The following is a 55012-nucleotide window of genomic DNA, read 5'->3' on the forward strand; positions in this document are numbered from 1 at the left end:
GGCGGCCCCGGCCGGCCGCACCGAGTACACCGACCCGCACACCGGGAAGAAGGGCACCTGGGAGTACGCCGCCTGGACCTCCCCGGTGCACCGCTCCGCCGTGCCCGGCACCGAGACCATCGCCTCCTGGAACGCCCACACCCCGGCCGGCACCTGGATCCAGATCGAACTGCGCGCCACCTACGCCGCCGGCGCCACCACTCCCTGGTACGTGCTCGGCCGCTGGGCCTCCGGTGACGGCGACATCCGGCGCACCTCCGTGGACGGCCAGACCGACGGCACCTCCACCGTGTGGACCGACACCCTGGCCGTCGACGCCCCCGCGCGGGCGAACGGCGTGCGGATCACGCACTGGCAGCTGCGCCTGACCCTCCACCGCAAGCCGGGCACCGCCCAGGGCCCGACGGTGTGGCTGGCCGGAGCCATGGTCTCCGACGTCCCGGACCGGTTCACCGTCCCCGCCTCCGCCCCCTCGGGCACGGCCCACGAGCTGAAGGTCCCGCGCTACTCGCAGGAGACCCACACCGGCCAGTACCCCCAGTACGACAACGGCGGCGAGGCCTGGTGCAGCCCCACCTCCTCCCAGATGGTCGTCGAGTACTGGGGCCGCAAGCCCGCGGCCGAGGACCTGGCCTGGGTCGACTCGCGCTACGCCGACCCGCAGGTCTGCCACGCGGCCCGCTCCACCTACGACAGCGCCTACAAGGGCTGCGGCAACTGGCCCTTCAACGCCGCGTACGCCGCCACCTACAGCGGGCTCGCCGGGGTCGTCACCCGGCTGCACTCCCTCGCCGACCTGGAGACCCTGGTCCGGTCGGGCATCCCGGCGATCACCTCGCAGTCCTTCCGCACCGAGGAGCTCACGGGCGCGGGCTACGGCACCGCCGGCCACCTGATGGCCGTCGTCGGCTTCACCGCGGCCGGGGACGTGGTCGCCAACGACCCGAACTCGCGCGACAACACGGCCGTCCGGCGGGTCTACAAGCGGCGCGAGTGGGAGAACGCGTGGCTGCGGACCAAGCGCCACAACGCCGCCGGCAAGACCGTCACCGGCTCCGGAGGCATCTGCTACCTGTACGCCCCGGCCCGCCCGAGCCTCGCCCAGATCGCGGCGCTGCGGGCGGTGGGAGTGCTGTGATCCGAGTGCCGGAACTTCCCGTTGACCCGGGGCGCGGATAAGCGGAACATAAAGCCATAAAGCCATAAAGGGCAGATAAGGCTTCTACAGGAGGCGGCCCGCCATGACCACCCACAGCATCGAACACCACCCCGACCTCGCCGAGATGCGCTCGCGGTTCGAGCGGGTCACCAGCACCCCCGCCGCGCAGGCCGTGGAGGCACTGGCCCTCATCACGGGCCTGTACCTGGCGGCCTCGCCGTGGATCGCCGGGTTCAGCGGCCTCAGCTCGCTGGCGATCAACAACCTGATCGCCGGCCTGGCGTACTGCCTGTGCATGAGCGGACTCGGCTCCGCTTATGAACGCACCCACGCGATGGCCTGGACGGCGGTCGCCATCGGAGCCTGGACGATCGTGGCTCCGTGGGTCATCGCCGGCGACGTCAGCACGACCCGCACCGTGGTCAGCAACGTGATCGCCGGCGGCGTCGCCCTGTGCCTCGCCCTGGCCATGGCGGGCATGGCGGGCCGCAACCGCACCGTCTCCGGCTGACCCCCGCACGCGCCGGGCCCCGACCGCGAACCGGCCGGGGCCCGGTGGCGCGCCGGGACGTGATGCGCGCCACGAGTGACGAGCGTCTCTACCGCGAAAGCCGCGAACGCTGTCACATTGGACGACATGACCGCATACAGCTCCGCCCTCGCCTCCCGCGCCCGGAACCTCGTACGTACCGGCGGCCCCAAGGACCACTCCAAGTGGCTGGAGCACGCGCTCGGCTGGACGCTGGTGGTCGTCGTCGCCATGTTCGTCACCCAGGTCGGCTGGCTCTGACCCCAGGCCCTCCCGTTCTCCGGGGCCCACTGATCACGAGGCCTCGAGCCGCAGCCCGTCGGTGACGATCACGTCCGAGGTGAGCGGCGCCCGCTCCGCGCCGACCCGGGTCATGAAGACGAACGGCGGGATCACCGGGGGAGCGGGCGGCCCGTCCGGGCTGAACGTGACGCACAGCAGCCCTTCGAGGGACGTGGCGGCCGGCCCGTACTCCTCGCGGCCGTCGCGGGTGCGCAGCCGGCGGTCGGTGAGCGATGCGGCGCGCACCTTCAGCAGGGGCACCTTCCGCGGCCCGTCGGCGGTCTCGACCTCGCTGACGCCCGCGGTGCGCGGACCTGTGCCGCCCGGCCTCCGGCCGCGACAGTCGCGGCGCCGGCCGCAGCCGAGGGCTCATAAGCACTTCGTGCCGTCCAGGCCGACGCTCACCCGCATGCCCTTGAGGCGGAAGTTCCCGCCGGTCGCGGACCAGGCGTGCGGTGGCCGCCCGCGGTGAGCTTGAAGACCGCCTTGCCCACCGGGGTGTCCACCTCGGCGGACTGGCGGATGTGGGTGAGGGTGGCCTCCCCGATGCCCAGCAGCGCGACCGGATGGCCCTTGCCGTCGTCCGGTGAGCAGGGAAGTGCATGAGGCGGGTCTGCCATACTGCGGGCATCCTGTGGCAGTTCGAGGCTAGGGCCGAATTTGAATAATAGTCAAAAGCGTGGTGCGACCGGGCGTTCGCAGGTCCGCAGAGCCGAACTCATAGCAATCGGGCGCAAGTTGTTCGCCGACACCTCGTACGACGTGCTCTCCATGGACGACATCGCCAAACAGGCGGGCATCGCCAAGGGGTTGATCTACTACTACTTCAAGAGCAAGCGCGGCTACTACCTCGCCATCGTCGAGGACTCGGTCGCCGAGCTCGTCGCCCGCGCCGCCGGGGAGCCGGACCTGCCCAACGTCGAGCGGGTGCGCCGCACCATCGACGGCTATCTGTCCTACGCCGAACACCACCGGGCGGCCTACCGGACCATCGCCACCGGGGGAGTCGGCTCCGACGCCGAAGTGCTCGCGATCCGCGACGCGGTCCGCGAGGAGCTGGTGGCCACCATCGCCGAGGGCGCGTACGGGAGCCGTACCATTCCGCCGATCGCCCGGCTCGCGCTGGTCGGATGGCTGTCCGCGGTCGAGGGGACCACCCTGGAGTGGATCGGCGCCCTGGCCGGCCCGGCGGACGCCGACTCCGCGGACGCCTCCGACAACGCTGTCACCCCCGACAACGCTGTCACTCCCGACAACGCTGTCACCGCCGAAGCCGCCCCGCAGCAGCCCGACCGGGCCCGGCTCGGCGCTCTGCTCGTCCGCCAGCTGCGCGCGACGCTGACGGTGATCGGGGAATTCGTCCCGGAGTGTCCGCCGCCGCCGCTTCCCGAAGAGGCGTTCGAGAGGGCCGATGATCTTGCCCCGGTGACGGGACGCTCCTGATCGGGCATACTCAAGCCGCCGCAGCCACTGAACTGCCCCTTCCGTGATCCGGGAGGGCAGTATCGGCTGTGAGAGCACCGAGACCCGGCGGCGCGTCCCACACCTCACGCGTCGCCGCCGTGCCCGACGAGGGAGGAGAGCGCCGCCATGACTGACCGCGCCCCGCAGCCGGTGGACCGACAGCTGCCCACCGAGGAGTCCCGGGACCTCCTCGCGCTCGTGCGAGAGATCGCCCAGCGAGAGATCCGTCCCGTGGCCGCCGAGGAGGAGGACGCCGGACAGTTCCCGCGCGCGATCTTCACCCTGCTGTCGGAGGCCGGCCTGCTCGGTCTTCCGTACGCGGGCGAGTACGGCGGCGGCGAGCAGCCGTACGAGGTCTACCTCCAGGTCCTGGAGGAGCTCGCGGCGGCCCGCCTGACCGTCGGGCTCGGCGTCAGCGTGCACTCCCTGTCCTGCCACGGCCTGGCCGGATACGGCTCCGAGGAGCAGCAGAAGGCCCACCTGCCCGCCATGCTCGGCGGCGGCCTGCTCGGGGCGTACTGCCTCTCCGAGCCCGCCTCGGGCTCCGACGCCGCCTCGCTGACCACCAAGGCCGTGCGCGACGGCGACGAGTGGATCATCACCGGCACCAAGGCGTGGATCACCCACGGCGGGGTCGCCGACTTCTACACCGTCCTCGCGCGCACCGGCGGCGAGGGCCCCAAGGGCATCACGGCCTTCCTGGTGCCCGGCGACGCGGAGGGCCTGACGGCCGCCGTCCCCGAGAAGAAGATGGGCATGAAGGGCTCGCCCACCGCCCAGCTGCACTTCGACGGGGTCCGCGTCCCGGACACCCGCCGCATCGGCGAGGAGGGCCAGGGCTTCACCATCGCGCTGGCCGCCCTGGACGCGGGCCGTCTGGGCATCGCCGCCTGCGCCATCGGCGTCGCGCAGGCCGCCCTGGACGAGGCGCTGGCGTACGCGCTGGACCGCAAGCAGTTCGGGCACCCCATCGCGGACTTCCAGGGCCTGCGCTTCATGCTCGCCGACATGGCGACCAAGATCGAGGCCGGCCGGGCCCTGTACCTGGCGGCGGCGCGACTGCGCGACGCGGGCAAGCCGTTCTCCCGCCAGGCGGCGATGGCCAAGCTGTTCTGCACGGACGCCGCCATGGCCGTCACCACGGACGCGGTCCAGGTCCTCGGCGGCTACGGCTACACCGCGGACTTCCCGGTGGAGCGGCTGATGCGCGAGGCGAAGGTCCTCCAGATCGTCGAGGGCACGAACCAGATCCAGCGCATGGTCATCGCCCGCCACCTGGCCGGACCCGAGTCGCGCTGACGGCGACGGGGCTGCGCCGGCTCCGAGCCGGCGCAGCCCCGCGTCACGTCGTCACCCGGGTCGCTTGACCATCGAGATGTAATCGGACATCTCGCTGAAACCGCGGCGGGTGGCACCGCCGAGGTTGAACGAGCCGCCCGCGCCCGGATGGGCCGTTTCATTGAGCATGTACGTGGAGCCGGGTCCCCACTGGTTCTCTTCCTGGGCCTCCTGAGAGGTGATGGACGAGGACGAGGCGATCCCGCTGCGCACGGTCCTCTCGATATTGCGGAATCGGGTCCCCTCGCCGACTGCGGCGATCGCGTGGACCAGGGCGCGCCGCACGGCGTCCCGGTCCTGGTCGCCGTTGGCCGCGTGCCGCCACAGCGTCTGGAAGTGGCCCTGGAGGCCGACCAGGCTGATCTGCAACCGCCTGTTGTTGGCGTCGCCCACCTCCAGGCCCTGATTGCCGTTGCTGCTGCCGTAGCTGCCGCTGTAGCCGAGATTGACCGCGTTGCGTCCGAGTATTTGACCGAGGTTGTATTCCGGGTCGGTGAACTGGAAGACGGGACCGCCGCCGCCGGCGGTCGCGAAACCGCGCAGGTACAGGTTCTGCGTGGTCAGGTAGAGGCTGAGCCGGCGGCCCTCGGGCAGCGCGACGATGACCTCGATGATCTCGTTGCCGGCGTTGGTCTGCCACACGGTGTTGTCGCCGTGGCCCCGCAGGATGGTGCCGGCCCTCTCGTGGAGCGAGCGGATGAAGCGGGTGTACTCGGCAGCGGCGTCGCGCTGGTTGCCGGTCAGGTCCCAGCCGAGCTGAACCTGCTGGATCGACGCGGGCTGGGCGGCGGGCAGGGCGGACGGTGCTTCGGTGGCGGCCTGGGAGGCGGGAGCTGCCGCGCCGAGCAGGGCGAGGCCGAGGAGAGCCGCGGGAAGGGTCTTACGCATCGGATTCCTTCGTACGAGAGGGCGGGCGTCGGTTGCGGCCGGAACGGGTGCCGGCATCAGTTCACCGAGAAGGTGACGAACGCGTTGTCGCCGCCTCCGCCCGAGGTGGTGCAGCGGTGCGGCGCAGGGACCTGGCACTGGTACTTGTTGCTGCCGGAGAAGGGGTTGTCCCAGCGGATGGCGACCGTGCCGCCGCCCGCCATCGTGTAGTTCGCGTAGCCCTCGGTTCCGGTCATGACGCCCTCCGACTCGCTCTCCCAGGAGGCGTTGGCGCCGGGGTTGATCAGCGACGGCGGAAGGTTGTTGCCGGTCCAGATGCCGTGGGACAGCCCGGCCCCGGTCCTGGCGAGCAGCGTGCCGCTGTTGTTGAACACGCGGACGACGGTGCTGCGGGCAGCCTGGGCCGTCATCTCCGTCGACGCGGTCTGGGCCGAGAACGCCGCGGGTCCGCCGGTCAGCGTGAAGTTGACGGTGGCGTTGTCGCCGCCCCCACCGGTCCGGGAACAGGCGTAGCCGGTCGGCGCCTCACAGCTGTAACTGTTCGAGCCGGCGTACGGGTTGTTCCAGTGGATCTTGATCTGCTGCCCGGTCGCCGTGACCCGGTAGGTGGTGTAGCCCTCCGTCCCGGTGAGCATGCCGCACGAGCGGCTGCCCCAGGAGGTGGTGATGCCCTTGGCGATGTAGTCCGGCGGCAAGGCGTCGTTGTTCCAGCACCCGTGCGGCAGGGAGGAGCTGACCCGGGTCAGCTGCTGGCTGGTGCTGTTGCTGAAAACGACGTCCGTACTGCGGGCCGAGGACGCCGCGACGGGCGACGAGCCGGCGACCGGCGCGGCCTGGGCTGCGGGGGCGAGCGCGGTGGCACCCGCCGCCAGCGCGGCGACGGCGGAGAGCGCGGTGGCCCAACGGGCCCGGGAACGGGTCAGCTGCATGGGGGTGTATCCCTTCGAGTCGTGAGCGGGGGCGGAGGGGCGGATCAGTCGACGTAGAACAGCTGGTACTGGTTGTTCCAGGTGGGGTTGCACTCGTAGCGGCTGTACAGGCCGAGCGCGACGCTCAGCGAGCCGGCCTGGATGCACTGCGAGAAGGACGGGTACGTCCCGCCCGGCTCCCGGTAACCGGCCGTGGCCGCCTGGGCGGTCGCGGCGCCGCCGACGCCGAGCAGCAAGGCCGTGCCCGCGCAGAGGGCGACGGCGAGCGAGCGGCGCCGGGTCGTGGCTGCGGTGCCTGATCTCATGGGGATTCCTTTCGGGCATGCCTCATCACGCCGCGGCGGCGCCGGGCTCATCGAGGAGGAAGCAGGGGGAGAAGAAGAGAAGGAGACTGGGTCGGGCCCACATCCGCCCAACCGGCGGCGGATGGTGTCCGCCGCCCCCGCACCCGGTCTCCCGGATGGTTCAGTTCAGCGGCTTGCCGGGGCACACGGAGCTGCCCCACGCCGTGGTCACGGGGCAGGGCTTGTCGCCGTGGTGTCCGCCGCCTCCGTGTCCGTTGCCGCGTCCCTCGTCGGCTGCGCCGGCGAGTGCGGAGCCCGCGGTGACCCGGGTGCCGGAGCCGGCCGGGCCGCCGGCCGTGTCGGTGCCGTGGCCGGAGACGGCGGCGCCGCCCCACAGGCAGGCCCCGATGGCCAGTCCCGCAGTCAGTCGCAGGGTTTTGACGATCAAGGCAACTCCTCTGTCAGGCAAGAGCATGGGGACACGGAATCAGACGCCGGTTCCGCCGGTTCCGCCGGTTCCGCCGGTTACGCCGGTTACGAGGACGACTCTGCCAGGGCCCGCTGGCACCCGGCAGGCCTGGAAGGGATCATGTGGATGCCATGCACGTTTAGGAGGCAAGCGGTGGAAATGGGCGCGGATGCAGGAACAGGCGTACCCCGACTCGATGAACCGGCGACGCTGCTGTACCGGTGGGCCCTCGTCCACGGCCGGCTCACACCCGAGACGCTGCCACGCGCCGCGGCGGAGACCGGCCTGAGCGAGCAGGTCTGCAGAGGGGCGATCGAGCAACTCGCCGAGGTGTACCTGTTCCAGCCGTTGCCCGGAGACAACGGGGGAGAAGGGGACGCCGGCGCGGGCTGGCGGGCCGTGAGCCCACAGTCGGCCGGCGCGCAGGTCCTCGCCGAGAAGGAGACCGAATTACGGCTCCACGAGGCGGCCTTACGGGAGCAGCGGGAACAACTCCAGCGCCAGCGCGACGGATTCAGCGCCCTCGTTCCCGTCTACCTCCAGGCCCGCCGGGACACCTTCCCCGAGGGGACCATCGACCACCTCCCGGACCAGTTCGCGGTCCGCGCGCTGCTCACCGAGGTCATCGACACCTGCCGCAGTGAGGTCCTGGTCTCCAAGCACGGCGGCTCCTTCCCACCGGCCGCGCTGCGCGAGGCGCTGCCCCGGGACCTGGCCCTGCTCGCCCGCGGGGTCCGGATGCACAGCCTCTACCAGCACGCCACCCGCTTCGACCAGGCGACCCGGGTGCACGCCGAACAGCTCATCGATGCCGGTGCGGAGATCCGCACGCTGCCCGAGGTGCTCCCGCAGATGATCCTGGTCGACGGCCAGCTCGCCCTGCTGCCCGCCCGGTCCGGTGGCGCGCTGGTCATCCGCGAGCCCGACCTGATCGGTTATCTGCTGGACGTCTTCCAGCGGGACTGGGCGAATGCCACGCCCTTCGCGACCGGCCCGCAGGCGGCCCACGGCGTATCGGAGGCCATGAAACGGAGCATCCTGGTACTGCTCGCCAAGGGGCTCAAGGACGAGTCCATCGCCCGGCGACTGGGAGTCTCCCTGCGGACCTGCCGCCGCCACGTCTCCGAGCTCCTGGACGGCCTCGGGGCGCACAGCCGCTTCCAGGCGGGCGTGATCGCGGAACGAAACGGCCTGACCGGCCACCCGGTCGCCGCCCCGGCGGTGCCCGCGCAGGAAGCCCCCGTCCGGGAAGCCCCGGCTGCCGCCGCACCGGCCCCAGGGCCGAACCTTCAGGAGCCCGGGGCCAAGAGCGGAACCGGTGCCGGGACCGGGGCCGGGACCGAAGTTGGAGCCGAGGCCGGAACCGCAGCCGGAACCGCAGCCGGAACCCGAGCCGGGGCCGGGAGCCCGCCGCGCTGCCCCGGCTGCGACCGCCCGCTCCCGGTCGTCGCCGCCCAGCGGCAGGGCCGACCGCCCCGCTACTGCTCGGCGCCCTGCCGCTCCCGCGCCTATCGGGCCCGGCTCAAGTCCCGCCAGGCCCTGGACACCCCGTGACGTAATCGCCCACCGCGACACGAAAGTCGACGAACCGGCTGCACGGCGCGCCGGTTCAGCCGCCGTGGAGCCGGCCGGTCGGCCAGATCGGGGAGGAGACGACCCGGGACCACTCCGGATCGCGCCGGCCGGGCAGCGTGCGGCCGTCGTCGGCCCAACGGGCCAGCAGCGCACAGTAGATCGGCGGATCGGGCTGCCGTTGCGGAACCGATTCTTCGTAGCGCGGAACCGATTCTTCGCAGCCGGGCGGCGTCGGCCGCCGTCGCCGTCCCGTTCTTGCCCCAGGGGTTTCGAGCGTGGTCATACAGCGCCAACGCGCCACCCGACCACGGGTAACCGCCCCGGCCCTCCGGGTATCCGTTCGAGGTGTCCCCGCCGCGCCCTCTCCCGAAGTGGCCAGACGTGCCGGGCTGTCAGGAAGTGACAGAAGTCTGGCCCCGGGCCGAGTTTCTGACGTACCGTCATATTCGCTCGGGCCGACGCCGCGCCCAGCGGCCCCGCACCCCGCGCCACCACCCGCGCCACCGTCCCGCCCAGGAGGTTTGCCATGCCCGCGGACCGACCCGTACCCCTCGACGAATACCCCGTCCACCAGGCCCCGTTGTCGATGAAGCACCTCGTCAGCGGTGACCGGAACGCATACGACCGCTGCATCTTCCACGTCTTCGACCACGCCGGCCGGGCCGTCCTCATCCTCGGGCTCGGCGTGTACCCCAACGCCGGGGTCATCGACGCCTACGCCACCCTCCGCATCGGCGACGAACTCCTCGCCGTCCGCGCCTCCGACGCCCTCACCGACGACCGCATGAACCTCTCCGTCGGCCCGCTGCGGATCACCGTCGACGAACCCCTGAAGCGGATCACCCTCCAGTGCGACGCCGACCCCGCCGACCCGCGCGGGCTCGCCTACGACATCACCTGGACCGCCGAGTTCCCTGCCGTCTGGGAACCCCACCACGTCCAGCGGCGCGGCGACCGCCTCATGCTCGAAGGCCGCCGCTTCGTCCAGGCCGGACACGTCACCGGCACCATCCGCGCCAAGGGCGAGGAGCACACCCTCACCGCCGCCGAGTGGACCGGCACCCGCGACCGCAGCTGGGGCGTGCGCCCCATACCCGGCGAGGACGGCGGCCGGGCCGCCGAGGAGTACCGCCCCGAAGGCTTCCACTGGCTCTGGATCCCGGTCCGCTTCGAGGACCGCTTCGTCATGGTCATCGCCCAGGAGGACGCCGACGGGCACCGCACCCTGAACGAGGCCGTCCAGGTCTTCCCCGAGGACAGCGGCCGCCACGACGTGCAGCTCGGCTGGCCCCAGACCGAGATCCGCTACCGCCCCGGCACCCGCCACCCCGAGAGCGCCGTCGTCCACCTCGCCGACCCGGCCCGCAAACCCCTCGAACTCGGCGTCGAGATCCTGAACTCCTCCCCGCTCGCCGTCGGCGCCGGCTACCCGCCCGCCGCCGACTGGCAGCACGGCACCTGGCAGGGCCGCGGCTGGACCGACCGCCGCACCTACGACCTCTCCGACCCCGCCGCCCACCCGATGGCCGCCTTCGGCGTCACCGACCACTCCGCCCGCTTCACCCTCGACGGCCGGACCGGCTTCGGCATCTTCGAACACGGCAGCTTCGGCCGCCACGACCCGAGCGGCTTCACCGACTACGGCTCAGTGGCCCCGTAGCAGCGCCCCGTACCGGAACCAGCAGGAGAAAGGGGAAGTCATGGCAGCACCCGCACCACGCCCGCGCACCTCCACCCGCGAACCCGAGGAACTCGCCAGGCGCCTGACCGCATGGCTCGACGCCGAACTCCCCGGCGCGAAGATCACGGGCGTCTCCGTCCCCGGATCCAACGGCATGTCCAGCGAGACCCTGCTCTTCGACATAGAGCACCCCGACACCCCGGTCCGCTCCTGCGCCCTGCGCCTCGCCGCCGACCCGGCCGCCTACACCGTCTTCCCCGCGTACGACATGCCCCGCCAGCACCGCGTGATGAGCCTGGTCGCCGCCCACACCGATGTGCCCGTCCCGCGCGTGCTGTGGCTGGAGCAGGACCCCGGACCGCTCGGGGCGCCCTTCTTCGTCATGGCCCGAGCCGAGGGCAGGGTCCCGCCCGACGTCATGCCCTACACGTACGAGGGAAACTGGCTGCACGCCGCGAGCGACCGGGAACGCGCCGTACTCCAGGAGGCGAGCATCTCGCTCCTGGCCCGGCTGCACGACCAGTTCCCCGCCCAGGAGGCCGAGTTCCTCCTCCCCGAAGGCGCGGGCAGCCCGCTGCGCCGCCACGTCGACGCCCAACGCGCCTACTACGCCTGGGTGGTCGACGGACTCGCGCCCTCCCCGCTGCTGGAGCGGGCCTTCGACCGGCTGGAGGAACTCTGGCCCGCCGACGAGGGGCCCGCCGTCCTCAACTGGGGCGACGCCCGCATCGGCAACGTCGTCTACGAGACGGACGGGTTCCGGCCGGTGGCCGTCCTGGACTGGGAGATGGCCGCCTGCGCCCCGCGCGAGGTCGACCTCGGCTGGACCGTCTACCTGCACCGCTTCTTCCAGGACCTGACCGTCGGCTTCGGCCAGAGCGGCCTGCCGGACTTCCTGCGCCGCACCGACCTGGAGCGCCGCTACGCCGAACTCACCGGGCACACCCCGCGGGACATGGAGTTCCACACCCTGTACGCCGCCCTGCGGCACGGGATCGTGATGCTGCGGATCGCCTACCGGCAGGCGTACTTCGGGGAAGTCGACATCCCCGCCGACCCGGACGGCCTGATCCTGCACCACGCCAGCCTCGCGGCGATGGTGCAGGGCACGTACTGGTAGATCCGGATCCGGTGGATCCGGCCGGGAAAGTCCTCAGGCCGCCTGCGCGTGCTGCCGCATCTGCGGCAGCAGCGTCGGCGCCGGCATCCGCACGGGACGCGAACCGGGACCGCCGACGTGCGAGAACGGCTGCGTCCGCCAGTCCAGACCCTGCGGCAGGTCCAGCAGCACGACCTCGAGCTCCTGGGGCTCGCCCTGCCCCGTGCCCACGGTCGGCAGCGCCTCGGAGGCCGGACGGCCCGTGCCCGCGCACACCGTGAGCCCGAACGGGTTCCACGGGGTCAGGCAGAGCGCGTGCTCCGGCAGGTACTCCTCGTCCGCGACGAGGGCGATCGACTGGCCGCAGTCCGGGCAGATCGCGTGGTGGATCTCGAACCCGTCGGCGTCTTCGAGGTACTCCCCGTCGTCCGCGTACTCGGTTCCGTTGAATTCCACGGGCTCCGGTTCGGTGCGACCGGCGCGCTTGGTGTTCAGCATGGTTGTACTCCCCCTTGGGTGGGCCGGGCGGGCAGGTTCTACGGCCTCGGCCACACGAAGCACTTCCCGCCGCGCGGCACGAGTAACCACAACATCCCGGCGTACGCCTCCATACCCTTGTGGCCTTGGTCACATGCCCGCCGCAGGTGCCACTTGTAGACGGACAGCACTGTGCCTGGAGCGCCCTTGGGCCTTAGGTTGAGCGGCTATGAGCGCAATGGAGGAGCTGGACCGCCAGATCGTGGATCTGCTCGTGCGGGACGGGCGGATGAGCTACACGGACCTGGGCAAGGCCACGGGACTGTCCACGTCGGCGGTCCACCAGCGAGTACGCCGTCTGGAACAGCGCGGGGTGATCCGCGGGTACGCGGCCGTCGTCGATCCCGAGGCCGTCGGCCTGCCCCTGACGGCCTTCATCTCGGTGAAGCCCTTCGACCCGAGCGCACCGGACGACATCGCGGACCGGCTGGCCGGCGTACCGGAGATCGAGGCCTGCCACAGCGTCGCGGGCGACGAGAACTACATCCTGAAGGTCCGGGTCGCGACCCCGCTGGAGCTGGAGGACCTCCTGGGCCGCCTGCGCGCCCTGGCCCACGTCTCGACCCGCACCACCGTCGTCCTCTCCACCCCGTACGAGGCGCGCCCGCCCCGCGTGTGACGCCGTTTGCGCCGCGCCCCCGGGGGCGCGGTCGAGGCGGGGCGGCGGACCCGCGAAACTGAGGGCATGACAGACCGCACCGCCAGCTCCGCCGATGCCGCCGGAGCCCCCGCATCCGAACGGACCGTCCTCCTGCGCGGGGGCGAGGTACACAGCCCCGCCGACCCCTTCGCCACCGCGATGGTCGTCGAGCGGGGGCACATCGCCTGGGTCGGCTCCGAAGGCGCCGCCGACGCCTTCGCGCAGGGCGTCGACGAGGTCGTCGACCTCGGCGGGGCGCTCGTCACCCCCGCCTTCACCGACGCACACGTCCACACCACCTCCGCCGGCCTCGCCCTCACCGGGCTCGACCTCACCGGCGCGGCCTCCCTCTCCGACGCCCTCGGCCTCGTCCGCGCCCACGCCGCACGCCGCCCCGCCGACCGGGTGCTCCTCGGCCACGGCTGGGACGCCTCCCGCTGGCCCGAGCGCCGCGCGCCCCGCCGCGAGGAGCTCGACGAGGCCGCCGGCGGCCGGCCGCTCTACCTCAGCCGCATCGACGTGCACTCCGCCGTGGTCACCACCGCCCTGCTGGACCTCGTGCCGGCCGTCTCCGTCCGCGGCGACGAGCCGCTGACCCGCGACGACCACCACGCCGTCCGCAGGGCCGCGCTCGCCGCCGTCACCCCCGCCCAGCGCGCCGAGGCCCAGCGGGCCGCCCTCGACCGGGCCGCCTCCCTCGGCATCGGCTCCGTCCACGAGTGCGGCGGCCCCGACATCTCCTCCGCCGAGGACTTCGCGGACCTCCTCAACCTCGCCCGCGAACGGCCCGGACCGCGCGTCTTCGGCTACTGGGCGGACCGGGACCTCGAACAGGCCACGGCGCTCGGCGCCATCGGCGCCGCCGGCGACCTCTTCGTGGACGGCGCCCTCGGCTCCCACACCGCCTGCCTGCACGCGCCGTACACCGACGCGGGCCACACCGGCACCGGCTACCTCGACGCCGCCGAGGTCGCCGAGCACGTCGCCGCCTGCACCGAGGCGGGCCTCCAGGCCGGTTTCCACGCCATCGGCGACGCCGCCCTGACCGCCGTCGTCGAGGGCGTGCGCGCCGCCGCCGAGAAGGTCGGCCTCGCCCGCATCCGCGCCGCCCGGCACCGCGTCGAGCACGCCGAGATGATGACCCCCGTCACCATCGCCGCCTTCGCGGACCTCGGCCTCACCGCTTCCGTGCAGCCCGCCTTCGACGCGGCCTGGGGCGGCGAGGACGGCATGTACGCCGACCGGCTCGGCGCGGAGCGCGCCCGTACCCTCAACCCCTTCGCCGCGCTGCTCAAGGCCGGTGTGCCGCTGGCCTTCGGCTCCGACGCCCCCGTCACCCCGTTCGACCCCTGGGGCACCGTCCGGGCGGCCGCCTTCCACCGCACCCCCGAGCACCGGATCTCCGTACGGGCCGCCTTCACGGCCCACACCCGGGGCGGCTGGCGGGCCCTGGGCCGCGACGGCGCGGGCGTGCTGGTGCCCGGCGCCCCCGCCGACTACGCGCTCTGGGAGACGGCCGAACTGGTCGTCCAGGCCCCCGACGACCGGGTCGCCCGCTGGTCCACGGACCCCCGTTCCGGGACCCCCGGACTGCCCGACCTGACCCCCGGCCGCGAACTGCCCGTGTGCCTCGCCACCGTCGTCGGCGGGCGGGAGGTATTCGTACGCCCACAGGGGTGATCCGGTCGGCCTCGGTTCGGTACGGGCGCTCGGACCCGGATAGGTTCGGCCGGGTCCACCACCGGACGTCCGTACCGGGCGGATCCGTCTGCTCAGCGCGCCCGCGCCTCGGGGGCGAGGGAAGGTTTCGCCGGGATGGGGGTCCCCCCTGCTCCGAAGGAGCTCGGGGGAGGGTGGCCCCGTGTCGGGGCCCTGCGGTCCAGTAGACAACGGTCACGGCGACCCGCAGCCAGCGGGAGCCGGACCGGCCCGAAGGACCGCGGGCCCCGACCACTGTTCTAAAGTCATCCTCTGTGACAGGACGTACAAGAACACGAAGGCGGACTCAGTGAGCGACGGCGGACAGCGAGGCCACGGACCGCTCGGCACGGCCTTGGTGATCATTCCGACCTTCAACGAGGCGGAGAACATCGGACCGATCGTCGCGCGCGTGCGCGCGGCGGTGCCCGAGGCGCACATCCTGGTCGCGGACGACAACAGCCCCGACGGCACCGGCAAGCTCGCCGACGAGCTCGCGGCCGGCGACGACCACGTGCACGTCCTGCACCGCAGGGGCAAGGAGGGTCTCGGCGCCGCCTACCTCGCGGGCTTCGCCTGGGGCCTGGAGCGCGACTACGGCGTGCTCGTCGAGATGGACGCCGACGGCTCCCACCAGCCGGAGGAGCTGCCGCGGCTGCTCACCGCGCTGGCCGGGGCCGACCTGGTCCTGGGCTCGCGCTGGGTGCCGGGCGGCCGGGTGGTCAACTGGCCCAAGAGCCGCGAGTTCCTCTCCCGCGGCGGTTCGACGTACTCGCGGCTGATGCTGGACGTCCCGATCCGCGACGTGACGGGCGGCTACCGCGCCTTCCGCCGCGAGACCCTGGAGGGGCTGGGCCTGGACGAGGTGGCCTCCGCGGGCTACTGCTTCCAGGTCGACCTGGCCCGCCGGGCGGTGCGCCAGGGCTTCCGCGTCGTCGAGGTGCCCATCACCTTCGTCGAGCGCGAGTTCGGCGACAGCAAGATGAGCAGGGACATCGTGGTGGAGGCCCTGTGGCGGGTCACCCAGTGGGGGCTCAAGGCCCACGCGGCGAAGCTGACCGGCCAGGACAGGCCCAAGGGCTCGGACAAGGGCTCGGACAAGGGCGGGAACCGGGCCTGACGGGTGCCCGGCGCCCCTTAGGGGATGTCCGGTACCTCCGGCTGAGGTCGCTTTTACGCCGCCCCAGGCACACTGGGTGGTATGACGACCGGCGTTCCCCTTTCGACGGCCCCCCGGCGGCGCTCGCGCGCCCGCACGTTCCTCCCTCTGGCGGTCGCCGCCTGGCTGATCCTGGAGATCTGGCTGCTTAGCCTGGTCGCCGGCGCGGCCGGCGGGCTGACCGTCGCCGCGCTGCTCGCGGGCGGAGTCGTGCTCGGCGTCGTGGTCATCAAGCGGGCCGGCCGGCGTGCCTTCAAGAACCTGACCGACACCTTCCAGCAGGCCCAGCAGGCCCAGCAGGGGCAGCAGCCCGCGCCCCAGGCGGCGAAACAGCAGCCGGGCAGCGGCAACGGCCTCACCATGCTGGCCGGCCTGCTCCTGATCCTGCCGGGGCTGATCTCCGACGTGGCCGGCCTGCTCTGCCTGCTCCCGCCCGTCCGGGCGTGGATCGGCCGCCGGGTGGCCGGCTCCCTGGAGCGCCGAATGGCCACGGCCCCGGCCGGGAGCTTCGGCGACGCCTTCCAGCAGGCCCGCATCCACTACCCCGACGGCAAGGTCGTCCAGGGCGAGGTCATCCGCGAGGACGAGCCGGAGCGGCCGGGCCCGGACGCCGGGTACAGGCCGCCGCTGGCGCCCTGACCCCCGTCGGGTACCCCCGTCGAACGGAAAAAGCCGAGGGCCCCCGCCACAGTTCGTGGCAGGGGCCCTCGGCTTCGTTCTCCGCGTCCGGCTGTCAGGCGGACTTGCGGCTGTCCCGCGGATGCACGGCAATGTTCATGGCGCCGGAACGCAGGACCGCCAGCCTCTCGGCCAGCACTTCCTCCAGTTCCTCGCGGGTGCGCCGCTCCATGAGCATGTCCCAGTGCGTTCGCGCAGGCTTGCCCTTCTTCTCTTCGGGCCCGTCCCCGTCCACCAGGAGTGCCATGGCGCCGCACGCCTTGCACTCCCACTCCGGCGGAATCTCTGCCTCAACCGAGAACGGCATCTCAAATCGATGTCCGTTCTGGCATGCGTACTCCACCGCCTGGCGCGGGGCCAGATCGATGCCGCGGTCCGTCTCGTAGCTGGTAACCACGAGCCGCGTACCGCGGAGAGCTCGCTCACTCATGAATCGTGCCTCCCGGGCTTGTCGCCCACAGGACAGGTGTCGCTGTCGTCGTCATCCGGTCAACGTCCGGTCGGCGGTATAGATTCCCGCTCCGGGTGATGCGTCGCCCGTCGTGCCGCCCCTTGTTGTACCCACCAATGCCCGTTTTGTCACATCTGGCAGCAGATGTCACCCAACGTCTTCACTTCTTTAGCGCGCAGTAACGGTCCGCCTGGCAGGCCAAAGGCGTACACTACCGGCCCTTCGCTTCAACGTCGAAATCCGTTCGGAATTCGTATGAAGATCCGGGCCGGATCTCCTGCCGGAGCGTCCGCCGGATCCGCTCAGATCCGCTCGGGAACAGGATTCCCCGCCGCCTCCACCGCACGCCGCACCGGCACCCGCGCCAGCAGCACGAAACCCAGTGCGAAGAACACCACCAACGAGATGATCGCGTCCCGGTAGCTGCCCGTGACCTGGTACGTCACACCGAAAACCAGCGGTCCGACCCAGCTCACCCCGCGGTCGCTCATCTCGTACGCGGAGAAGTACTCGGCCTCCTTCCCCGCCGGCACCAGGTGCGAGAACAGCGAGCGCGACAGCGCCTGGCTGCCGCCCAGCACCAGTCCGATCATCGACGCCAGTGCGAAGAACCACACCGGCGCACCCGCCGGCAGGAAGAAGCCGGCGGCCAGGGTCACGGTCCAGGCCACCAGCGACCCGAGGATGGTCCTCTTCGCGCCGTACGACACGGCCAGCCGACCCATCGCCATCGCGCCCGCCACCGCGAGGATCTGCACCAGCAGCACCGCCGTGATCAGCGTCGAGTCCTCCAGCTTCAGCTCCTGCTTGCCGTAGACGGACGCCTGCGAGATCACGGTCTGGATCCCGTCGTTGTAGACCAGGTACGCCAGCAGGAACGACAGCGTCAGCGGGTGCCGCCGCATGTCCTTCAGCGTGGCGACGAGCTGCTTCCACCCCGACCCGGCGGCCGCGTGGCCGGCGTCCGACCGGACCACCGCCCGGTCCCGCAGCCGGCGCAGCGGGATGATCGCGAACGCGCCCCACCACAGGCCCGCCGAGGCCAGGCAGATGCGCACCGCCGCGTCCTTGGAGACCCCGAAGGACTCGTGCGACTGGAACAGGACCAGGTTCAGGATCAGGACGAACGCGCCCGCCGTGTAGCCGAACGCCCAGCCGCGCGAGGAGACGGTGTCGCGCTCCGCCGGCTCCGCGATCTGCGGCAGGTAGGAGTTGTAGAGCACCATCGACACCGACATCGCCGCGTTCGCGACGATCAGCAGGAAGCCGCCCAGCAGGTAGCGGTCGCCGCCCAGCAGGAACATCGCGGTGGTCGCCGCCGCGCCGGTGTACGCCGCCGCCGCGAGCAGCGGCTTCTTGCGGCCCGTACGGTCCGCGGCCGCGCCCACCAGCGGCATCGCCAGCACCGCGACGATCACCGACATCGAGACGGCGTACGCGAAGAACGAGCCCGACCGGACCGGGATACCCAGCGGGTGCACGTACCCCTGTGCGTCCTGGGCGGCCTCGGCCATCGCCGTGAGGTACGGGCCGATGAACACCGTCAGCACGGTCGAGGAGTAGACCGAGCACGCGAAATCGTAGAAGTACCAGCCGTGCTGCTCGCGCTTGCGCTCGGCCGCGCTCGGCGCCGGCCCTTCGGGCGCGGTCCCCGCGCCCTGTTCCGTGGTCTCCGCACTCACGGGTGCCCCCTCGTTCCCGTTCGGCACGGGGAGGGTGACAGGGGGCGGTCCTGGCAGGTCAGGCCCAGGCTCCGCGCTGGTCCAGCACCGTGCGCAAGATGTCGATCCGGTCGGTCATGATGCCATCCACACCGAGGTCGAGGAGAGCCTCCATACGTTGCGGTTCGTTCACGGTCCACACGTGCACCTGCAGTCCCCGCTCGTGCGCCGTGCGGACGAACCGCCGGTCGACCACGCGGATGCCCGCCTGCGTCTCCGGAACCTGCGCCGCAACCGCACCCACCCGCAGCGCCGCCGGGATCGCGTACGAGCGCAGCCGCAGCCCGAGCACGCCGCGCACCCCGTACGAGGTCGCCAGCCGGGGACCGGCGATCTTCTGGGCGCGGGCCACCCGGCTCTCCGAGAACGAACCCACGCACACCCGGTCCCAGATACCCGCCCGGGCGATCAGATTGACCAGCGGGTGCAGGGCCGACTCGGACTTGATGTCGATGTTCCAGCGGGCGTCGGGGAACTCCTCGAGGAGCTCCTCGAACAGGGGCAGCGGCTCCGTGCCCGCCACCCGCGCCTCGCGGACCTTGCTCCAGGTCAGCTCGGCGATCCGGCCCTGCCCGTCCGTGACCCGGTCGAGCGTGGAGTCGTGGAAGGCGACGAGCTTGCCGTCGGCCGTGGCGTGCACATCGGTCTCGAAGTACCGGTAGCCCGCATCGGCGGCCCGCCGGAAGGCCGCAGCGGTGTTCTCCAGCCCGTCCGCGGCACCTCCCCGGTGCGCGAAGGGGATCGGAGCCGGATGGTCCAGGAACGGATGGCGAAGGCGTACGTGCGTCACCCGCCGCAGTATGCCCGCTGTCACCGGTGGGGAGGGAGCGGCCGGATGGCTGCGTGGTGAACGCCGCACCGCCCCCTGGTCCGGGTGGACCGCGGCGTGACAGGCTGTAGGGGCGGAAGCAATCCAATACGGGCCGCGCCCGGGTGCGGGCGGGGCCAATTCGATGAAGGTGGACCGGACAGCATGGCAGAGTGGACCTCGGCGGTGGGTGCCGCACAGCTCGCCCGTCTCATCACCTCCCAGCAGGAACGGCCCGGCGTGCCCGGGGCACGCAAGCTCCCCGCCTACCGGACCCTCGCCGACGGCATCCGGCTGCTCGTCCTGGAAGGCCGCGTCCCGGTCGCCGCCCGGCTGCCCGCCGAACGGGAGCTCGCCGCCTCCCTCACCCTCTCCCGCACCACCGTCGCCGCCGCCTACGAGGCCCTGCGCGGGGAGGGCTTCCTCGAGTCCCGGCGCGGCGCCGGCAGCTGGACCTCCGTACCGGCCGGGAACCCGCTGCCCGCCCGGGGCCTGGAACCGCTGCCGCCCGAATCGCTCGGCTCGATGATCGACCTCGGCTGCGCCGCGCTCCCGGCCCCCGAGCCCTGGCTCACCAAGGCCGTACAGGGCGCCCTCGAAGAGCTCCCGCCGTACGCGCACACCCACGGGGACTACCCCGCCGGGCTGCCCGCCCTGCGCCGGATGCTCGCCGACCGCTACACCGAGCGCGGCATCCCCACCATGCCCGAGCAGATCATGGTCACCACCGGCGCGATGGGCGCCATCGACGCCATCTGCAGTCTCTTCGCCGGCCGCGGCGAGCGGATCGCCGTCGAATCCCCCTCCTACGCCAACATCCTCCAGCTCATGCGCGCCGCCGGCGTCCGGCTCGTGCCCGTCGCGATGGCCGACGGCCTGGCCGGCTGGGACATGACCGTGTGGCGGCAGGTACTGCGCGACGCCGCGCCCCGGCTCGCCTACGTCGTCGCCGACTTCCACAACCCCACCGGCGCCCTGGCCTCGGACGAGCAGCGCCGCGCCATGGTGGAGGCGGCCCGCTCGGCCGGCACCGTGCTCGTCGCCGACGAGACCATGGCCGAGCTCCAGCTGGACCCGGCACTGGAGATGCCCCGCCCGGTCTGTTCCTTCGACCCGGCCGGCTCCACCGTGATCACCGTCGGCTCCGCCAGCAAGGCCTTCTGGGCCGGCATGCGGATCGGCTGGGTCCGCGCGGCGCCCGACGTCATCCGGAGCCTGGTCGCGGCACGCGCGTACGCCGACCTCGGCACGCCGGTGCTGGAGCAGCTCGCGGTCAACTGGCTGATGCGGACCGGCGGCTGGGCGCAGGCCGTGGAGATCCGCCGCGACCAGGCACGGGAGAACCGGGACGCGCTGGTCGCCGCGGTGCGCCGGGAGCTGCCCGACTGGGAGTTCGAGGTGCCGCGGGGCGGGCTGACCCTGTGGGCCCGCGCCGGCGGCCTGTCCGGCTCCCGGCTGGCCGAGGTGGGGGAGCGGGTCGGCGTACGGGTCCCCTCGGGGCCGAGGTTCGGCGTCGACGGGGCCTTCGAGGGCTACGTCCGGCTGCCGTTCACCGTCGGCGGCCCGGTGGCCGAGGAAGCCGCCGTCCGCCTGGCGGCCGCCGCCCGCCTGGTCGGCACGGGCGCGGGCGGCAGCGGCGCGGAACCCCCGCGCACGTTCGTCGCGTAGGTTGCGGGGGACCCGCGGGCCCGGCGGTTCAGGAGCTCAGGGGCCGACCGGCCAGGGCCCGCGGGCCGGTGGCGTCTCGGCCGCAACCCCTTCGATCTCCTCGGCGTCGGTCGACGGCTCCTGCGCCCGGGCCGGCGGCTGGACGATGTGCAGCGGCTTCGACAGCGTCACGCGGCCCGGCCCGCCCGGGGCCGGCAGCTGCCGCCCGGGCAGCAGCTCCTGCACCGCCTGCCGGTGCGCCGGATGCGCGGCGTCGTCGTACGGGTCCGGCGTGGCGGGCACCTGCAAGCGGTGCACGGGACCCGCACCCAGCCGGGCGTACCCGCGCCCCGGCGGCACATGGGCCGTCGGGGTGGTGTGCGGCGGCAGCCCCAGTACGTCGGTGACCTGCTGGATCGCGGCGGGCCCGAGCACGACCCGGGCCCGGGTGTGCTGCCAGACCGCGTCGTTCAGCAGCTCCAGGTGGTCGAACTGCTCGGCCACCACGACCGTGATGTGCGCGGTGCGCCCGTGCCGCAGCGGCACCTGGAGCTGGGCGAGGGGATCGGGGCTCCCGTCGGCGGCCGCGAGGTGCGCGAGCACGCTGGGCCGGTCCAGCAGGATCCACAGCGGCCGGCGCGTGTCCTCGGGCGCGGGCCGGCCGGCCTCGCGGGCCCGGTGCGTGGCGATCAGCCGCCGCTCGGTCTCGCGCGCCGCCCACTCCAGGGTGGTCAGCGCCCCGGCGGGACCGCACTCCACGGCCAGTACGCCGGTACGCCCGGACAGGCAGGAGAACTCCCCGCTGCCGCCGCCCTCTACGATCAGCACCTCGCCCCCGTGCTGCAGGGCCTGCAGGGCGATCGAGCGCAGCAGGCTCGAGGTGCCGCTGCCGGGCTGGCCGACGGCCAGCAGGTGCGGCTCGGTGGAGCGCGGGCCGGTGCGCCAGATCACCGGCGGCACGTCGCACGGCTCGTCGTCCTCCAGGACGGGAAGGGTGCGCTGCACACTGCCGGCGTCGGTGAAGCCGAGCACCGTCTCGCCGGGCGAGGTGACGAACGGCTGCGCGGCGATGCCCGTCGGCAGCGCGGTGAGCACCGTCAGGTCGAGCTGGTTGCCCTCCTCGTCCCAGTCGAAGAGGTACTCCCGGCCGCGCCCGGACTTGGCGTGCAGCAGGGCCTCGATCCGGGCCCGCGAGGCGGCCTCGCCGTCGGTGAAATAGGCGGGGTAGCGGATCCGGAGCCGGGTGATGCGTCCCGCGTCGTCGAAGGCGTAGTCGCTGAACGCCTTGTCCCACTCCCCGCCGTGGGCGAAGAGCGGGCTCGGGTCCTCGGGTGTGGAGAAGTACGGCACGAGGGCCTCGTAGAGGGACCCGAGCCGTTCGGTCTCGGCATCGCTGGGCCCGGTCTTGACCGGCGTCCGGTCGCGTCCCTGCCAGGCCGCCGCCCCCATCAGGGTGATCAGCGCGAGGAGGGGTCCGTACGGGACGAGCGCGACCACGAGGACGCAGGCGGCTCCCAGGAACAGCGCGGGACCACGCTTGTCCTTGGGGGTCTGCATCCACTTGCGCCGCCCGGCCGAGGCCAGGATGCGCAGGCCGCGCCCGATGACGAGGAGCGGATGGAGGACGTCCGTGGCGCTGTCGGCGGCCGTGCGAGCAAGGTCGCGGCCCCGGGTCAGCGACGTGGTGCCGCTGCTGAGGATACGGGGGAGTGGGCGCCGGGCCACGGGCGTCTCCTGGAGTTGTGGCGGTGCGGGACGGTCGTGCGGTCGGGGCGGCGCTACAGCTTGATCCCGCCGAGCAGGCTGGCGAGGCTCGCGGTGCTCGCCGTGATGCTCGGCGCGATGGCGGAGCCGGCGAGGAAGAAGCCGAACAGCGCACAGACGAACGCGTGGGACAGCTTCATCCCGTCCTTCTTGAAGAAGAGGAAGGCGATGATGCCGAGCAGGACGACGCCTGAGATGGACAGGATCATGAGAAGTTCTCCTGGTGGGTGGGGACAGTCACCATCAGTTGTTCCAGGCTCACAGGAAGTATCAATGCGATAAAAGGTGCATACGGGTGAATCCAGGATTTTTTCACTTGACCAGCGCAGCCCGGCTGGCGCGTCCGGCGCGAAGCAGGGCCAACCGGACCACCCCGGCACCAACCAGCGCCAACAGGGATCCTTGCCTCGGTCCGGCCCCGTATGTGCAGGTCCGGGCGCTACTCTGGCGATTCACCCGTACGGCCGCAGCGCCGTACGCCCCCCTGCCCGCCGGCCTGGGCAACCTCATGCCGACAGCGAGTGAAAGGCGGTACGACAGATGAGCGAGCACGAGCCCACCGAGGGCGGCTCCCAGGGCGCTCCCGACGAGGACGTCATCGAGCTGGCCACCAAGATCTTCGACCTCGCCCGCCAGGGCGAGACCGAGACGCTCGCCGCGTACCTCGACGCCGGAGTCCCGGCCAACCTCACCAACGACCGCGGCGACACCCTCGTGATGCTGGCCGCCTACCACGGCCACGCCGCCACCGTCACGGCCCTGCTGGCCCGCGGCGCCGAGGCCGACCGCGCCAACGACCGCGGCCAGACCCCGCTCGCCGGCGCCGTCTTCAAGGGCGAGGAGGCCGTCATCCGCGCCCTGCTCGCCGGAGGCGCCGACCCGACGGCCGGAACACCCTCCGCCGTGGACACCGCCCGCATGTTCGCCAAGGCGGACCTGCTGGAACTCTTCGGAGCCAAGTAGTCCGTTTTTGCCCGTGACCTGGCAGGGTCCGACCGTCCCGCCACCTCACGGGTTGATCACGGCGGCCGTAAATGTGGTCGCGGCGCACAAACCGGCTGGGTCATCATGGCGTCGGATTCGATTTGCGAACACGGCGGACGGGCAGGAGCGGGCAGGACACGAAGGGTGTCCCGGCCCACCCCCTGCGCAGACCGGCCGCCCCGGTCGCGAAGCACCGACGAGAGTGAGAAGGCAATGGTCTACATCGAGCGGAACATGACGGCGAACGTCCTCACATGCTGTTACGCGGCCCTGTGAATCCCGATTCCCGGTTGCGTCCCCAGCTTGATTTGAGGCCATTCCCATGTTCGAACCAGTCATAGCGCCAAGCGGCACCCTGCTCGGGCTCCTCCAGCGGGGCCGCGGCGACGGCACGCTGCACGCCCTCGCAGCGCCCCGGGCGGAGGCCCTCGCGGCCCTCAACCAGTGCGTGGTCAGCGACCCGCGCCAGGACTGGCAGGTCGAGAACCGCTCGCTGTACTACGCCCGCCTGTACCTGGACCTCGACGGCCCCCTCGGCGCGATCGAGAGCCACCTCTTCAGCGCCGACGACCTCGTCGACGACACGGACCACCGGACCGGCCTCGCCCTGTCCGTCCTGGGCCACCTGGCCTCGTACGGCCGCGACGACGCGCTCATGCTGCTGCGCCGCTACGCCGCCTCCGGCGCCAACTGGGCCTGGGCCCTCGACGAGCTCGCCCTGCGCGACGACGACGAGGGGCTGCGCGGCCTCGCCACGCCCGTCCTCGCCAGATTCCCGGCCACCGCCGAGGGCGAGGCGCGGCTGGCCGCCGCCGTCCGCGACGCGTACGAGCCCCGGCCCTGGTGCCTGTGGGAAGAGTCACCCGAGTACGGCGACCGCCTGCGCGCAGCCCGCCAGCAGGGCTCCTTCGACCGCTGGCAGCGCCAGCTCACCCCGAACGGGCCCCGCCCCGGCTGGGGCGTACAGGCCGTCTTCGACTGGGCCGCCGACGGCCTCCGCCGCGGCACCCCGCTGCACGTGCCCGCCGCACGCTGCCTCGCCGCCGTCGCCGCACCCGAGGACCGCTCCGCGATCCTCGCCGCCGCCGCCGGCGCCGCGGGCGAGGCCGCCCGGGCCACCGCCCTGCACCACCTGGTCCTCGCCGAGCCGGAGAACCCGGCCGTACTGGACCTCATCGAAGCCGCCGGGGACGAACCCGCCGTCGCCGCCTACGAGCGCATGTGCGGCCCCGCGGCCGTGGACCGGGCTCGGCAGTGGGTCCACCGCCCCGACGCGCTGGGCGCGGCCGCAGCCGCCCTGCTGGCCGCCCGGGGCGGAGCCGAGGACACCGGACTGGTCCTGGGCGCCCTGCGCTCCACGGTCCGCGGCTCCGGCCCGGACGCCCAACGGCTGTTCGCCCTGGTCGACGGGGCAGGCCGGCTCTCCATCGGCTGCGCGGCGCCGGTGCTGCGCCACATCTACCGCGAGACGGCCTCGTCCCACCTGCGCGGGCGCGCGGCGCGCGCCCTGGCCAGCACGGACCCGTCCTTCGCGGCCGGCTTCGCCGTGGAATGCCTCTGGGACTGCGAGGAGACCACCCGCGAGGTGGCGGCCCACCACGCGGAAACGGCGGACGCCCGCGTAGCGCCGAGGCTCCGCAGACTGGCGTCGGACCCGGCGGAGGAAGAGGACGTCCAGTCGGCGGTCCGCAGCCGCATCGCCCCGGAGTCGGCGGTGTAGAACGCAGGCCGGACACCGGGCCGGGCCGGGGCGGGGCGGGCCGGGGCGCGGGGACGCGCACTCCGCCGCAGGAGCCGACCGGGACACCAGGGGGCCGGGCCCGGCCCCGGCGGCGTCGGGCGGGTCGGCGGGCCGGCGGGGTGCCGGGCTGCCGGGAGTGGCGGCGGGGCCTCAGGGGGCGGGGTCTGCGGGCTCGGCGACGGAGAGGCTGACCGGGAGGCCAGGGGCGGGACCCGTGTGCTCGGGATCGGTGGAGTGCATCGGGACGTCGTGGTCGGGGTCTGCCGACTCGGCGTCGGGAGGGCCGGACGGGGGCCAGGGGGCGGGGTCTGTCGACTCGGCGTCGGGAGGGCCGGACGGGGGCCGGGGGCCGGGGTCCGTCGACTCGGTGTCGGGAGGGCCGGACGGGGGCCGGGGGTCGGGGTCTGTCGACTCGGTGTCGGGAGAGCGTCCGGGGGCGTCCCGCCAGTCCACTGTCCTTCCGTGTCGTGCCGGTCCCTCAAGGGCGCTCCTTCGTCGCGTCGCTACGCGATGTCGCTGCGCTCCACCCTTGACCGACCGACCCGCCCCGGAATGCCATAAGACTGTCGGGAAGCCCCCGAAGGATGGCCGGGAGGTTCATGTTCCGATGAGGGCCCATCAGAGATCCCGACCGGCAGCCCCTGTCCCTCCGCACCCAGTTCACCGGGGCCACGAGCCCAGCCGGTAAGGGTGCGCGGGGAGGGGAAGGGCTCCCTGAAGGGCCCATAGAAGGCCCTTTCCGGACCCGGGCAGGGTCAACCTGCACCAGACAGCGATGAGATGACGATCCAGTGCCACCTGGGCCGTGGACGCATCGAATCGCTACGCGCTCCTCCCGGCTTGGCGTCCTCGCCCCGCCCTTGGCTGGGCATAAGCCGCCCACGACCGGCCGAGGACCGGCCGGGCCTGCGACAGCGGGTCGTTTGCCCCTTTCATCCGCCAGTTGATCGCCAGAAGACGCCCTGCCGGAGTGGGAGGTTGAGAAATCCGGCATCAGGCTCCGTCTCGTCCTCTTTTCGCCCCACATAGCGTGCAGACGCGCGAAAAGCTGCCCATGGGAGGCGTCTGGGCGGCCTATGTCCAGCCCCAGACGGCTGTCGGACGCTGAGAGATGAGGAGCGCGTAGCGATCTGGGGCGTGTGCGGGCCCACCCCTCACCGCATGGTCATCTCTTCGCCGTCTGGTGCAGGTTGACCCTGCTTGGACCCGGAAAGGCCTTCATCTGGGCCCTTCAGGGAGCCCTTCCCCTCCCCGCGCACCCTTACCGGCTGGGCTCGTGGCCCTGGTGAACTGGGTGCGGAGGGACAGGGGCTGCCGGTCGGGATCTCTGATGGGCCCTCATCGGAACATGAACCCCCTGGCCATCCTTCGGGGGCTTCCCGGCAGTCTTATGGCATTCCGGGGCGGGTCGGTCGGTCAAGGGTGGCCGAAGGCCATCGCGTAGCGACGCGACCGCAGGGAGCGCCCTTGAGGGACCGGCACGACACGGAAGGACAGTGGACTGGCGGGACGCCCCCGGACGCTCTCCCGACGCCGAGTCGACAGACCCCGCCCCTGGCCCCCGATCCACTCTCTCAACCCCGAGTGCACGGACCCCGACCCCTGGCCCCCGATCCCACTTGGCCGTCGCCGCGCACATGGACCTCGCCCCCGGTGTTCCTGGTCGGCCTCTCCGTCGCGGTTGACACAGACCCGCCTTCCGGCCTCCCGGTCGACGTCTCCGGCGCCGAGTGGACGGCCCCGCCCCCCGGCCCCCGGTGCACTCCACCGACCCCGCCCCCCGAAGCCCCCGCCCCGCCCCCTACCCCCGCACGAACCTCAGCGGGATACCCGGTCTGGCCTGGGCTGCTGCGTTCAGGGGTGGGCCCGGGGGGACCACCCCGACGACCGGGTAGCCGCCCGTCACCGGATGGTCGGCCAGGAACACCACCGGCAGGCCGTCCGGGGGGACCTGTACGGCGCCCAGGACCATGCCCTCGCTCGGGAGTTCGCCGCCGCGGCTGCGGATCAGCCGGGCCCCGGCCTCGGTGCGGAGTCCGATGCGGTTGGACGCCGGCGAGACCCGGAACTCCGCACGCCACAGGGCCGCGATCGAAGCCGGCTCGAACCAGTCCGCCCGCGGCCCCAGCCGCAACGGCAGCACCAGCTCGGCCGGAGCCCCCGGCACCCGCAGCGCATCCGCCCCGCAGACCGGATCCGGCCCGGCCGGGCCCACCGGCAGCACCGTCCCGGCCGACAGGACAGGCGGCCCCAGCCCCGACAGCAGGTCCGTCGAGCGACTGCCCAGGACCGGCGGTACGGCGAACCCTCCCCGCACCGCGACGTAGCCGCGCACCCCCGACTCCGCCCGGCCCACCTCCAGCTCCGCCCCGGCCCGGAGCCGGACCGGGGCTCCCCAGGCCACCGCCCGGCCGGACACCCGTACCACACAAGGAGCTCCCGTGACCGCGACGGTCACGGGAGCCAGCGCCCGCAGGCCGACCCCGTCCAGGGTGGTCTCCAGCACGGCCGCCTCCGGCGGGTTGCCCAGCAGCCGGTTGGCCAGGCCGTGCGCCCCCGAGTCCAGCGCGCCCGACCTGGGCACCCCCAGGTGCGCGTATCCGGGCCGCCCCAGGTCCTGGACCGTGGTCAGCGCCCCCGCCCGCAGCACCTCCAGCGCGCCGTCCCTCACCCCGCCACCTCCTCGAACCGCACCCGTACCCCCGGTGCGAACAGCGCCGCCGGTTCCCGCGCCGGATCCCACAGCACCGCGTCCGTGGTCCCGATCAGCTGCCAGCCGCCGGGGGAGGAGCGCGGGTACACCCCCGCGTACTCGCCCGCCAGCGCCAGCGAGCCCGCCGGGACGGCCGTACGGGGCGTGGCCCGCCGCGGCAGGTGGTAGCGCTCCGGCAGCCCGGTCAGGTAGCCGAAGCCGGGCGCGAACCCGCAGAAGGCCACCCGGAACACCGTCCTCCCGACGATGCCCGCCACCTCCCGCTCCGCGACCCCCCACAGCCGGGCGACCTCCGCCAGGTCCGGCCCGTCGTACCGCACCGCGACGGTGACCAGCGGCCCCTCGGTCTCCGCGAGCGGCGCCACCTCCCAGCGCGCGATCCGCTCCGCCAGCGCGCCCGGCTCGGGCACGCCGTCCAGCAGCACGGTCCGCGCGGCCGGCACGACGTCCCGTACGGCGCCCAGCTCGCCCGCGTCCCGCCGCCGCAGCAGCTCCGCGTGGAGCGCGGCCACCTCCGCCGCCGAGTCCAGCTCGATCAGCAGTGCCTCGCCGCCGACCACCAGCGGCCTCACGCGAAGGCCTCCACCCGGACGCCCGCCGCGCCCAGCGCCTCGCGGACCCGCAGCGCGAGCTGCGCCGCCCCCGGGGTGTCCCCGTGCAGGCACAGCGAGCGCGCCTGCAGCGCCACCCGGGAGCCGTCGCGGGCCCTCACCGCGCCCTCGGTCGCCATGGCGAGCGCGCGGGCGACCACGGCGTCCGGGTCGTGCAGCACCGCCCCCGGCTCGCTGCGCGGCACCAGCGTCCCGGCCGGCGTGTACGCCCGGTCTGCGAACGCCTCCGGCACGGCCGTGAGCCCCGCCGCCTCGGCTGCGGCCAGCAGCAGCGAGCCCGGCAGGCCGAGCACCGGCAGGTCCTGCGCCCCGGCCGCCGTCCGCACCCCGGCGGCGACGGCGCCCGCCTGGTCGGCGTCATGGACCGTGCGGTTGTACAGCGCGCCGTGCGGCTTCACGTACGACACCCGGGAGCCGGCCGCCCGTGCGAAGACCTCCAGCGCCCCGATCTGGTACGCCACCTCGTCGGCCAGCTCTCCCGCCGGCACGTCCATGGAGCGCCGCCCGAAGCCCGCCAGATCGCGGTACGCGACCTGCGCGCCGATCCGTACGCCCCGCTCCGCGGCCAGCTCGCAGACCCGGCGCATGATGGACGGGTCCCCGGCGTGGAAACCGCAGGCCACGTTGGCGCTGGTGACGACGGACAGCAGGGCCTCGTCGTCGGTCAGCGTCCAGCGCCCGAAGCCCTCGCCGAGGTCGGCGTTGAGATCGATCAGAGGTGTGATCATGGCAGCCATGCGGTGAGCGTAGAACAGCGCCCACACGGCGGTGACGGGTTCGGCCGCGCGTTCGGCGGCACGTCGGCGGCGCGTCCGCAGGCGCCCGGGACCGATCCGGCCGAACCATGCCGTTTGGGATGTTGTCCGTGTCAGCGCCTAGTCTTTGTCCGTGACTCTCCCTGCCCCGGCGAAGACCCTTCCGTCCCCGGCGCCGGGCCCGGCCGCCGACGAGGGCCTGGCCCGGCGGCTGCGCGCGCTCGCCTGTACCGCCCCGCTGCACGACCTCGACGTACGCAAGGCCAATCTCGCCGGCGAGTACGGGATCTACGCGATGGCGGAGGTCGCGCTCGCCGCGATCGACCTGGTCACGCTCAACATGGACTTCGACACCGGCGCCGACCACGAGCAGATAGTGGCCCGGCTGCTGCCGCGCATCGCCGCGCAGGCACCGCACCGACCGGCCGCCGAGCACGAGCGGGTGGCCCGCTGGGTGCTCGAGAACCTGATCAACGTGGGCAGTGTCGACCGGGGCTTCCGTGCGATCTACGGCACGTTCGGCCCGGACGGGGTGTACGTCCGGCGGGACTACGACTTCAAGCTGATCGAAGAGGTCCCCGGCTACGGCGGCGCGGTCTACCTCCGTACGACGGACGAGGCCGTCAACGTGCTGGTCGGCGCCCTCGACACGGACGTCACCAGCGCGCAGATCGCGGCCGAGGTGAAGCTGGAGGTCCTGATCAGCCGGGGCCGGCTGGCGGACGCCCAGCTCGCCGCCGAGCAGGCCCGGTACCGCACGGTCCAGTACGCCGAGACGCTGCGCCGCACGCTGGACGCGACCCGGCGCAACGTCCGGGCGGTGGACTGGCTCCGGTCCGTGCCCGACATGATCGAGGAGGCCCTCGATCACGTCGCCGACCGCTACCGGCACGAGAACGCGATCCTGACGAACATCCGAAAGGCGCGCGACGAGGCCGAGGAGCCGGAGAACAAGCGGCGCGCCGCCGAGCTCGTCGACATCGTCAAGGACTGCATCCGCCGGCACACCCAGCTCCAGTCGCGGCTGCTGGACGCGGGCCCGCTGTTCCGTGCCGAGCAGGACCGGCAGGCCTTCGCGGCGCCGGCGCCGCGCTCCGGGATCGACCTGTACGGGCAGCTCGTCGCCCCGATCCTGCCGCTGCCGGTCGCGCAGGCCGGGCGGGTCACCGACGCCTTCTTCGCCGCGGGTGCGGGCCTGCGCACGCCCGTCTCCGTGCGCGTCGCCGACCTCGTCGAGATACTGCTGACGCCGCCGGTGGAGCGCGAGCACCTCGGCGCCGAGATGCCGGAGCCGGACCTCATCGCGACCCCGGACGACAGCCGCTTCAGCGAGGAGCAGCTCGCCGCCGCGATGGAGCTCCTGGACCTGCCGCACGACGCCCCGCGCCGGCTGTCGGGCCTGCTCGCCGAGGCCCGGCGCAGCGACCCGGACCTGCCGTACCTGGTGGCCCTGCTGGCCGTCCACGCGGCGAGCCCGGCGGTCGGCACGGCCTACCGGCAGGGCGAGGAGCGGCTGCTCTTCGCGGTGGACGACGGCACGGAGCTCGACGACCCCGAGTTCGGCGGCGCGGACCTGATCGTCGGCACGGCCCTCCTGGACGCGGCCGCGATGACGGCCGACCGCACGGAGGCGGCGTGAACACCGCCGCCAGCCGGGCCGGGCGCAAAGCGCCCCCGGCTCCGCGCGGGCCCGGACGTCGGCCCGCCGCCGCGGCCATCACCCGCACCACCGTGACCACCCGCACCACCATGGCCACCCGCACCACCGTGACCACCCGTACCGCCGAGGAGACCCACCCGTGAGCGACCACCACGCCGAGAACCCCGCGTGGAGCGAGCCCGACGCCCCGTCGGCTCCCGTCGCGCCCGCCCCCGGAGGGTCCGTCACCCCCGCCGACGCCGCGGACGCGGCCCGGCTCGTCGCCTTCGGGCTGCAGCCCAAGCTGCTCCCCGCCCGCGACGCCGAGTACGCCGAACTGCTGCGCCGCTACCGCGAGGACCCGGCCTTCGGCCGCCTCGCCGACGCCGTCGCCACCGGCCTCGGCCTCGTCGTCCTGGAGGTGTCCCCGCGGGCCGGCATGGCCGTCGCCGCCGGCGAGGACTCCGTCTTCGCCGTCCGGATGGGCGACTACGCCCGCCGCACCACCGCCGACTCCGCCGACCGGTTCCTGCACGGCCTCGCCCACCTCGCCGTCGCCGCCCTGGCCTTCCCCCGCCCCGAGGACCTCGCCGACGACGGCTACATCGGCCGCGTCACCGTCAACGGCGTCGACGCGTTCGTCCGGCAGACCTGCCGCCGCCTCGAGGAGCGCGCCGAGGAGCTCGGCGAGAACACCGACCCGGCCACCGACGCCCCCGGCCTCGAAGCCGCCTGGCGCGTCTACGCCCGCCGCAGTGCGACCGGCGCCACCAAGGACGCGCGCCGCCTCGCCGGCTCCACCACCGGCATCGTCGGCAAGGCCGCCGCCTTCCTCACCGACTCCGGCTTCCTCCAGCGCACCGGCGACGACGCCGGCGGCACCTACCGCACCACCCCCCGCTACCAGCTCCAGGTCCGCGACATGGCGGGCAGCGCGGCCATGGCCGAGCTCCTGGAACTCGGCGTGGTCCCCGTCAGCGACGGCTCCGCCAGCCTGCTCCCGCCGCCCGAGGGCGACGACCTGGAGCTCGCCGCCGACGCCGGCCTGCCCTTCCACGCCTGAGTCCCGCCGCCGAGCACCGCCGCCCGACCTGCCCTACGTACCGAGACACACCGAGAAACAACGAGAGTCCGCCGCCATGTACGAGCTGTCCCGGATCCGCCTCTACTCCATCGGGCCCGCCGGTGCGCGCTACGCCGACACCGTGCTCGACCTGCGCGGAGTCGGCGAGCCGGTGCCCCACCCGGCGCCCGCCCAGGCGGAGTTCTTCGAGGACGAGCCCACCGGCCCGCCGCGCCGCCCGGCGCCCGCCGGCGTGCTCTTCCTGGAGAACGGCGGCGGCAAGTCGGTCCTGCTCAAGCTGATCTTCTCGGTGATGCTGCCCGGCCACCGCAACACCCTCGGCGGCGCCAGCTCCGGCGTCCTGCGCAAGTTCCTGCTCGCCGACGACTGCGGGCACGTGGCCCTGGAGTGGCAGCACACCCAGACCGGCGAATGCGTGGTCGTCGGCAAGGTCAGCGAGTGGCGCGGCCGCCAGGTCTCCAACGACCCGCGCAAGTTCGCCGAGGCCTGGTACTCCTTCCGCCCCGGCCCGGGCCTGAGCCTGGACAACCTCCCCGTCGCCGAGGCCACCGCCGTCCGCCCGCCCGTCGAAGGCGCCTCCGGCGCCCAGGGCCGGCGCCGCACGATGAAGGGCTTCCGCGACGCCCTCACCGAGGCCGGCAAGGCGTACCCGCACCTCGAGGTGTACTTCGAGGAGATCCACGACCGCTGGAACGAGCACCTCACCGAACTCGGCCTCGACCCCGAACTCTTCCGCTACCAGCGCGAGATGAACGCCGACGAGGGCGAGGCCGCCGGCCTCTTCGCGGTCAAGAAGGACTCCGACTTCACCGACCTCCTGCTGCGTGCCGTCACCGACACCCGCGACACCGACGGCCTCGCCGACCTCGTCCACGGCTTCGGCAACAAGCTCGGCCGCCGCTCCGAGCTGATGGCCGAGCGGGACTTCACCGCCGGCTCGGTGGACCTGCTCACCAAGATCGTCGAGGCTGCCGAGACCCGCTCCCGGCTCCGCGACGTGCACGCGGGCGCGGAACGCCGTACGCGCACCCTCGCCCGGCGGCTGTCCGCCCGCGCCGCCGAGGAGCGCGGCCGCGCCGCCGACCTCGCCCAGCGGGTCACCGGCGCCGCCCACGGGGTGACCTCCGCCGAGTCCGCGCGTTCCCGCAGCGCCGCCGTCTCCGCCGAACTCGCCTACCGGCACGCCTCGCTGGCGCTGACCGTCGCGGACAAGGCCGCCGCGGCCCAGCGCCGCGAGCTCCTCGAAGCCCGCACCCTGCACTCCGCGTGGCAGGCCGCCGAGATCGTGCTGCGCCACCGCGCCGCGTCCGACCGCTCCGCCCGGGTCGCCGCCGCGATCCTGGAGGCCGAACGGGACGCCGCCCCGGCGCTCGCCGCGCGCGCCACGGCCGCCGCGGCGCTCGTACGGGCCCTGCACACGGCCGCCGAGGACGGGGAGCGGGTCGCCAACGAGGAGGAGGAGCGGTCCGCCGGCCTCCAGGAGGCGGGCGAGGCCGCCCACCGCGATGCCACCGCCGCCGCCACGGCAGCCCAGCGCGCCCGCAGCGAGGCCGAACACCTGCGGGCCCGGCTCGCCGAGGTCCGGCAGGAGACCGACGAGGCCGTCCGGGCGGGCTGGCTCGACGACTCGGCGCCCGACGCGGACCCGGCCCGCGCGGCCCTCGCCGCCAGTGACGCCGAGAAGACGGCCGTGGCCGCCTGGGACGAGTCCCGCGAGGCCGCGCGCACCGCCGCCGACGCCGCACGCGAGGCGGCCGGCGCGGAATCCCGCGCCGAACTCACCGCCGCCCGGGCCGCGGACGCCGCCGACGCGGCGGAGGCCGCGCACGACGCCGAGCACCGGGCGGCCGCCTCCCTCGCAGCCTCCCCCCGCCTGGCGGAACTCCTGGGCCTCCCGTCCGTCCCCGAGGCCTTCCTCCCCCACCCCCGTACGGGCGCGCAGCCCGGCTCGGCCGGAGCAGAACCGGCCCCGGCGGACGGCGCGGGCACCGATGCCCCCGGCCACCCCGCAGCCGCCGGCGGGCTGAGCGTCGACGACCTCGACCGCAACGCCGACGACCTGCGTGAACTGCTCACCCGCGGAGTCGGGGCGGCCGAGCGCCAGTTGTTCGAGCTGCGCACCGCCGCGGCCGACGACGCCCGGATCCTCGGCGCGCTCGGCGACGGCGGACTGCTGCCGCCCGGCCCCGACGTCCTCGCCACCGTGGAGTACCTCGGCGAACACGGCATCCCGGCCCTGCCCGGCTGGCGCTACCTCGCGCAGTCCGTGGACCCGGCCGACCACGCCGCCGTCCTCGCCGCCCGCCCCGAGCTCGTCGACGGCGTCGTCATCACCGACCCCGACACCCACGCGCGGGCCCGCGAGGTCCTCTCCGGCGCAGCCCTGCTGCCCCGTTCCACCGTGGCCGTCGGTACGGCCGCCGCCCTGCTGGCGCCCGTACCGCCCGCGGCGGACAGCGACGCCGGGGTGTTCCTCGTACCGCCGAACCCGGCCATGCACGACGAGCACGCCGCCGACGAGGAGCGCCAGGCGCTGCGCACCCGCGCCACCGCCCGGGACACCGAGATCCGCGACCTGGCCGCCCGCCTCGCCGGTGACCGCGAGCTCGCCGCCCGCCTCGCCTCCTGGCGCACCGGCTGCCCGCCCGGCCGCCTCGCCGAGCTGGCGCAGCAGGCCGAGGCCGCCCGCGCGTTCGCCGAGGAGGCCGACGCCGAGCTGGCGGAGGCCCGTACCGTGCGCGCCGAAGCGGACGAGGCCGCCGCCGACGCCGCCCGCGTCCGCGACGAGCGCCAGGAGACCGCCCAGCGGGCCCGCCGGGCCGCCGACGCCCTCGCCGGGCTCGCCTTCCGCCTGCGCGAGCGCGCCGGCTGGCAGGCCAAGGTCCGTGAACTCGCCGACGAGGCCGCCGAGTCCGAGGCCCGCGCCGAGGTCTGCCTGGACCGGGCCCGCGCCGCCGACGAGGACCGCCGAGCAGCCCAGCGGGCGGCCGACGACGCCCGCCGTACCGCCCGCGCGCTGCGCGCCGAGCGCGCCGAGATCGCCGGCGCCCCCGAGGCGCTGCCCGAGGACGACGGCACCGCCAGGGCGCCGCTGCCCGACCTCCGCGAGGCCTACCGGGCCGCCTCCCGGCTGTACGAGAAGGTCGGCGTCGGCGCGGACCTGCGCGCCGAGCAGGCCCGCGCCGAGAGCGACGAGAGCGCCGCCCTCGCCGAGCTCGACCGGCTCACCAACAAGGTCCGCACCCGCGCAGCCCAGCTCCTCGAAGGCACCGACGGCGCCGACGGCCCCTCCCGCCAGGCGGCCGCCGCCCGCGCCGAGTCCCTCGTGCAGATGCTGGAGACCCGTGCGTCGACCGCGAGCGAGCAGCTCGGCCGGCTCCGCGGCGAGGCCGAACGGCACGCCCCCACCGAGGGCGAGGCGCACACCGACCTGCCCGAGGAGCTGATCCCCGGCGACGTCGAACAGGCCCAGGCCTTCCTGCGCACCGCCACCGCCCAGCTCGCCGCGCTCACCGCGGCCGTGGAGACGGCCCGCGCCGCCCACGCCGACCTGCTGCGCGCCCACCGCACCGCCGAGGACGGGGCCGGAGGCTTCGACGAGACCGCGGCGATGCTGCGGGACCTGCTGCGCGACCACGCCCACCAGGACGACGAACAGGAGCCGGCCGCCCACCCGGGCACGCTGGAGGAGGCCCGGCAGTCCGCCGCCGAGGCCCGCCGCTCCCTGCGCGGCTGCGCCGCCGACCTCTCGGCCGCCGAGTCGGCCGTGCGCGAGGCGAGCGACATCCTGGTCCGCCACGCCAACGCCAACCGCTACGAGCAGGTACGCACCCCCGCGCGCCAGCAGATCCGCGAACTGCCCGCCTCTGCCCTGCCCGAGCACGCCGCCGCCTGGGCCGCGGCCTTCGCGCCCCGGCTGCGCGTCCTCACCGACGAGCTGGCCCAGCTGGAGCGCAACCGCGACAGCATCGTCGACCGGCTGCGCGGACTGGTGGAGTCCGCCCTGGCCACCCTGCGCTCCGCCCAGCGGCTCTCCCAGCTCCCCGAGGGGCTGGGGGAGTGGTCGGGCCAGGAGTTCCTGCGCATCCGCTTCGAGGAGCCGGACCAGGCCACCCTCACGGAGCGCCTCGGCGAGGTCATCGACGAGGCCACCCGCACGGCCGTGAAGAAGAACAGCAGTGCCTCCTTCGGCGAGGGCCGCCGCGACGGCATGTCCCTGCTGCTGCGCGGAGTCCAGGCGGCCCTGGAGCCCAAGGGCATCTCGGTCGAGATCCTCAAGCCGGACGCGGTGCTGCGCGCCGAGCGCGTACCGGTGGGCCAGATGGGCGACGTGTTCTCCGGCGGCCAGCTGCTGACCGCCGCGATCGCCCTGTACTGCACGATGGCGGCGCTGCGCAGCAACGACCGCGGCCGCGACAAGCACCGCCACGCGGGCACGCTGTTCCTCGACAACCCGATCGGCCGCGCGAACGCCACGTACCTGCTGGAACTCCAGCGGGCCGTGTCCGACGCGCTCGGCGTCCAGCTGCTCTACACGACCGGCCTGTTCGACACCACGGCCCTCGCCGAGTTCCCGCTGGTCATCCGGCTGCGCAACGACGCGGACCTGCGGGCGGGCCTGAAGTACATCAGCGTCGAGGAGCACCTGCGCCCGGGCCTGCCCCAGCAGTCCCCGGAGGAGGAGACCATCCACGGCGAGATCACGGCGACCCGCATGTTCCGCCGCTCCACGGTCGGTTCCTGACCGCGGGCCCGGGGCGGGTCAGGCCCGGGGCGGGTCAGCCCCGGCCCGAGCTCGCCTGGTAGCGCCTGTCGGCGCCCGGAGGCGGCCACACGGCCGGCCGGGCGCCCGCGCCCGCGCCGCCCCGCAGCCGTATTCGATCGGCCCCGGCAGCCGCCTCGGCGCGGGCCTCCCGGCTGGCCCGGCGCCGCTCGCGCCGACGGTCCCGCGCCGTGCTGCTCGGCTCCGACACCACCCCGTAGCGCTGGTTCCACATCTGCCGGGTGATCAGCACGTCCAGCACGCCCCAGGTGGCCACGACCGTCCCGGCTATCGCGCCGATCCCCATCGGCAGGGCCAGCCACGAGCCGGTGAGCATGAGGAAGAAGGTGACCGTCGCCTCGGTCAGCGTGACGGCCACGATCAGCACCGCCCGCACCGCCGAGTCCCGCACCGGGTCCGGCATCCTGCGCCGCCGGGCCGGTTCTTCCTCCCACAGTGACCGCCCCGGCGTGCCCAGCGCCGCGCCGGTGTCCTCGTAGTTCCCCATCGCACGCTCCCGCCCCGACGAATCCCCTCGAACGGATAGACGTTCGACGTCGCCGAGAGATTCCCGTATCCCGGACTCCTCCCCAGCACCTGCCCATCCCGGAACGAAGAATTCCAGCCATCCATCCGGTTGCGGGAACTCACACCCCACCAAGTGTCATCTGCCACATAACGGGCCGCACTTGACCGGATGTGTCGGACAACTCGTGATCTATGCCTGGGCGTCCGGCCGAAAACGTCCGGACACGCCTTCGAAGCCGCTCCCCGGCAGTAGTAGGCTCACGCCGTTTAAATGACGGAACACCGACCCCCGCCAACGGGGTTGAGCTGGGGGAGGCTGGGGAGGCCATGCGCTTTCGCGGGAAGTCCATCCGCCGGAAGATCGTGGCGTTGCTCCTTGTGCCGCTCATCTCCCTCACCGCCCTCTGGGGCTTCGCGACCGTGATCACGGGCCGCCAGGCCGTCCAGCTCCTCGACGTCGCCTACGTCATCGACAAGGTCGGCTATCCCGTCGAGGACGTCGTCCGCGTCATCCAGAAGGAACGCCGCCAGACCCTCGTCGTCCTCGGCGACCCCCGCGCCTCCACCGCCACCGCCGAACTCGCCAAGCGCCGCGCCGCCACCGACGAGCTCGTCGACCGGATCGGCCGCAACGCCAAGGACCCCGAGGTCGCCGACGAGCTGGCCCCGGCGGCCGCACAGCGCCTCGACTCCATCCTCGACGCCTTCCACGGCATCGGCGCACTGCGCCGCTCCGTCGACCAGAACACCCTCGACCCGAGCCAGGCGCTGGAGCTCTACAGCCGGCTCGTGGACCCCTGCTACGAGTTCCTCATGAACCTCCACGCGCTCGAGAACGTGGAGATGGACAAGCAGGGCCGCGCCCTGGTCGGCATCACCCGCGCCCGCGAGACGCTCTCCCGCGAGGACGCCGTCATCGCCGCCGCCCTCGCCGCCCGCAACGTCAGCGCCGCGGACATCCGGCACGTCTCCGACTTCGCCGCCAACCGCACCCTGCTCTACGAGTTCAACCTCGCGATCCTCCCGGCCGACGACCGCGAGCTGTTCGAGCAGTACTGGAGCAGCCCCGAGACCAAGCCGTTGCGCGATGCCGAGGAGCGGTTCCTCGCCGGCGGCGCCGGCAAGAACCCGCGCATCACCGCCGCCCAGTGGGACGAGGCCGCGAACAAGGTCCTCGACGACCTCGCCGCCATGGGCACCGCCGCCGGCGACCGCTACCAAAAGCGCGTCGAACCCGTCGCCATGGACGTCCTGGTCCAGGCGGCCATCGCCGGCGTCCTCGGCTTCATCGCCCTCTTCGTCTCCGTCGTCCTGTCCGTGCGCATCGGCCGCGACCTCGTCCGCGACCTGTCCCGGCTCCGCAAGGAGGCCCACGAGGTCTCCGGCGTCCGGCTGCCCGCCGTGATGCGCCGCCTCGCCGCCGGCGAACACGTGGACGTCGAGACCGAGGCCCCGCGCCTGGAGTACGAGAAGGACGAGGTCGGCCAGGTCGGCCAGGCCCTCAACACCCTCCAGCGCGCCGCCGTCGAGGCCGCCGTCAAACAGGCCGAGCTCCGCCGCGGCGTCTCCGAGGTGTTCGTCAACCTCGCCCGCCGCAACCAGGTCCTGCTGCACCGCCAGCTGACCCTGCTCGACACCATGGAGCGGCGCACCGAGGACGCCGAGGAGCTCGCCGACCTCTTCCGCCTCGACCACATGACCACCCGCATGCGCCGCCACGCCGAGGGCCTCGTGATCCTCTCCGGCGCCGCCCCCTCCCGCCAGTGGCGCAAGCCCGTCCAGCTCATGGACGTCGTGCGGGCCGCCGTCGCCGAGGTCGAGGACTACGAGCGCATCGAGGTGCGCAGGCTCCCGCGGCTCGGCATAGCCGGCCCCGCCGTCGCCGACGTCACCCACCTCGTCGCCGAGCTCCTCGAGAACGCCACCGTGTTCTCCCCGCCGCACACCGCCGTCCAGGTGCACGGCGAGCGCGTGGCCAACGGCTTCACCCTCGAGATCCACGACCGCGGCCTCGGCATGAACCCCGAGGCGCTGCTCGACGCGAACCTCCGGCTCGCCGAGACCCCCGAGTTCGAGCTCTCCGACACCGACCGCCTCGGCCTGTTCGTCGTCAGCCGCCTCGCGCAGCGCCACGGCGTCAAGGTCGTCCTCCAGCCCAGCCCGTACGGCGGCACCACCGCCGTGGTGTTCCTCCCGGCGGCCCTGCTCACCGAGGCCCCCGAGACCAACGGCACCGGCCTGCGCCTCGGCGACGGCAAGGGAGGCCGGGCGAACGGCCAGGGCCCCGCCCGGCCCGCCCCGGCCGCCGTGGAGCGCACCGCGGCCGGCCGCCAGCTGCCGGCCCCCGAACTGCGCGGCCCCGTCGAACTGGAGCCCCCGCTCGGCGTGCTCGGGCTGGACGGCCTCGACGACCCCGCCGCCCTGGACGAGGTCACCACCGGGCTCACCGGCGTCGGCGGCCGCCCCGCCATGGCCACGCTCGACGACGAGACCCCGCCGAACGGCACCCCGCGCAGCGCCCTGCTGGGGCTCCGCCCGGCCGACCGGCCGCACACCGACCGCAAGGGCGGCCGGGACCGCGACCGCGACCGGGAGCCGGGGGCCCCCACCGGCCCGGTCCGCCTCGACAGCCACCGCCCCGAGGCGATCCGCAGCGCCCGCCCGGACGGGACCCGGTCCTCGGGCGCCGTACCGCTCCCGCGCCGCAGGCCCACCCCGACGCTGGTCGCCGAGCACGGCCGCCGCGTCGAGCCCCGCCCGGTGTCCGCGGTCCCGCAGCCCGCGCCGGACCCGGAGCCGGGCGTCCGCCCCGGCGCGGCCGCACCCGGTGCCGTCCGGCCCGGCGGCGCTCCCGCCGAGGGCCCCGGCGGGCTGCCCAAGCGCGTCCGCCAGGCCAGCCTGGCGCCCCAGCTGAAGAACACCCCGGCCCCCGCACCCGCCGAAGCCGCCGCGGACCCCGTGGTCCACCGCGACGCGGAAGACGTACGTACGCGCATGACCGCACTCCAGCGGGGCTGGACGGCGGGCCGCAAGCAGCAGGCACAGCAGCAGTCCGGGACCGCGGCAGGCACTTCCGCCGCCACCGGTCCCGGATCCGAGAACGAGGGGGACGGTCGATGACCGCACCGCAGACCGGCAACGACACCCGGGGCCGCGGCTCCGGTCCGCTCAACTGGCTCCTCGACGAGCTCGTCGACCGGGTCGGCAGCATCCGCAAGGCGGTGGTCCTCTCCGGCGACGGCCTGCCCACCGGCAGCTCCAAGGACCTGACCCGCGAGGACAGCGAGCACCTGGCCGCCGTGGCCTCCGGCTTCCACAGCCTGGCCAAGGGCGTCGGCCGCCACTTCGAGTCGGGCAGCGTCCGGCAGACCGTCGTCGAGCTGGACGAGGCCTTCCTCTTCGTCATGGCCGCCGGCGACGGCAGCTGCCTGGCCGTGCTCTCCGACGCCGACTCCGATGTCGGGCAGGTCGCGTACGAGATGACCCTCATGGTCAAGCGGGTAGGCGACCACCTGGCGACCGCTCCCCGCTCCGGGCTGCCAGCCGGAGGGTGAGGCGGACGGTATGAGCGATCCAGGCCGGCACCGCCCGGACCACCGCCCGGACCACCCCGCGGGCGTCCCCGGTACCCCCGGGGCGCCGCAGGAGCCCGCCCACCCGCACTGGTTCGACGACGAAGCGGGCCCCGTCGTCCGCCCGTACGCCATGACCCGCGGCCGCACCAGCCACGCCGGCCAGCACCGGCTCGACCTGATCGCGCTCGTCGTCGCCGAACCGGCGGCCGACGATCCGGTCTGGGACATGACCCTGTCCCCGGAACACGCCCACATCCTCGGGCTGTGCCGGGAGCGCCCGCAGTCGGTCGCCGAGCTCGCGGCCGAACTCGACCTCGCGGTCGGGGTCGTACGGGTCCTGATCGGGGACCTGGTCGACGAGGAACTGGTCCATGTGACCCGGCCGGTACCGCCGGCCGAACTGCCCGATGAATCCATTCTGCGTGAGGTGATCGATGGCCTTCGGGCGCTCTAGCCGCACCGGTGCCATGCACGCCGTGTCGCCGGTCGAGCCGCTGACCTTGAAGATCCTGGTCGCGGGCGGCTTCGGGGTGGGCAAGACCACCCTGGTCAGTGCGGTGAGCGAGATCAGACCGCTGCGGACCGAGGAACTGCTGTCCGAGCCGGGCGTCGGCATCGACGACACCGGGGGAGTGGAGGGCAAGTCCACCACCACCGTGGCGATGGACTTCGGTCGCATCACCCTGCGCGAGGACCTGGTCCTGTACCTGTTCGGCACGCCCGGACAGGACCGCTTCTGGTTCCTGTGGGACGAACTGGCCCAGGGCTCGCTCGGCGCCGTGGTCCTCGCCGACACCCGCCGCCTCGCCGACTGCTTCGCCGCCGTCGACTACTTCGAGCGGCGGGGCATCCCGTTCGTGGTGGCCGTCAACTGCTTCGACGGAGCCGAACGCCATCCGGTGGTGACCGTACGGGAGGCGCTCGACCTCGATCACGAGGTGCCGGTGCTGCTCTGCGACGCCCGGGACCGGGAGTCGGTGAAGGACGTGCTGGTCGGGGTCGTGGAACACGCGATGTCACTGGCGCGGGCCCGGCGCCGGAGCCTGACCGCGGGGACCTGAGGACCGGACGCACAGGAGGCGGCCCGTACCCCCGCCGACTGGGGTACGGGCCGCAGCTCTCATGGGGGGACGGAGGGTCCCGGTCGCGGCGTCGTACGCGGCGCGGGACTGTGGAGCGAGTGTGAACCTGCTGCCGGGGGCCGTCAAGCATTCGGACAACAGCCCCTGTTCAGGGTCCGCGCCCGGCCGCCGCCGTCACCCCGGCGTAGCCGCCGGCGTCACCTGCGCCGCCACCCTCACCGCACCGCGACGACGGCCGATCCGTGCCCGAACAGCCCCTGGTTCGCGGTGATCCCCACCCGGGCCCCCGGCACCTGCCGGTCCCCGGCAGTACCGCGCAACTGCCAGGTCAGCTCGCACACCTGGGCGATGGCCTGCGCCGGGACCGCCTCCCCGAAGGAGGCCAGCCCGCCGCTGGCGTTCACCGGAACCCGCCCGCCGAGCGCCGTCGCGCCCTCGCGTACGAGCTTGGCCCCCTCGCCCTCGGCACACAGGCCGATGTCCTCGTACCACTCCAGCTCCAGGGCGGTGGAGAGGTCGTACACCTCGGCGAGCGAGAGGTCCCCGGGGCCGATCCCGGCCTCCTCGTACGCGGCACGGGCGATCGACGCCCGGAACGAGCCCGGCGCCGGACGTACGGCGGTCACCGAGTCGGTGGCGATGTCCGGGAGGTCGAGGACCGTACGGGGATACGTCGGCGTCACCGTCGACACCGCCCGGATCCGCACCGGATCGGTGACCCCGCGCGAGCGCGCGAAGTCCATGCTGCCGAGGACCAGCGCCGCGCCCCCGTCCGAGGTGGCGCAGATGTCGAGCAGCCGCAGCGGATCGGCGACGACCGCCGACTGCGCGACCTCGTCGGCCGTGACCGGCTTGCGGTAGCGGGCGTGCGGGTTGAGGGCGCCGGCCGCGGCGTTCTTGACCTTCACCTGCGCGAAGTCCTCGAGCGTGTCCCCGTGCACGGCCATGCGGCGGCGCGCGTACAGGGCGAAGTACGCCGGGTTCGTGGCGCCGAGCACGCGGAACCGCAGCCAGTCCGGATCGTCCGGCCGGTCCCCGCCCGCCGGGGCGAAGAACCCCTTGGGCGCCGCGTCCGCGCCGACCACCAGGACGACGTCGGCCAGACCGGCCAGGATCTGCGCCCGCGCCGCCCCGATGGCCTGGGCCCCGGAGGCGCAGGCCGCGTACACGCTGGTCACCCGCGCGCCCTGCCAGCCGAGGGCCTGCGCGAAGGTCGCGCCGGCCACGTAGCCGGGGTAGCCGGAGCGCACGGTGTCGGCGCCGACGATCGACTGGACGTCGGCCCATTCCAGCCCGGCGTCGGCGAGCGCGGTCCGGGCCGCGGCCCGTCCGTACTCGACGAAGCTGCGGCCCCACTTGCCCCAGGGGTGCATCCCGGCCCCGAGGACGGCGATGTCGGCGCTCACGCGGTGCCTCCCGTCGGCTTGAACTGCCAGGTGGTCCAGACGGTCCCGGTGCCCGCGTCCTCGTTCAGAACGCCGCCGACCACCTCGACCTCCGTGCCGACCGCCAGATCGGCGACCGTGACCCCGGGAACCGTCTGCCCGAGCACGACCATCCCCTCGGCCTCGAGCTCCACCGCGACCAGGGTGTACGGCACCCAGGGCGCGTCCGGGTCGGAGACGTACGGCGCGGGCGGCCGGTAGCGCCCGTCGGTGAAGGACCACACCCGCCCTCGGGGGGAGAGCGGCACCTCGGCGAGCTCGCCGCCGCCGGGGCAGTGCGGATTGCGGCAGTACGCGTCCTCGCGCGGGAAGAACACCGCACTGCAGGCGGAACACCGGGTGCCGAGCAGCCGGAAGCCGCCGCCGTCCGGTCCGTCCTCGGTGAACCACCCGCTCACGACGGGGGTGCGTGCGCGTCCCAAGGGAACCCCTCCCTAGCCAGTCACAGACATCTGACGGATCGTCAGAAGTCTGTCACGGGCGGGCGGCCCTGGCACGGGTTCCCGGCAAGCCACTTCTGCGCGATCTCGGCCAGCTCCGCGTCCCGCCCGGCCAGCATCATCCGGATCATCTGCGCGTCCCCGCGCAGCGACCACGCCGGATGCCCGAACGTGGCCGGGTTGTTCTTCTCGAGCAGGAAGTGCGCGGGCCATGCGGTCCCGTACCCGATGAGCGGGAGCGCCGCGAGACAGCGCTTGCGGCCGCGCGCCAGGCCGTACGCGGTGAGGGCGAGCCCGGTGAGGGTGCCGGTGAGGTGGACCCAGCGCGTGGCGGCGCGGGAGTGCATGGCGACGTAGTAGGGCCAGAACTCCTCGTACGAAGCGAATGTCATGCGGGCACGGTACTCACGGCCGCACCGAGGCGACAGAGACCGGGAAGTCGAAGGAGGAATCGGGAAAGGCCTCGGGCTTGAACGTGAAATGCCACCATTCCTCGGGCAGGTTCACGAAGCCCTGTGCGGCGAGCGTCTGCCCGAGCAGCTTGCGGTTGGCGCGGGCGGCGCCCGTGATCCTGGGGTTGTCGGTGTGCGAGAGCGGATCGAAGCGGTCGAACGGGGTGCCCATGTCGACGGGCCGCCGCAGCGGCAGCCGCACCAGCGTCACGTCGACGGTGCTCCCGCGGCTGTGCCCGGACTTCTCGGCGATGTACCCGTCGGGAATCAGCCGCTCCTTGTCGACGTCCGGATAGAACTCCGCCTTCGTGGACTGGTCCTGCGGATCCGCCGCCCACCGCACGAAGCGGTCCACCGCGCGCTGCGGCCGGTAGCAGTCGTAGACCGTCAGCGAGTACCCGCGCGGCAGCAGCTCCCGCTGGGCGCGGTGCAACGCCTCGGCCGCGGGGCGCGCGAGCAGGCAGACCGGCTCCTCGTACCCGTCCACGACCGCGCCCGTGAAATTGTCCGCGGTGGCGTATTTGATGTCCTGGCCGATGGTGGGATCGACCTCGGCCAGCGCCACGAACCCGGGCGGCGCCGAGCCGCCGGCGCCGCCGCCGGCGAGCATCGCCGCACAACCCATGACCCCCGCAACTGCAGTCATCCTCATACCCCTTGGCATATCATCACGGCATGCAGGTACAGCCGAGGGACTCGCACTGCTCCACCTGCGGTTCGCTGTTCGACACGACCGCCTGGCCCCGTACGTGCGCCGCGTGCGGCGCCGTCACGTACCGCAACCCGCTCCCGGTGGCCGTCACCCTGCTCCCGGTCGAGGACGAGGCGGGCACCGGCCTCGTGGTGATCACCCGCACCATCGAGCCGGCCCTCGGCGGCATCGCCCTGCCGGGCGGCTTCATGGACTTCGGCGAGGACTGGCGCGACGCGGTCGTCCGCGAGCTGCGCGAGGAGACCGGCATCCGCGCCCCGGCCTCGGACGTCGTCCTGGCCGACGCGATGAGCTCCCCGGCGGGCCACCTGCTGCTCTTCGGACTCCTGCCCCTGCGACCGACGGCATCGCTGCCGCCGTCGGCCCCGACGGACGAGACCACGGGCTGGCACGTCCTGCGCACCCCGACCCAGCTGGCGTTCCCGCTGCACACCCAGGCTGCGGCGGCGTGGTTCGCGGGACGCTACGGCGGTTGACGGCGCGGTCCGGCCCGGCGGGAGGCCGGCCGGACGCCCGCTGCTCATACGCCCAGGTCCATCACGAGGCCCGCCATCGTCAGGAGCGCGACGGCCGCCGCCGTCACCATCAGCCCCCGTCCCCACAGCGCTCTCGACGGCACCGGCCGGGCCCGGAGCCACGCCCCCGCGACCAGCGGGAGCACCGCGCTCGCCACCGTGCACGCCCAGAGCACCCCGAACCCGGGAGCCGACGCGACGTGGTCGCGCAACCACTCGTGCACCAGCAGGGCCGGCGGCGCCGAGACCGGCACCAGCAGGACCAGGACCGCGACCGGCTCGGGCCACGCCGTCAGACGGGCGGTCAGGCGCCCCAGGAGCGCCAACGGCTTGACGAGCAGCAGCCCGTGCAGGAAGCCCACCGCCACCGCAGCGACCGACCCGACCCCGAACATCACCAGGAACCCGACCGGGGACGTCCGCTGCGTCGCGACGAGCAGCCCCCACGCCAGGAGCAGCTGGCACGCGCCCACGACCTCGGCTCCCGGCGCGATGTCCCACCGGCGCGGTCGGCGCAGCGCCCGCAGCCCGGGCGCGTGGACCCGCGCAGGCCTCACCGGGTCGGCCGGGCTCGCCAAGACCATCACAAACCCCCTGAACGAACGGCTCCGACGGCACCAGGGCCGGTCGCCGCCGCACGGGGCAGGATCCCCCGGCGGCCTAGAGCGGACCTGCATCCGCGCTGGAACGCGCCCCGGAGCCCGATGCGGGAGCCGAGCCGGAAGCGGCTCCGGACGCCGATGCCGGAGCCGAGCCGGATCCCGCCCCGGATCCCGTCTCGGAACCCGCCCCGACCGGTCCCTCGCGTTCGAGCCCCCGTACCTCCACCCCCTCCACCGGCTCCCCGGCCTCGTTCTCCACCACCACCGCGTCCCCCAGCCACCGCACCGTGTACCGCTCGACCTCGCCCGGCTCGAAGCCCGGCCCCGGGTCCCGGATCACCACCCCGCCACCCGTGCGCCCCCGCGCCGGAGCCCAGGCCTCCAGGGCCACCCCGCCCTCACCGGGCCGGCGGACCGGCAGCACCGCCCCCGCCCGGGCCAGTACCGGGATCCGCCCCGGCGGGGCGTCCAGCAGGATCTGCCCGGGACCCTCGTACGCCGCCCCCGTCGCGGTGTCGTACCACCGCCCACGGGGCAGCCGGACCGCCCGCCGGTCCGCCCCGCACTCCAGCACCGGCGCCACCAGCAGCGCATCGCCGAGCAGGAAGGCGTCCTCGCAGTCCCGCAGCGCCCGGTCCTCGGGCGCCCCCCACCACAGCGGCCGTACGTACGGAGCCCCCGTCCGCCGCGCCAGCTGGGCCAGCGTCAGGAAGTACGGCCTCAGCCGCTCCCGCTCCGCGAACACGGCCCGCGCCCGCTCCTCCACCTCCGCCCCGAACTCCCACGGCTCGCGCCGCCCCGCCCAGATCGCCGAGTGGGTCCGGAACAGCGGCAGGTACGACCCCAGCTGGAGCCAGCGCAGATACAGCTCCGGCGAGGGCGAGCCCCCGAAACCACCGACGTCCGGACCCGAGTACGGCACCCCGCACAGGCCGAGCCCCAGCACCAGCGCGAGCGAGGCCCGCAGCCCCTCCCAGCCGGTCTCGACGTCCCCGGACCAGGTACCCCCGTACCTCTGCATCCCCGCCCACCCCGACCGGGAGAACAGGAACGGCCGCTCGTCGGGCCGCAGCCGCACCAGCCCCTCCCAGCCCGCCCGCGCCATGCCGAGCGCGTACACGTTGTGCGCGGCCCGGTGGTCCCCGCCGGCCCCGTCCATCGCGTGCCGCGCCGAACGGGGCAGCGTCATGTCCCCGAACGGCGCAAAGGACACCGGTTCGTTCATGTCGTGCCACACACCGGAGAAGCCCTGCTCCAGCCGCTCCGCGTACAGCCCGCCCCACCACGAGCGCACCGCCGGATCCGTGAAGTCCGGGTACGCGCACTCACCGGGCCAGACCTCGCCCCGCACCTCCTGCCCCTGCGCATCCCGTACGAAGGCCCCGCCCGCCCCCACCGCGCGGCCCGACGCGTGGACGGCGTCGCCCGCCTTCACCGCCGGGTCGACGATCGAGACGAGCCGTACGCCCTGTTCCCCCAGCTCCCGCGCCAGCCCCGGCAGATCGGGGAACCGCTCCTTGTCGACCGTGAAGACACGGTGCTCGTCGTAGTGGTCGATGTCCAGGTGCACGGCCGACAGCGGGAGCCCCCGCGCGGTGTAGCCCGACACCACCCGCCGCACCTCCTGCGCGCTCCCGAACCCCCACCGCGCGTGCTGGTACCCGAGCGCCCATTCGGGCGGTACGGCGGCCCCACCGGTCAGCCCCGACCAGCCCTGCAGCACCCGCGCCGGCGTCCCCACCAGCACCCAGCACCGCAGCGGCCCGCCCTCCATGCGCAGCTCGCTCGACCCCGGCCGGTCCGCCCCCGAGCCGGCCCCCTCCTCGCCCTCGCGCAGCGCCACCCGGCCGTCCCAGGAGTTGTCGTGGAACACCAGGTGGGTCCCCGCGTCGGCGACCACCATCTGCACCGGCATGGTGATGTACAGCGGATCGTCGCCCGGGCCGAAGCCGCCCTTGGGGTCCGTGTTCCACAGCCGGTACACCCCGTCGCGCAGCCGCGGCCCGCCGGCCCGCCCGCCCAGCCCGAAGAACCGGGCGTCCGCCGGGACCTCGGCCCGCTGGAGCCACCGCGACTCGACCGGCTCACCGGCGACCGGCTCCGCCGGCTCCCACCAGCGCGGCGGCAGCTCCCGGCGCAGCACCGTCCCGCCGGGCGTGCGGACCTCGACCGCCCCGTGCCGGGACACCGCCACCGTGACCCGCTCCGACACCACCCGCCAGCCGCCGCCCGTGTCCGGTTCCAGCACGGCCCGCGGGTCGGGCTCCGGGCCGCCGCCGACCAGCGCGTACGAGGGCGCGGGCCCGGCCCCGTCCCAGCCCCAGAACACCGCGCCGCCCGCCGTGACCCGTACGAGCAGCTCCGACCGGGCGAACCTCAGCACCCCGCCGCCCGGCCGCGGTTCCGTACCCGTCAGCAGACCCGGCACCCGGGCCCGCTCCGCGCCCCGGCGCGGGAGCCCCACCGCGTCCGCGCGCCGGTGGCGCCAGGCCGAGCGCCACGCGCGCCGTCCGCGCTCCGTACCGATCTCTTTCACCGCACGCACCAGATCGCGACCGTTCATGCTGCTCACCCTGCCACCGGCCGCCGGGCGAGCGGGCTGCGTTCAACTTCCGTTCACTCGTCCATGACCCCTCTGGTGCGGATCTAGATCGCATGGCATGGTCCCTGTGAGCCGCCGCGCGCACACCCACCGCGCGATGGCACCGTACGCACACCACGCGCGAGCCGCAGACTTGACCGGGAGCCGACCCATGACCTCAGCCACCCCGCCGGAACCCCTCTGGTCCCCGGGCCCGGACCGCATCGCCGCGGCCCGCATCACCGCGTTCCAGGCCTGGGCCGCGGAGCGGTTCGGAGCCCCCGCGGACGGCGGCTACCCCGCCCTGCACAGCTGGTCCGTCGACGAGCTCGACACCTTCTGGCAGGCCGTCGCGGAGTGGTTCGAGGTCCGGTTCACCACCCCGTATGAATCCGTCCTCGCGGACCGCTCCATGCCGGGCGCGCGCTGGTTCACCGGTGCCGAGCTCAACTACGCCGAGCACGCCCTGCGCGCCGCAGAGGACCCGGCGCGCGCGGACGACGCCGCCCTCCTGTACGTGGACGAGACCCACGAAGCCACCCCCGTGACCTGGGCCGAGCTCCGCCGCCAGGTCGGCGCACTCGCCGCCGAGCTGCGCGCCCTCGGCGTACGCCCCGGCGACCGGGTGAGCGGCTACCTCCCCAACATCCCCGAGGCCGTCACCGCGCTGCTGGCCACCGCCGCCGTCGGCGCCGTGTGGACGTCCTGCGCCCCCGACTTCGGCGCCCGCAGCGTCCTCGACCGCTTCCAGCAGGTCGAGCCGGTGGTCCTGTTCACCGTCGACGGCTACCGTTACGGCGGCAAGGAGCACGACCGCCGCGACACCGTCGCCGAACTGCGCGCCGAGCTCCCCTCGCTGCGCGCGGTCGTCCACATCCCGCTGCTCGGTACGGCCGCCCCCGAGGGCGCCCTCACCTGGTCGGACCTGACCTCCGCCGCCGTCGAGCCGGTCTTCGAGGCCGTCCCCTTCGACCACCCGCTCTGGGTGCTGTACTCCTCCGGTACGACGGGCCTGCCCAAGGCGATCGTGCAGTCCCAGGGCGGCATCCTCCTGGAGCACCTCAAGCAGCTCGGCCTGCACTGCGACCTCGGCCCCGAGGACCGGTTCTTCTGGTACACCTCCACGGGCTGGATGATGTGGAACTTCCTCGTCTCCGGCCTGCTGACCGGTACGACGGTCGTCCTGTACGACGGCAGCCCGGGCTACCCCGACACCGGGGCCCAGTGGCGGATCGCGGAGCGGACCAAGGCCACCCTGTACGGGACCTCCGCCGCGTACGTCATGGCCTGCCGCAAGGCGGACGTGCACCCGGCGCGCGACTTCGACCTCTCCGCCGTGAAGTGCGTGGCGACCACGGGCTCACCGCTGCCGCCCGACGGCTTCCGCTGGCTCCACGACGAGGTGGCGGAAGACCTCTGGATCGCGTCCGTCAGCGGCGGCACCGACGTCTGCAGCTGCTTCGCCGGCGCCGTCCCCACCCTCCCCGTCCACATCGGCGAGCTGCAGGCCGCCTGCCTGGGCACCGACCTGCAGTCCTGGGACCCGTCCGGCAAGCCGCTGACCGGGGAGGTCGGCGAGCTGGTCGTCACCAACCCGATGCCCTCCATGCCGATCCACTTCTGGAACGACCCGGACGGCAGCCGCTACCGCGACAGCTACTTCGAGATGTTCCCCGGCGTCTGGCGCCACGGGGACTGGATCACCATCACCGACCACGGCTCGGTGATCATCCACGGCCGCTCCGACTCCACCCTGAACCGGCAGGGCGTCCGGATGGGCTCCGCCGACATCTACGAGGCCGTCGAACGGCTCCCCGAGATCAAGGAGTCCCTCGTGATCGGCCTGGAGGAGCCGAACGGGGGCTACTGGATGCCGCTGTTCGTCCACCTCGCACCCGGCGCCGCCCTCGACGACGAGCTCCGCGCCCGCATCAAGGCGACGATCCGCGAGGAGCTCTCCCCGCGCCACGTCCCCGACGAGGTCATCGAGGTCCCGGGCATCCCGCACACCCTCACGGGCAAGCGCATCGAGGTCCCGGTCAAGCGACTCCTCCAGGGCACGCCCATGGCGAAGGCGGTCAACCCCGGCTCGGTCGACAACCTCGAGCTCCTGCACTTCTACGAGGAGCTGGCCCGCACCCGCACCCGCGACTGAGGTCACTGTCAGTGGTCCTGGTTACTGTGAGTGAGCAATCGAATGCGCCACTCAGGGGGAGCCATGCCACGGACGCGCCACACCAACCGTCAGACCACCGGCCGAGCCGCGCAGGCCGGCGGCCGCACCACGCGGCGCCGCATGCTGCGCCGCGAAGTCCCCAGCACCGTCGGCCTCCTGGCCGACGCCGGGGACTTCGCGGCCATGCGCGACTACCGCACCTTCACGTTCGACCACCACGACGACTACGGCGACTACCTCCGCCACGTCGAGGGCCTGCTCCGCTCCCTCGCGGCCCAAGGCATCCACACCACCGTCGCCCTCTTCGACCCCGACGAGTACGCCGAGTTCTGCACGGAACACGGCATCGACCCGGACACCGCAGCCGCCCGCAGCCGCTTCACCGCCGAACTGGCCGGCGCCGGCGCCGCACTGCCCTACACCGGCCAGCCCATCGACGAACTCGTCCCGCTCCTCGTCGACGAGGCGGTCCGCCGGGCCACCTGGGAGTACGCCACCTCCCTGCTCGCCGGCGTCGGAAACTGCGCCGACTGCGGCGAGGACATCGGCCAGGCCTCCTTCACCCGGGCCGCCGAGACGCTCACCCGCCTCGTCGACGGCGCCGGACTCGGGCACCACCACCTCGTGTGCAGCGTCCCGACCCAGGACGAACAGCTCCTCGCCGTCCTGCACGCCGAAGCCACCGAGACCCCGGAGGGCCCACCGCGCATCGAGGGCCGCGAAAGCCTCGACTTCGTGACGGTCCTCGCCGCCGGCCTCGCCCTCGGCGGCCCCGGGGGACTGGTGCTGCGCAGCACCACCGGGGGCTTCAGCGACCGGGTCCACGGCTGGCGCCTCGACCGCGGACGCCTGGTCCCGCTCTCCGCGGCGGCCGTGTTCAACGCCTACTGCACGGACGCCGACACCGGGGACCCGGTGGCCCCCGAACCCGGCGTCGAATACTGCCCCGGCTACGACGTGGACGGCCCCACCCCGCACCACTAGCCGGCCCGGAGACGACCGAGGGGCCCCCGCCACCGGCGAAGGCCCCTCGATCGACACCACCCTGCCCCGCTACTCGCCGGACAGCACCGCCTGAGCCGCCACGCGGGCCTCCTCGGCGCTGTCCGCCGCACGCGCCGCGGCAGCGGCACGCTCGCACTGGGCCAGCGTGTACTTGGCGAGCGTCGCCCGCACATAGGGGATCGAAGCGGCACCCATCGACAGAGAGGTGACACCCAGACCCGTCAGCACACAGGCCAGCAGCGGGTCGGAAGCAGCCTCACCGCACACACCGCAGCTCTTGCCCTCCGCCCTGGCGGCCTCGGCCGACATCGCGATCAGGTCGAGCAGCGCCGGCTGCCACGGATCCTGCAGCCGCGACACCGCACCGACCTGACGGTCGGCGGCGAACGCGTACTGGGCCAGGTCGTTGGTGCCCAGCGACAGGAACTCGACCTCCTGAAGGATCGAGCGCGCCCGCAGCGCGGCGGAGGGGATCTCCACCATCGCGCCGAACTTCGCCTTCAGCCCGGCCTCGCGGCACGCGTCCGCGAACGCCTTCGCGTCGATCCGGTCGGCCACCATCGGGGCCATGACCTCGAGGTAGACCGGCAGGCCCTCGGCCGCCTTGGCCAGCGCGGTGAGCTGCGTGCGCAGCACGTCCGGGTGGTCCAGCAGCGACCGCAGACCACGCACGCCCAGCGCCGGGTTCGGCTCGTCGGCCGGCGTCAGGAACTCCAGCGGCTTGTCGGCACCGGCGTCCAGGACGCGTACGACGACACGACCCTCGGGGAAGGCCTCGAGCACCTTGCGGTAGGACTCGATCTGCTTCTCCTCGGACGGCGCCTTCTTGCTGTCGTCCAGGAACAGGAACTCGGTACGGAACAGGCCCACGCCCTCGGCCCCGGCCTCCACGGCCGCCGGCACGTCCGCCGGACCGCCGACGTTGGCGAGCAGCGGCACCTTGTGGCCGTCCGAGGTCGCACCCGGACCGGACGAGGCCGCGAGAGCGGCCTTGCGCTCGGCGGCCGCGGCCTCCAGCTCGGCCCGCTTCTCGGCGGTGGGCTCGACGAACAGGTCACCGGTGCTGCCGTCGACGGCGATGACCGTACCCTCGGCGATCTCCCCGGCACCCGGCAGCGCCACGATCGCCGGCACGCCCAGCGCCCGCGCGAGGATCGCGCTGTGGCTGGTCGGGCCGCCCTCCTCGGTCACGAAGCCGAGGACGAGCGCCGGGTCGAGCAGAGCGGTGTCGGCGGGCGCCAGGTCCCGCGCGATCAGCACGTACGGCTCGTCACTGTCCGGCACACCCGGCATCGGCACGCCGAGCAGTCGCGCCACGATCCGGTTCCGCACGTCGTCCAGGTCGGCCACCCGCCCGGCCATGTACTCCCCGGCCCCCGCGAGCAGGTCGCGGTACGAGGCGAACGCGTCGTACACCCCGCGTTCGGCGGTGCTGCCGACAGCGATGCGCCGGTCCACGTCCGCCATCAGCTCGGGGTCCGTGGCGATCATCGCCTGGGCCTCGAGCACGTGCTGAGCCTCGCCACCGGCCAGCTGGCCGCGCGCCATCAGGTCGGCGGACACAGCCTCCACGGCTTTGCGGGCGCGCCCCTGTTCGCGCTCCGCCTCGTCCGCGGTGATCTGCTTGGCCGGCGGCTCGAGAACCGCCGTGCCCATGTGCCGCACCTCGCCGATCGCCACCCCGTGGCTCACGCCGACGCCTCGCAGCGTTGTCTCCATTTCACCCGTCTCCGATTGAGCGGCGGCCCCGGCCGCCGCGGTGGATGTCCGACCGCCTGTATGGGGCGGACGCGTCACTGCCAGCTGAAGAGAACGTCTCCGGCCTTGACGTCGCCGTCCTCGTTCACGTCGCCGAGCGAGTCGGGGGTGGCCTCGAGCGCCACGACGGGGCAGATCGGCGACTTGCCGGCTTCCTCGACGGCCTGCGGGTTCCAGCGGATGACGGCCTGACCGCGGGTCACGGTGTCGCCCTTGTTGACGAGCAGCTCGAAGCCCTCGCCGTTGAGCTGGACGGTGTCGATCCCGAGGTGGGTGAGTACGCCGTGTCCTTCGCCGTCGACGACGACGTAGGCGTGCGGGTGCAGGGAGACGATCACACCGTCGACGGGGGACACCGCCTCCGAGGGCTCACGCACGGGGTCGATAGCGGTGCCGGGACCCACCATTGCGCCGGAGAACACCGGATCGGGCACTGCCGCGAGTCCGATGGCGCGCCCGGCAAGTGGGGACGTCACGCTGGTCATGGGGGGCCTCCCAGGGGTGGGGCTTCATCGTGTCGCCGTCACAGCCTGTGCTGCGGCGGCATACTTTTTGAAGGGTATGTCATGACACGTCCCGGTTCGCGTGAGTGCACCCCCTGCCGGAGGCCACGAAACGCTGCCGCGACGACGTAGTGGACTAGACCATACGCCTGAATCGATTTGCTTGGGCACCACGGGCCCTGTACTGTCGTGACTCCCGCCAGGACGTGCCGCGTGAACATCTCGCGAACAGCCGATGGACGGGACTCCTCCTCTTCAGTGCCGATCTTGATCTCTACTTCTCCTCGTATGCCTTTTCGGTAAATCGGGTGAGTGGTCAGGGAGCCGGAAAAGCCCTGATAGAGTCGGAATCGCCGGAAAGGGAAAACGCGAAAGCGAAGGACCTGGAAAGCAAGCGGGATCGGCTCTGATAGAGTCGGAAACGCAAGAACGAAAGCCCGGAGGAAAGCCCGATGAGGGTGAGTACAAAGGAAGCGTCCGTTCCTTGAGAACTCAACAGCGTGCCAAAAATCAACGCCAGAAGTTGATACCCCGTCCACTTCGGTGGAT

50 protein-coding genes and 1 pseudogene (1 of these 51 running past the window's edge) are annotated in these 55012 nt (G+C 73.5%); 26 read left to right on the forward strand and 25 right to left on the reverse strand.

The window, feature by feature from the left end; genetic code table 11:
* The 3 genes from ACFYXK_RS17240 to ACFYXK_RS17250 form a co-directional block, all read left to right on the forward strand.
* A protein-coding gene (locus ACFYXK_RS17240; protein WP_389411841.1) for a peptidase C39 family protein crosses the window boundary here: on the forward strand, nucleotides 1-1138 show its 3' portion. The gene continues 284 nt to the left of window position 1, outside the view; only the last 1138 of its 1422 coding nucleotides appear in the window; its start codon lies off the left edge, out of view; its stop codon occupies nucleotides 1136-1138.
* Between the two features lie 103 nt (nucleotides 1139-1241).
* Nucleotides 1242-1670 (forward strand): SPW repeat protein, encoded by a 429-nt coding sequence (locus ACFYXK_RS17245; RefSeq protein WP_389411842.1) that lies wholly within the window; start codon nucleotides 1242-1244, stop codon nucleotides 1668-1670.
* A gap of 126 nt (nucleotides 1671-1796) precedes the next feature.
* The gene (locus tag ACFYXK_RS17250) at nucleotides 1797-1949 is read left to right on the forward strand and encodes an SCO1431 family membrane protein (protein WP_389411843.1); all 153 of its coding nucleotides are present in this window, start codon (nucleotides 1797-1799) and stop codon (nucleotides 1947-1949) included.
* A gap of 33 nt (nucleotides 1950-1982) precedes the next feature.
* Here the strand turns inward: ACFYXK_RS17250 and ACFYXK_RS17255 are convergent, their stop codons facing one another.
* Together ACFYXK_RS17255 and ACFYXK_RS17260 are read right to left on the reverse strand one after the other, a co-directional pair.
* Nucleotides 1983-2231 (reverse strand): hypothetical protein, encoded by a 249-nt coding sequence (locus ACFYXK_RS17255; protein ID WP_389411844.1) that lies wholly within the window; start codon nucleotides 2229-2231, stop codon nucleotides 1983-1985.
* Between the two features lie 140 nt (nucleotides 2232-2371).
* On the reverse strand, nucleotides 2372-2590 hold the full coding sequence (locus ACFYXK_RS17260; RefSeq protein ID WP_389411845.1) for a DUF6230 family protein: 219 nt from the start codon (nucleotides 2588-2590) through the stop codon (nucleotides 2372-2374).
* A 40-nt stretch (nucleotides 2591-2630) separates the two neighbouring features.
* Between ACFYXK_RS17260 and ACFYXK_RS17265 the strand changes: the two are divergent.
* Nucleotides 2631-3140, forward strand: a pseudogene (locus ACFYXK_RS17265) (TetR/AcrR family transcriptional regulator); the annotation flags it as partial.
* A 420-nt stretch (nucleotides 3141-3560) separates the two neighbouring features.
* Nucleotides 3561-4733 (forward strand): acyl-CoA dehydrogenase family protein, encoded by a 1173-nt coding sequence (locus ACFYXK_RS17270; protein ID WP_389411846.1) that lies wholly within the window; start codon nucleotides 3561-3563, stop codon nucleotides 4731-4733.
* A 51-nt stretch (nucleotides 4734-4784) separates the two neighbouring features.
* Here the strand turns inward: ACFYXK_RS17270 and ACFYXK_RS17275 are convergent, their stop codons facing one another.
* The 4 genes from ACFYXK_RS17275 to ACFYXK_RS17290 all read right to left on the reverse strand — a co-directional run bounded on the left by ACFYXK_RS17275 (nucleotide 4785) and on the right by ACFYXK_RS17290 (nucleotide 7321).
* Nucleotides 4785-5660 (reverse strand): ribosome-inactivating family protein, encoded by an 876-nt coding sequence (locus tag ACFYXK_RS17275; protein ID WP_389411847.1) that lies wholly within the window; start codon nucleotides 5658-5660, stop codon nucleotides 4785-4787.
* Nucleotides 5661-5716: 56 nt separating this feature from the next.
* On the reverse strand, nucleotides 5717-6589 hold the full coding sequence (locus ACFYXK_RS17280; RefSeq protein ID WP_389411848.1) for a Crystal protein ET79: 873 nt from the start codon (nucleotides 6587-6589) through the stop codon (nucleotides 5717-5719).
* A gap of 44 nt (nucleotides 6590-6633) precedes the next feature.
* Complete coding sequence (locus ACFYXK_RS17285; protein ID WP_266669041.1) at nucleotides 6634-6894, reverse strand: hypothetical protein; 261 nt, start codon at nucleotides 6892-6894, stop codon at nucleotides 6634-6636.
* Nucleotides 6895-7054: 160 nt separating this feature from the next.
* Nucleotides 7055-7321 carry a hypothetical protein gene (locus ACFYXK_RS17290; protein ID WP_389411849.1) on the reverse strand — a complete coding sequence of 89 codons (267 nt, stop codon included), beginning with the start codon at nucleotides 7319-7321 and terminating at the stop codon, nucleotides 7055-7057.
* 180 nt (nucleotides 7322-7501) lie between these two features.
* Here ACFYXK_RS17290 and ACFYXK_RS17295 point away from each other — a divergent pair, with 180 nt between their 5' ends.
* The 3 genes from ACFYXK_RS17295 (at nucleotide 7502) to ACFYXK_RS17305 (ending at nucleotide 11718) form a co-directional block, all read left to right on the forward strand.
* Entirely contained in the window at nucleotides 7502-8896 is a 1395-nt protein-coding gene (locus ACFYXK_RS17295; protein ID WP_389411850.1) for a LuxR C-terminal-related transcriptional regulator, read from the forward strand.
* Between the two features lie 547 nt (nucleotides 8897-9443).
* Complete coding sequence (locus ACFYXK_RS17300; protein ID WP_389411851.1) at nucleotides 9444-10577, forward strand: hypothetical protein; 1134 nt, start codon at nucleotides 9444-9446, stop codon at nucleotides 10575-10577.
* 40 nt (nucleotides 10578-10617) lie between these two features.
* Entirely contained in the window at nucleotides 10618-11718 is a 1101-nt protein-coding gene (locus tag ACFYXK_RS17305; protein ID WP_389411852.1) for a phosphotransferase family protein, read from the forward strand.
* A 33-nt stretch (nucleotides 11719-11751) separates the two neighbouring features.
* Here the strand turns inward: ACFYXK_RS17305 and ACFYXK_RS17310 are convergent, their stop codons facing one another.
* On the reverse strand, nucleotides 11752-12195 hold the full coding sequence (locus ACFYXK_RS17310; protein ID WP_389411853.1) for a hypothetical protein: 444 nt from the start codon (nucleotides 12193-12195) through the stop codon (nucleotides 11752-11754).
* A gap of 217 nt (nucleotides 12196-12412) precedes the next feature.
* On the opposite strand from ACFYXK_RS17310, the gene ACFYXK_RS17315 reads away from it, so the two are divergent.
* The 4 genes from ACFYXK_RS17315 (at nucleotide 12413) to fxsA (ending at nucleotide 16370) form a co-directional block, all read left to right on the forward strand.
* On the forward strand, nucleotides 12413-12853 hold the full coding sequence (locus ACFYXK_RS17315; protein WP_030011705.1) for an Lrp/AsnC family transcriptional regulator: 441 nt from the start codon (nucleotides 12413-12415) through the stop codon (nucleotides 12851-12853).
* 66 nt (nucleotides 12854-12919) lie between these two features.
* Nucleotides 12920-14554 (forward strand): amidohydrolase, encoded by a 1635-nt coding sequence (locus tag ACFYXK_RS17320; protein WP_389411854.1) that lies wholly within the window; start codon nucleotides 12920-12922, stop codon nucleotides 14552-14554.
* A 328-nt stretch (nucleotides 14555-14882) separates the two neighbouring features.
* Nucleotides 14883-15692 (forward strand): polyprenol monophosphomannose synthase, encoded by an 810-nt coding sequence (locus tag ACFYXK_RS17325; RefSeq protein WP_389411855.1) that lies wholly within the window; start codon nucleotides 14883-14885, stop codon nucleotides 15690-15692.
* Between the two features lie 81 nt (nucleotides 15693-15773).
* Nucleotides 15774-16370 carry an FxsA family membrane protein gene (gene fxsA, locus ACFYXK_RS17330; protein WP_389411856.1) on the forward strand — a complete coding sequence of 199 codons (597 nt, stop codon included), beginning with the start codon at nucleotides 15774-15776 and terminating at the stop codon, nucleotides 16368-16370.
* Between the two features lie 94 nt (nucleotides 16371-16464).
* Here the strand turns inward: fxsA and ACFYXK_RS17335 are convergent, their stop codons facing one another.
* The 3 genes from ACFYXK_RS17335 to ACFYXK_RS17345 form a co-directional block, all read right to left on the reverse strand.
* Complete coding sequence (locus ACFYXK_RS17335; protein WP_007262928.1) at nucleotides 16465-16839, reverse strand: RNA polymerase-binding protein RbpA; 375 nt, start codon at nucleotides 16837-16839, stop codon at nucleotides 16465-16467.
* A gap of 323 nt (nucleotides 16840-17162) precedes the next feature.
* The gene (locus ACFYXK_RS17340; protein WP_389411857.1) at nucleotides 17163-18542 is read right to left on the reverse strand and encodes an MFS transporter; all 1380 of its coding nucleotides are present in this window, start codon (nucleotides 18540-18542) and stop codon (nucleotides 17163-17165) included.
* A 58-nt stretch (nucleotides 18543-18600) separates the two neighbouring features.
* Nucleotides 18601-19371 carry a glycerophosphodiester phosphodiesterase gene (locus tag ACFYXK_RS17345; protein WP_389411858.1) on the reverse strand — a complete coding sequence of 257 codons (771 nt, stop codon included), beginning with the start codon at nucleotides 19369-19371 and terminating at the stop codon, nucleotides 18601-18603.
* Between the two features lie 183 nt (nucleotides 19372-19554).
* Between ACFYXK_RS17345 and ACFYXK_RS17350 the strand changes: the two genes are divergently transcribed.
* Nucleotides 19555-21057: a PLP-dependent aminotransferase family protein gene (locus ACFYXK_RS17350; RefSeq protein ID WP_389411859.1), complete on the forward strand. Its 1503-nt coding sequence runs from the start codon at nucleotides 19555-19557 to the stop codon at nucleotides 21055-21057.
* A gap of 36 nt (nucleotides 21058-21093) precedes the next feature.
* Here the strand turns inward: ACFYXK_RS17350 and ACFYXK_RS17355 are convergent, their stop codons facing one another.
* Both ACFYXK_RS17355 and ACFYXK_RS17360 read right to left on the reverse strand, forming a co-directional pair.
* Nucleotides 21094-22761: a hypothetical protein gene (locus ACFYXK_RS17355; RefSeq protein WP_389411860.1), complete on the reverse strand. Its 1668-nt coding sequence runs from the start codon at nucleotides 22759-22761 to the stop codon at nucleotides 21094-21096.
* Between the two features lie 53 nt (nucleotides 22762-22814).
* Nucleotides 22815-23009, reverse strand: coding sequence for a hypothetical protein (locus tag ACFYXK_RS17360; RefSeq protein ID WP_030162614.1), 195 nt, complete (start codon nucleotides 23007-23009; stop codon nucleotides 22815-22817).
* Nucleotides 23010-23340: 331 nt separating this feature from the next.
* Here ACFYXK_RS17360 and ACFYXK_RS17365 point away from each other — a divergent pair, with 331 nt between their 5' ends.
* A complete protein-coding gene (locus ACFYXK_RS17365) occupies nucleotides 23341-23763 on the forward strand; it encodes an ankyrin repeat domain-containing protein (RefSeq protein ID WP_389411861.1) in 423 nt (140 codons plus the stop codon).
* 343 nt (nucleotides 23764-24106) lie between these two features.
* Nucleotides 24107-25504 (forward strand): HEAT repeat domain-containing protein, encoded by a 1398-nt coding sequence (locus ACFYXK_RS17370; protein ID WP_389411862.1) that lies wholly within the window; start codon nucleotides 24107-24109, stop codon nucleotides 25502-25504.
* 1822 nt (nucleotides 25505-27326) lie between these two features.
* Here ACFYXK_RS17370 and ACFYXK_RS17375 read toward each other — a convergent pair.
* From ACFYXK_RS17375 to ACFYXK_RS17385, 3 genes are read right to left on the reverse strand one after another with little or no spacing between them, the layout of a single operon-like run.
* On the reverse strand, nucleotides 27327-28196 hold the full coding sequence (locus ACFYXK_RS17375; protein WP_389411863.1) for a biotin-dependent carboxyltransferase family protein: 870 nt from the start codon (nucleotides 28194-28196) through the stop codon (nucleotides 27327-27329).
* Complete coding sequence (locus ACFYXK_RS17380) at nucleotides 28193-28810, reverse strand: allophanate hydrolase subunit 1 (protein ID WP_389411864.1); 618 nt, start codon at nucleotides 28808-28810, stop codon at nucleotides 28193-28195. Before ACFYXK_RS17380 ends, ACFYXK_RS17375 begins: the two co-directional genes overlap by 4 nt.
* On the reverse strand, nucleotides 28807-29565 hold the full coding sequence (locus ACFYXK_RS17385; RefSeq protein ID WP_389411889.1) for a LamB/YcsF family protein: 759 nt from the start codon (nucleotides 29563-29565) through the stop codon (nucleotides 28807-28809). Before ACFYXK_RS17385 ends, ACFYXK_RS17380 begins: the two co-directional genes overlap by 4 nt.
* A gap of 172 nt (nucleotides 29566-29737) precedes the next feature.
* Here ACFYXK_RS17385 and ACFYXK_RS17390 point away from each other — a divergent pair, with 172 nt between their 5' ends.
* From ACFYXK_RS17390 to ACFYXK_RS17405, 4 genes are all read left to right on the forward strand, one after another.
* On the forward strand, nucleotides 29738-31243 hold the full coding sequence (locus ACFYXK_RS17390; RefSeq protein ID WP_389411865.1) for a hypothetical protein: 1506 nt from the start codon (nucleotides 29738-29740) through the stop codon (nucleotides 31241-31243).
* Nucleotides 31240-31407, forward strand: a complete 168-nt coding sequence (locus ACFYXK_RS17395; protein WP_389411866.1) for a hypothetical protein — start codon at nucleotides 31240-31242, stop codon at nucleotides 31405-31407. The genes ACFYXK_RS17390 and ACFYXK_RS17395 overlap by 4 nt, the downstream gene beginning before the upstream one ends.
* On the forward strand, nucleotides 31404-32306 hold the full coding sequence (locus ACFYXK_RS17400) for a hypothetical protein (RefSeq protein WP_327363324.1): 903 nt from the start codon (nucleotides 31404-31406) through the stop codon (nucleotides 32304-32306). The genes ACFYXK_RS17395 and ACFYXK_RS17400 overlap by 4 nt, the downstream gene beginning before the upstream one ends.
* A gap of 76 nt (nucleotides 32307-32382) precedes the next feature.
* Nucleotides 32383-37071: a hypothetical protein gene (locus tag ACFYXK_RS17405; RefSeq protein ID WP_389411867.1), complete on the forward strand. Its 4689-nt coding sequence runs from the start codon at nucleotides 32383-32385 to the stop codon at nucleotides 37069-37071.
* A 34-nt stretch (nucleotides 37072-37105) separates the two neighbouring features.
* Here the strand turns inward: ACFYXK_RS17405 and ACFYXK_RS17410 are convergent, their stop codons facing one another.
* A complete protein-coding gene (locus ACFYXK_RS17410) occupies nucleotides 37106-37597 on the reverse strand; it encodes a hypothetical protein (protein WP_389411868.1) in 492 nt (163 codons plus the stop codon).
* Nucleotides 37598-37944: 347 nt separating this feature from the next.
* Here ACFYXK_RS17410 and ACFYXK_RS17415 point away from each other — a divergent pair, with 347 nt between their 5' ends.
* The 4 genes from ACFYXK_RS17415 to ACFYXK_RS17430 are packed head-to-tail and all read left to right on the forward strand — an operon-like array spanning nucleotide 37945 to nucleotide 42253.
* Nucleotides 37945-40737 carry a nitrate- and nitrite sensing domain-containing protein gene (locus ACFYXK_RS17415; protein WP_389411869.1) on the forward strand — a complete coding sequence of 931 codons (2793 nt, stop codon included), beginning with the start codon at nucleotides 37945-37947 and terminating at the stop codon, nucleotides 40735-40737.
* On the forward strand, nucleotides 40734-41171 hold the full coding sequence (locus tag ACFYXK_RS17420) for a roadblock/LC7 domain-containing protein (RefSeq protein WP_030162639.1): 438 nt from the start codon (nucleotides 40734-40736) through the stop codon (nucleotides 41169-41171). The genes ACFYXK_RS17415 and ACFYXK_RS17420 overlap by 4 nt, the downstream gene beginning before the upstream one ends.
* 10 nt (nucleotides 41172-41181) lie before the next feature.
* Complete coding sequence (locus tag ACFYXK_RS17425) at nucleotides 41182-41646, forward strand: DUF742 domain-containing protein (protein WP_389411870.1); 465 nt, start codon at nucleotides 41182-41184, stop codon at nucleotides 41644-41646.
* A complete protein-coding gene (locus ACFYXK_RS17430) occupies nucleotides 41627-42253 on the forward strand; it encodes an ATP/GTP-binding protein (RefSeq protein ID WP_030303389.1) in 627 nt (208 codons plus the stop codon). The genes ACFYXK_RS17425 and ACFYXK_RS17430 overlap by 20 nt, the downstream gene beginning before the upstream one ends.
* Before the next feature lie 236 nt (nucleotides 42254-42489).
* On the opposite strand, the gene ACFYXK_RS17435 is transcribed toward ACFYXK_RS17430, so the two are convergent.
* The 4 genes from ACFYXK_RS17435 to ACFYXK_RS17450 are packed head-to-tail and all read right to left on the reverse strand — an operon-like array spanning nucleotide 42490 to nucleotide 45257.
* Nucleotides 42490-43680, reverse strand: coding sequence for a lipid-transfer protein (locus ACFYXK_RS17435; protein WP_389411871.1), 1191 nt, complete (start codon nucleotides 43678-43680; stop codon nucleotides 42490-42492).
* A complete protein-coding gene (locus ACFYXK_RS17440; RefSeq protein ID WP_389411872.1) occupies nucleotides 43677-44141 on the reverse strand; it encodes a Zn-ribbon domain-containing OB-fold protein in 465 nt (154 codons plus the stop codon). The genes ACFYXK_RS17435 and ACFYXK_RS17440 overlap by 4 nt, the downstream gene beginning before the upstream one ends.
* A gap of 41 nt (nucleotides 44142-44182) precedes the next feature.
* Nucleotides 44183-44551 carry an Mpo1-like protein gene (locus ACFYXK_RS17445; protein WP_389411873.1) on the reverse strand — a complete coding sequence of 123 codons (369 nt, stop codon included), beginning with the start codon at nucleotides 44549-44551 and terminating at the stop codon, nucleotides 44183-44185.
* Nucleotides 44552-44564: 13 nt separating this feature from the next.
* Entirely contained in the window at nucleotides 44565-45257 is a 693-nt protein-coding gene (locus ACFYXK_RS17450) for a M15 family metallopeptidase (RefSeq protein WP_389411874.1), read from the reverse strand.
* A 29-nt stretch (nucleotides 45258-45286) separates the two neighbouring features.
* Here ACFYXK_RS17450 and ACFYXK_RS17455 point away from each other — a divergent pair, with 29 nt between their 5' ends.
* A complete protein-coding gene (locus tag ACFYXK_RS17455; RefSeq protein ID WP_383511901.1) occupies nucleotides 45287-45799 on the forward strand; it encodes an NUDIX domain-containing protein in 513 nt (170 codons plus the stop codon).
* A gap of 44 nt (nucleotides 45800-45843) precedes the next feature.
* Here the strand turns inward: ACFYXK_RS17455 and ACFYXK_RS17460 are convergent, their stop codons facing one another.
* Nucleotides 45844-46422, reverse strand: coding sequence for a hypothetical protein (locus tag ACFYXK_RS17460; protein WP_389411875.1), 579 nt, complete (start codon nucleotides 46420-46422; stop codon nucleotides 45844-45846).
* A gap of 76 nt (nucleotides 46423-46498) precedes the next feature.
* Entirely contained in the window at nucleotides 46499-49003 is a 2505-nt protein-coding gene (locus ACFYXK_RS17465; RefSeq protein WP_389411876.1) for a glycoside hydrolase family 31 protein, read from the reverse strand.
* A 190-nt stretch (nucleotides 49004-49193) separates the two neighbouring features.
* Between ACFYXK_RS17465 and ACFYXK_RS17470 the strand changes: the two genes are divergently transcribed.
* On the forward strand, nucleotides 49194-51176 hold the full coding sequence (locus ACFYXK_RS17470; protein ID WP_389411877.1) for an acetoacetate--CoA ligase: 1983 nt from the start codon (nucleotides 49194-49196) through the stop codon (nucleotides 51174-51176).
* Between the two features lie 63 nt (nucleotides 51177-51239).
* Nucleotides 51240-52181, forward strand: a complete 942-nt coding sequence (locus ACFYXK_RS17475; protein WP_389411878.1) for a hypothetical protein — start codon at nucleotides 51240-51242, stop codon at nucleotides 52179-52181.
* A gap of 69 nt (nucleotides 52182-52250) precedes the next feature.
* On the opposite strand, the gene ptsP is transcribed toward ACFYXK_RS17475, so the two are convergent.
* The 3 genes from ptsP to ACFYXK_RS17490 all read right to left on the reverse strand — a co-directional run.
* Nucleotides 52251-53921: a phosphoenolpyruvate--protein phosphotransferase gene (ptsP, locus tag ACFYXK_RS17480; protein ID WP_389411879.1), complete on the reverse strand. Its 1671-nt coding sequence runs from the start codon at nucleotides 53919-53921 to the stop codon at nucleotides 52251-52253.
* Nucleotides 53922-53995: 74 nt separating this feature from the next.
* A complete protein-coding gene (locus ACFYXK_RS17485) occupies nucleotides 53996-54445 on the reverse strand; it encodes a PTS glucose transporter subunit IIA (protein WP_383511891.1) in 450 nt (149 codons plus the stop codon).
* Between the two features lie 334 nt (nucleotides 54446-54779).
* Nucleotides 54780-55012, reverse strand: a 233-nt coding sequence (locus ACFYXK_RS17490) for a hypothetical protein (RefSeq protein ID WP_389411880.1), incomplete at its 5' end; no start/stop codon positions are given.

This window comes from Streptomyces sp. NPDC002209, from assembly GCF_042890265.1.
Classification (GTDB): Bacteria; Actinomycetota; Actinomycetes; order Streptomycetales; family Streptomycetaceae; genus Streptomyces.

Excerpts from the sequence above, each read along its gene's own strand:
- ACFYXK_RS17245 (WP_389411842.1), top strand. The coding sequence starts at position 1,242 with ATGACCACCCACAGCATCGAACACCACCCCGACCTCGCCGAGATGCGC.
- ACFYXK_RS17250 (WP_389411843.1), top strand. The coding sequence starts at position 1,797 with ATGACCGCATACAGCTCCGCCCTCGCCTCCCGCGCCCGGAACCTCGTA.
- ACFYXK_RS17260 (WP_389411845.1), bottom strand. The coding sequence starts at position 2,590 with ATGGCAGACCCGCCTCATGCACTTCCCTGCTCACCGGACGACGGCAAG.
- ACFYXK_RS17270 (WP_389411846.1), top strand. The coding sequence starts at position 3,561 with ATGACTGACCGCGCCCCGCAGCCGGTGGACCGACAGCTGCCCACCGAG.
- ACFYXK_RS17275 (WP_389411847.1), bottom strand. The coding sequence starts at position 5,660 with ATGCGTAAGACCCTTCCCGCGGCTCTCCTCGGCCTCGCCCTGCTCGGC.
- ACFYXK_RS17280 (WP_389411848.1), bottom strand. The coding sequence starts at position 6,589 with ATGCAGCTGACCCGTTCCCGGGCCCGTTGGGCCACCGCGCTCTCCGCC.
- ACFYXK_RS17285 (WP_266669041.1), bottom strand. The coding sequence starts at position 6,894 with ATGAGATCAGGCACCGCAGCCACGACCCGGCGCCGCTCGCTCGCCGTC.
- ACFYXK_RS17295 (WP_389411850.1), top strand. The coding sequence starts at position 7,502 with ATGGGCGCGGATGCAGGAACAGGCGTACCCCGACTCGATGAACCGGCG.
- ACFYXK_RS17300 (WP_389411851.1), top strand. The coding sequence starts at position 9,444 with ATGCCCGCGGACCGACCCGTACCCCTCGACGAATACCCCGTCCACCAG.
- ACFYXK_RS17305 (WP_389411852.1), top strand. The coding sequence starts at position 10,618 with ATGGCAGCACCCGCACCACGCCCGCGCACCTCCACCCGCGAACCCGAG.
- ACFYXK_RS17310 (WP_389411853.1), bottom strand. The coding sequence starts at position 12,195 with ATGCTGAACACCAAGCGCGCCGGTCGCACCGAACCGGAGCCCGTGGAA.
- ACFYXK_RS17315 (WP_030011705.1), top strand. The coding sequence starts at position 12,413 with ATGGAGGAGCTGGACCGCCAGATCGTGGATCTGCTCGTGCGGGACGGG.
- ACFYXK_RS17320 (WP_389411854.1), top strand. The coding sequence starts at position 12,920 with ATGACAGACCGCACCGCCAGCTCCGCCGATGCCGCCGGAGCCCCCGCA.
- fxsA (WP_389411856.1), top strand. The coding sequence starts at position 15,774 with ATGACGACCGGCGTTCCCCTTTCGACGGCCCCCCGGCGGCGCTCGCGC.
- ACFYXK_RS17335 (WP_007262928.1), bottom strand. The coding sequence starts at position 16,839 with ATGAGTGAGCGAGCTCTCCGCGGTACGCGGCTCGTGGTTACCAGCTAC.
- ACFYXK_RS17350 (WP_389411859.1), top strand. The coding sequence starts at position 19,555 with ATGGCAGAGTGGACCTCGGCGGTGGGTGCCGCACAGCTCGCCCGTCTC.
- ACFYXK_RS17360 (WP_030162614.1), bottom strand. The coding sequence starts at position 23,009 with ATGATCCTGTCCATCTCAGGCGTCGTCCTGCTCGGCATCATCGCCTTC.
- ACFYXK_RS17365 (WP_389411861.1), top strand. The coding sequence starts at position 23,341 with ATGAGCGAGCACGAGCCCACCGAGGGCGGCTCCCAGGGCGCTCCCGAC.
- ACFYXK_RS17370 (WP_389411862.1), top strand. The coding sequence starts at position 24,107 with ATGTTCGAACCAGTCATAGCGCCAAGCGGCACCCTGCTCGGGCTCCTC.
- ACFYXK_RS17405 (WP_389411867.1), top strand. The coding sequence starts at position 32,383 with ATGTACGAGCTGTCCCGGATCCGCCTCTACTCCATCGGGCCCGCCGGT.
- ACFYXK_RS17410 (WP_389411868.1), bottom strand. The coding sequence starts at position 37,597 with ATGGGGAACTACGAGGACACCGGCGCGGCGCTGGGCACGCCGGGGCGG.
- ACFYXK_RS17415 (WP_389411869.1), top strand. The coding sequence starts at position 37,945 with ATGCGCTTTCGCGGGAAGTCCATCCGCCGGAAGATCGTGGCGTTGCTC.
- ACFYXK_RS17420 (WP_030162639.1), top strand. The coding sequence starts at position 40,734 with ATGACCGCACCGCAGACCGGCAACGACACCCGGGGCCGCGGCTCCGGT.
- ACFYXK_RS17425 (WP_389411870.1), top strand. The coding sequence starts at position 41,182 with ATGAGCGATCCAGGCCGGCACCGCCCGGACCACCGCCCGGACCACCCC.
- ACFYXK_RS17430 (WP_030303389.1), top strand. The coding sequence starts at position 41,627 with ATGGCCTTCGGGCGCTCTAGCCGCACCGGTGCCATGCACGCCGTGTCG.
- ACFYXK_RS17445 (WP_389411873.1), bottom strand. The coding sequence starts at position 44,551 with ATGACATTCGCTTCGTACGAGGAGTTCTGGCCCTACTACGTCGCCATG.
- ACFYXK_RS17450 (WP_389411874.1), bottom strand. The coding sequence starts at position 45,257 with ATGACTGCAGTTGCGGGGGTCATGGGTTGTGCGGCGATGCTCGCCGGC.
- ACFYXK_RS17455 (WP_383511901.1), top strand. The coding sequence starts at position 45,287 with ATGCAGGTACAGCCGAGGGACTCGCACTGCTCCACCTGCGGTTCGCTG.
- ACFYXK_RS17460 (WP_389411875.1), bottom strand. The coding sequence starts at position 46,422 with ATGGTCTTGGCGAGCCCGGCCGACCCGGTGAGGCCTGCGCGGGTCCAC.
- ACFYXK_RS17465 (WP_389411876.1), bottom strand. The coding sequence starts at position 49,003 with ATGAACGGTCGCGATCTGGTGCGTGCGGTGAAAGAGATCGGTACGGAG.
- ACFYXK_RS17470 (WP_389411877.1), top strand. The coding sequence starts at position 49,194 with ATGACCTCAGCCACCCCGCCGGAACCCCTCTGGTCCCCGGGCCCGGAC.
- ACFYXK_RS17475 (WP_389411878.1), top strand. The coding sequence starts at position 51,240 with ATGCCACGGACGCGCCACACCAACCGTCAGACCACCGGCCGAGCCGCG.
- ptsP (WP_389411879.1), bottom strand. The coding sequence starts at position 53,921 with ATGGAGACAACGCTGCGAGGCGTCGGCGTGAGCCACGGGGTGGCGATC.
- ACFYXK_RS17485 (WP_383511891.1), bottom strand. The coding sequence starts at position 54,445 with ATGACCAGCGTGACGTCCCCACTTGCCGGGCGCGCCATCGGACTCGCG.